Below are 54,534 nucleotides of genomic sequence, written 5' to 3' on the forward strand. Positions count from 1 at the left end.
GGCTTGGGCTAGAGGGGTTTGGGCCTTGTGGAGGCTAGAAGCGGTGTGCTTTGGTGGGGCGCCGTGCGCGTTTGCAGGGCAGATAAAAGGTTGCCTGTGCCGGCCCTTTCGCGGGTGAACCCGCTCCCACAGGTACTGCGCATGGCTTGAAATCAATGCGGTCGAGGTGGGAGCGGGTTTACCCGCGAAAGGGCCGGCACAGGCAACAACGCTACATCGGCAACAACCGATCCTGTATCACCTCTTTCATCACCAGGGTCGAACTCAACCGCTTCACATTGGGAATGCTGGTCAGCTGCTCGTCATACAGCTTCTGGAACGCCGGCAAATCCTTGGCCACCACATGCAGCAGGTAATCCGGGTCGCCAAACAGCCGCTGCGCCTCGACGATCTGCGGGATTTCGGCCAGCGCCGCTTCAAAGTCCGCTACCGGCTGGCGAGTGACTTCGCGCAGGGTCACGAACACCAGCGCGGCAAAGTTCAACCCCAGAGCGCTCGGCGCCAAGCGGGCGTGATAACCAAGAATTGCCCCTGATTCCTCCAGCGCCTTCAAGCGCCGATGGCAGGGCGACAGGCTGAGCCCCACACGGTCTGCCAACTCGGTCACCGATAGCCGACCGTCTTTTTGCAGTTCGGCAAGGATTTTTCGATCAGTCCTGTCCATCGAGAAGGATCTTCCAGTAATTGAGGGGTGTTGGGAAATATACGAAAGAAAATCCCTCGACGGAATCCGTAATCTTTCGTCATCCCAAAGCAGTGGAAAAAGGAAGATTCAAGTGGCTCTCAGTGTTCTGACGGCGTTCTGGGCCGTGTCGATGCTGTTCGTGATTACCCCGGGCGCGGACTGGGCCTACGCCATTTCGGCCGGCATGCGCGGGCGCTGGGTAATGCCCGCGGTTGCGGGGATGTTGTCGGGGCATTTCCTTGCGACCCTGGTGGTGGCGGCCGGGGTCGGCAGCCTGCTGGCCGGGCACCCGCTGGCGCTGACCTTGCTGACCCTGGCGGGGTGCAGCTACCTGCTGTGGCTGGGTGGCAATCTGCTGCTGAGCCCGGCATTGCCGGCGGCCGGGCAGGATGGTGCGGGGGAGTCGGGGTCCCGCTGGGCATTGAAAGGGTTTTGCGTCAGTGGCCTGAACCCGAAAGTGTTCCTGCTGTTCCTGGCGCTGTTGCCGCAGTTCACCGACCCGCAGTCGAGCTGGCCGGTGCCGTTGCAGATCTTGCTGCTGGGCCTGGTGCACCTGTGCAGCTCGCTGGTGATCTACTCGCTGGTCGGTTATGGCGCCAAAGCCGTGCTGAGCACCCGGCCGGGGGCGGCGAAGCTGGTCGGCCGGGTGTCGGGGGTGGCGATGATCACGGTGGCCCTGGGCTTGATAGCCGGCCAGATCAGCTGACTCACTGGCCTGCGCTGGCCCTTGTAGGAGCGGCCTTGTGTCGCGATAGGGCTGCAAAGCAGCCCCGACGATTTGTGCACCTGCGCTGAAATCCTGGGGCTGCTTTGCAGCCCTATCGCGACACAAGGCCGCTCCTACAGGTTGCCGCGTTAACCTGGCAGGCGAGTGCCAAGGGTAAAGACGACATGCATGGCCTCGGATAAACTCGCAGCACTTCAACGCACAACCAGGATGTGCCCCATGCCCGAAACCACGCAACTGCTCACCTTCGCCCTGATCTGCCTCGGCATGGTCCTGACCCCAGGGCCGAACATGATCTACCTGATCTCCCGCTCGATCTGCCAGGGCCGCAAGGCCGGGCTGATTTCGTTGGGTGGTGTGGCCCTGGGCTTCGTCATCTACATGTTCTGCGCCGCGCTGGGCATCACCGCCCTGGTGATGGCCGTGCCTTTTGCCTACGACGCGCTGCGCATCGGTGGCGCGCTGTACCTGTTGTACCTGGCCTGGCAGGCGCTGCGCCCTGGTGGCCGTTCGCCGTTCCAGGTTCGCGACCTGCCTGCCGACAGCCCGCGGCGGCTGTTCACCATGGGCTTTGCCACCAGCCTGCTCAACCCCAAGATCGCCGTCATGTACCTGTCGTTGATGCCGCAGTTCATCGAGCCGGGGCATGGCAGCGTGCTGCTGCAGTCGCTGGTGCTGGGGTCGACGCAGATCGCCATCAGCGTTTCGGTCAATGCACTGATCGCGATCATGGCCGGGTCGATCGCTGTATTCCTCGCCGGTCGCCCGCTGTGGCAGCAGGTTCAGCGCTGGCTGATGGGGACGGTGCTGGCGGGCCTGGCCGTGCGCATGCTGGCCGAAGGGCGGCGTTGACCGCTAGGCCTCAGGCGGCGGCTCCTGGGGCAGGTACAAGGTAAAGGTGGTGCCCTGGCCCGGGACACTGTTCACTTGCACATCGCCCCCGGACTGCTTGGCAAAACCGAACACCTGCGACAGCCCGAGCCCGGTGCCTTCACCCGGTGCCTTGGTGGTGAAGAACGGGTCGAAGATGCGCTCCAGCAGTTCGGCGGCAATGCCGACACCGCTGTCGCTCACCGAAATCGCCGCGAACTGGCCCGGCTGTGGCGCCTGGCCGCGCAGGGCGGGCAGGCGCTGGTCGGCCTGCAGGCGCAGCTGCAAGGTGCCTTCGCCGGCCATGGCATCGCGGCCGTTGAGCATCAGGTTGATTACCGCGGTTTCCAGCTGGTTGAGGTCGGCGCGGATATGGCAAGGCGCCTGCGGTAACTGCAGCTCGACCTGGATCCGCGCACCGGTGGCCGTGTCGAGCATGTCGGCCATGGCCTCCAGCCGTGGCCCGGCCTCGAACACTTGCGGGCTCAGGGCCTGGCGGCGGGCGAAGGCCAGCAACTGGCCGGTCAGCCTGGTACCGCGGTCGACGGTGTCGGACATGGTCTTGAGGTAGCGCTCGCGGCGCTGTGCTTCGAGGTTGGGGCGCTGCAGAAAATGCAGTGACGAGCGAATGATGGTCAGCAGGTTGTTGAAGTCATGGGCCACGCCGCCGGTCAGCTGGCCAATGGCTTCGAGCTTCTGGGTCTGGCGCAGCACGGCTTCGGTATGCAGCAGCTGGGTGGTGCGTTCGTCGACGCGCTGTTCGAGGGTGGCATTCAGCGCCTCCAGTGCCGCCATGGCCTCGCGCACTTCGGTGTGGGCCTGCACCCGCTGGACATGCGCCCAGGAGCGCTCGGTGACTTCGCTGATCAGCGCCTGTTCATAGTGGGTCCATTCCCGTGGCGCCTTGTCGTGGATGGCCATCAGCGCGGTCAGCCGGCCGCCTTTGATCAGGGGCATGCAAATGGTCGCGGTAATGCCGATGGCCTGGAAGGTGGCAGCTTCCTCGGGGGACAGCTCGCTCAGGTTGTCCTGGATGACCAACGGCAGGCCACTGCGCAGGCGGCCGAGCGCCAGCTTGCCGAAATCCTGCAAGCGATAGCGGCCCAACAGATGCGGCGAGCCGGGCGCCACGGCGTCACCGCAGATGGTGAAACCGTCTTCGTCGGGCTCCATCACCGCATAGGCGCAACTCGACAGTTGCAGGTGCTCGACCAGCATGCGCGTGGTAGTGGCAAGGATCTGGTCCGGGTCGGTGGCGTCGGCCACGGCACGGCCCAGGTCGTCGAGGAATTTCAGGCGCTGGGTGGCGAGCACGCTGGTGGTGGTTTCGGTGACTGTATCGAGCATGCCCAGCACCTTGCCGTCGTGGTCGCGGATGGGGCTGTAGCAGAAGGTGAAATAGGCCCGTTCGGGGCCGCCGTTGCGGTCGATGACGAGCGGGAAGTCTTCGATGTACACCGCCTCGCCGGCCAGGGCGCGGTTGGCCATGTGGCCGATGTCGGCCCAGGCTTCCTGCCAAACGGCGCGGAAGGGGATGCCCAGGGCCGAGGGCTTTTGCCCGAGAATTTGCGAGAAGGCATCGTTGTGCAGGGTGAGCAGGTCAGGGCCCCAGAGCACGGCTTGCGGGAAGCGCGAGGCCAGGCACAGGGCCAGGCTGGTTTTCAGCGGGTCGGGCCAGTGCTGCAGCGGGCCCAGTGTGGTAGCGGCCCAATCGTGGTTGCGGATGCGCTCGGCCATCAGCCCGCCGCCGTCTAGCCATTTTGCCATGTGCTCTGCCGGTCCTTTTGCATAAGGCCTTAAGGGTGCATCCAGAATAGACGTTTGGCGAGAATTTTTGGTGGCTGTACCGGCCTCTTCGCGGGTAAACCCGCTCCCACAGGGATAGCACATTGCTCAAGGTGTGCACCGTACCTGTGGGAGCGGGTTTACCCGCGAAGAGGCCGGCCCAGGCTAGCGAATGAAGTGCACCTTGCCAGTGTCGTCATTGCCCATGTAGATGCCATAAACCCCGGCCTGCCGCTCGAGGATATAGCGCTCGAGAATCTGCCGGATTGCCGGGTAGTAGATTTCGTCCCACGGGATCTCGTCCGGCTCGAAGAACCTGTACGCCAGCGTTTCCGTCCCGTACTGCCCGGTTTCCTCGGTGGCGATGGCGCGGAAGATGATGTAGACCTCGCTGATCTTCGGGACGCTGAAGATCGAGTACGGCGAGACGATTTCGGCGCGTACGCCGCTTTCTTCCCACACCTCGCGCAGGGCCGCCTGCTCGGTGGTTTCGCCGGCCTCCATGAACCCGGCCGGCAAGGTCCAGGTGCCGGGGCGCGGCGGGATGGCGCGCTGGCACAGCAGGTACTTGCCATCACGCTCGATGATGCAGCCGGCGATGATCTTCGGGTTGATGTAGTGGATGTAGCCGCAGCCGGTGCAGTGCAGGCGTTCGTGGGTGTCGCCTGTGGGAACGCCCCGGGCCAGTTCCGTGGTGCAGTGCGGGCAGTAGCGCGGGGCGTTGGGCATGATCGGTGGCCTGTGGGTGGCTTATATGCGTGGGTCCTTCAAGGCCAGGGGCTCGACCATCTCGCGCACCTTGACGTTGTCATCCTGCTTCTGGCGCAGGTAGTCCAGGGCCACCTTGGCGGCGGCGCGGACGTGGTCGACCGAGGCCTGGTGGGCAACCAGCGGGTCGCCGCTCTTGATCGCCTCGACGATCTTTTCCATTTCGCGGTTGCTGGCGCCGCGGCGGTTCTCCTGCGACACCGAGGTGGCGCGCAGGTAGCTGATGCGCGCCTGCAACTGGCGCAGCTGCTGGGCCGCCACCTGGTTGCCGGAGCCTTCCAGCAGCACATCGTAGAAGCCTTGTACAGAGTCCAGCACCTGTTGCAGTTCGCCTTCCTCGAGGGCTTCGCGGTTGACCTCCAGCGCGCGTTCCAGGGCGCGGATGTCCTTGGCCTTGGCGTTGAGGGTGAACAGCTGCACGATCAGGCCTTCGAGCACGCAGCGCAGCTCGTAGATGTCGCGGGCGTCTTCCAGGGTGATGATGGCCACGCGCGGGCCCTTGGCGTCGGCGAATTCCACCAGGCCTTCGGACTCCAGGTGGCGCAGGGCTTCACGCACCGAGGTGCGGCTGACGCCGAGGCGGTCGCAGAGGTCGCGCTCGACCAGGCGGTCGCCTGGCAGCAGGTGGAAGTTCATGATCGCGGCGCGCAGCTTGTCGAGCACGATTTCGCGCAGGGTAACGGGGTTGCGGTTGACCTTGAAGCTGTCGTCGAGTGGCTGGCGTTTCATCAAGTGCGCTCTTAAAGAGGCTGCCCGGCCGCAACCGCAACAGCACCACGAACCTTGGGTGCTCCTTGCGTGGGTTCGAACAGCCCGGTGTTAACGGGTTGACTCCGCATCGGCTTCAGCGAACGCTTCGCGGGCCAGGCGGAAACTGTCCACCGCCGCGGGCACGCCGCAATAAATGCCGACCTGGAGCAGGATCTCGCGAATCTGTTCACGGCTCAGGCCATTACGCAAGGCGCCGCGAATGTGCAGCTTGAGCTCGTGGGGCCGGTTGAGCGCGGAAATCATGGCCAAGTTTATCATGCTGCGCTCTTTGAGCGACAAGCCTTCGCGGCCCCAGACGTGGCCCCAGCAGTATTCGGTGACCAGCTCCTGCAACGGCTTGGTGAAGTCGTCGGCGTTCTGGATAGAGCGGTTGACGTAGTCCTCGCCCAGCACCTGGGTGCGGATCTGCAGGCCTTTTTCGTACTTTTCATTGCTCATGTGCAGTACTCCGGATCAAAACAGGGTCATCGGTGTTGGCTTCTTCGCGGGCTTGCCCGCTCCCACAGGGATTGCACAGGTGCTGAAACCTGCGCAGTACCTGTGGGAGCGGGCAAGCCCGCGAAGAAGCCAATGCGGTCTATCAACCCAAGGGCGGCAGGGCGCCCAGCTTGCCCTTGTGGTAGACCATCGGGGTCACCGGCTCGGCCGGCAGCACCAGGTTCTTCACCGCGCCGACGATGATCGCGTGGTCACCGCCGTCGTACTCGCGCCACAGTTCGCACTCGATGATCGCCGTGGCCTTGGCCAGCAGCGGGTTGCCCAGCTCGCTCAGGTGCCAGTCGATGCCTTTGGCCTTGTCCTTGCCCTTGCCGGCGAAGGCATAGGCCTCGGCGGTCTGGTCGGCGGACAGCAGGTGAATCGCGAACTGCTTGCTGTCACGCAGGATGGGGTAGGTGTCGGAGGCGTAGTTGGGGCAGAACAGCACCAGCGCCGGGTCGATCGACAGCGCGCTGAACGCGCTGGCGGTTATGCCGACGATGCCACCGTCGGCGTCGAGGGTGGTGACCACCGTGACGCCGGACGGGAAGGAGCCCATCACGTCTTTGTAGATGCCTGGTTCGATCATCTTGTGCTACCTCTTAGCGCATCACAAACGGGTCGGGCATCGGCGCGGTGGACAGGTTGATCCACACGGTCTTCAGCTCGGTATAGGCCAGCACCGAATCGATGCCGCTCTCACGGCCGTAGCCGCTGTTCTTGAACCCGCCGATCGGCGCCATGGCCGACACGGCACGGTAGGTGTTGACCCAGATGATCCCCGAACGCACGTCGCGGGCCAGGCGGTGGGCACGGCCCAGGTCGCGGGTCCAGATGCCGGCGGCCAGGCCGAACTGCGAGTCGTTGGCGATGGCCAGGGCCTCTTCCTCGGTCTGGAAGCGGATTACCGCGGCAACCGGGCCGAACACCTCTTCCTGCATGATGGTCATCGAGTTGCTGTCGCACTCGAACAGGGTCGGCTCGTAGAACCAGCCGTCACCCTCGACTTCGGCACGCTTGCCGCCCATGTGCAGCTTGGCGCCTTCGGCCTTGGCCGCGGCCACCAGGCCTTCGACCACGGCCAGCTGTTGCGCGGTGGCCATGGGGCCCATTTCGCTGGCATCGTCCTGCGGGTTGCCGATGCGGATGCGCTTGGCGCGAGCGATCAGGCGTTCGACGAACTCGTCGAAGATCTCGTCCTGCACCAGCAGGCGCGAGCCGGCCACGCAGCTTTGCCCGGAGGCGGCATAGATGCCCGCCACGGCGCCGTTGATGGCGCTGTCCAGGTCGGCGTCGGCGAAGATGATGTTCGGCGACTTGCCGCCCAGCTCCAGCGACAGCTTGGCGAAGTTCTCGGCGCTGCTGCGCACCACGTGGCGGGCGGTGGCGGCGCCGCCGGTGAAGGCGATCTTGCGCACCAGCGGGTGGCGGGTCAGCGCCGCGCCGGTGCTGGGGCCGTAGCCGGTGACCACGTTGACCACACCGGCCGGGAAGCCGGCCTCGAGGGCCAGGCGGGCCAGCTCGAGGATGGTCGCCGAGGCGTGCTCGGACGGCTTGAGCACGATGGTGTTGCCGGCGGCCAGGGCCGGGGCCAGCTTGATGGCGGTGAGGTACAGCGGGCTGTTCCACGGGATGATCCCGGCGACCACGCCGATCGGCTCGTGCACGGTGTAGGCGAACAGGTCGGGCTTGTCCAGCGGCAGGGTGCCGCCTTCAAGTTTGTCGGCAAGGCCTGCGGTGTAGTGGAAGAACTCTGGCAGGTAGCCGACCTGGCCGCGGGTTTCGCGGATCAGCTTGCCGTTGTCACGGCTTTCCAGCTGGGCCAGGTGTTCCTTGTTTTCGGCAATCAGGTCACCCAGGCGACGCAGCAGCTTGCCGCGCGCGGTGGCGGTGATGCTGCGCCACTCCTTGCTGTCGAAGGCACGCTGGGCGGCCTGCACGGCCAGCTCGACATCGGCCTCGTCGGCGTCGGGCAGTTGCGCCCAGGCCTGGGCGGTGGCCGGGTTGAGGCTGTCGAAGGTCTTGCCGCTCTGGGCATCGCGCCATTGGCCGTCGATGCACATCTGGAAACGAACGAGGGTCATGCAACAATCCCCTTGGCGGATTCGGTGAGGGTGCGGGCTTGCGCGAGGAAGTCCAGCAGCATCTTGTTGACTTCACGCGGTGCTTCCACCGGCATCATATGCCGTTGCTCGGCGAGGACCACGCTGTGCGCGCCAGGAATGCTGGCGGCAAGCTGGCGGGTCATGGCCGGGGTGGAGCCCGAGTCGAGTTCGCCGGTGGCGATCAGCGTCGGCACCTGGATACTGGCCAGGTCGGCGGCGCGGTACATGTCCTGGGTGGCGAACAGCGAATAAGTGGTGTGGTAGCCCTGCGGGTCGTTGCTCGCCAGCACCTGGCGAATGGCGGCGACCTGCGCCGGGTTGGCAGCCTTGTATTCACGGCTGAACCAGCGGTCGAGCGCGGCGTCGACGTTGGCGTCGGGGCCCAGCTGCGCAGCCTGGGCGGCGCGGGCGATAACGCCGGCACTCTGCTCGGGGGTGCGGTTGAACACGCTGTTGAGCACTACCAGTGCGGCCAGGCGCTGCGGGTAGCCGAGGGCGAACGCCCGGGCGACCAGGCCGCCCATGGAGAAGCCGATCACGGTGGCTTGCGCGATCTGCAGGTGGTCGAGCAGTTCGGCGAGCTGGGCGGCATAGCCTTCCAGGCCGATGTCCGCGGCCGGCAGTGCGCTCTGGCCGTGGCCGAGCATGTCGTAGGCGATGACGCGGTAGTCGTTGGCCAGGCCAACGAACTGACCGCCCCACATTTCCTTGTTCAGGCCCACGCCGTGGATCAGTACCACGGGTTGGCCCTGGCCGACGGACAGGTAGCTGGTGCCGGCGGGTGTGCGTTCAGCGACAGGCTGAATCATGGAGGGCGCTCCTTGAAGGTCGGGCGCGGCGGGTAAGCACGCCACGCCCCGGCCCGTCTTGGTTGTTGTTATTGAGCGTTGGCTTTTTCGGCAGCCAGTTCTTCCAGGTCGATGTAGCGGTTGCCGATGCGCGGGTGCAGGCGGCCGCCGTCGGAGGCGCCCAGGACCACGACGATTTCATCGGCGCGCGGGGCATCTTCGATCTGCATTTCCAGGGTGATGTAGTGCGAGCGCAGGCCTTCGTCGTCCTTCTGCATCATCGGGATCTGGATCGAGGTGCCCGGGCCGCCGCGCTTGTTGGTGAAGCTCAGGTAGCTCTTGGCCTGTACCGCTTCGCGGTAGTGGTTGCCGAAGCGCAGGGTGTGGATCACCGCCGAGGCGTGTTCGATTTCGCCGTCGGCGCCGACGACTGCGGCCTTGCCGTAGGCTTCGATCTTGTCGGCGCCGCCGATGGCTGCAGTCAGGCGCTCGACCATCAGGGCACCCAGGTCCGAGCAGTTGGCACGGATTTCCGGCTTCAGATCTTCAACGAAACCGCGACCGGCCCATGGGTTCTTGATCACGACGGCCAGGCCGACCATGGTCACCGGCTTGTCGGTGGCCTTGCCGCCTTCGATGCGGGTCTCTTCGGAGTAGGTGACGATCTTGCGGATTTCGAAACTCATGGGTGGCTCCTGGTGAGGGTTATCAGCTCTTGTTGTCTGATGGTATACCATAATATTTGTTGTGCAAGAGGTGGCTGGAAATTTCTCTTGCGAGGGGACGAAAGGTGGCCTGATGCCTTGATTCCTGTGGTTTCTGTGCTGGCCTTTTCGCGGGCTCGCCCGCTCCCACAGGGATCGCACGGCATTCATGGCCTGTGCTGTCCCTGTGGGAGCGGGCAAGCCCGCGAAGAGGCCGGTGCAGGCTTCAAAAAAAAGCCCGCTCACGCGGGCCACAGGGCCCACGGGAGCGGGCGCGTCCCGCAATGTTTCAGGTAATGGGAAATCAGGCGAACGCCGGCACCACTTCCTTGATGAACAGCTCCAGCGATTTCTTCTTCTCGGCGTGGGGCAGGCTGTTGTCGCACCAGAAGCTGAACTCGTCGACGCCAAGTTCCTGGTAGTACTTGATACGCGCGATGATCTCTTCCGGCGTGCCGATCATGGTGTTCTTGCGGATGTTCTCCAGCTCGAACGCCGGCACTTCGGCAAACTTCGACTCCGGGCTCGGCTCAAGGAAACCGTTGACCGGGGTGGTCTTGTTGCCGAACCAGGCATCGAAGGTGCGGTAGAAGCGCGAGATGGCCTGGGCGCCGACTTTCCAGCCTTCCGGCTCGGCCGGGCTGTGCACGTGGGTGTGGCGCAGCACCATCAGTTGCGGGCGCGGCACGCCCGGGTTGTTGTCCAGGGCAGCCTGGAACTTGTTCTTCAGGTCCAGCACTTCCTCGTCACCCTTCATCAGCGGGGTGACCATGACGTTGCAGCCATTGGCCACGGCGAAGTTGTGCGAGTCCGGGTCGCGGGCGGCGATCCACATCGGTGGGGTGGCGTTGAACGGCTTCGGCACGCTGGTGGATGTGGGGAATTTGTAGACTTCGCCGTCATGGGCGTAGTCGCCTTCCCACAGCTTGCGCACCACCGGCACCATTTCGCGCAGGGCCTTGCCGCCGTCGGTGGCCGGCATACCGCCTGCCATGCGGTCGAATTCGAACTGGTAGGCGCCACGCGCCAGGCCCACTTCCATGCGGCCATTGCTGATCACGTCGAGCAGGGCGCATTCGCCCGCCACGCGGATCGGGTTCCAGAACGGCGCGATGATGGTGCCGGCGCCCAGGCGGATCTTGTCGGTGCGCGCAGCCAGGTAGGCCAGCAGCGGCATCGGGCTTGGCGAAATGGTGTATTCCATGGCGTGGTGTTCGCCGATCCACACGGTGCTGAAACCGCCGTTCTCGGCCATCAGGGTCAGTTCGGTCAGGTCTTCGAACAGCTGGCGGTGGCTGACCTGTTCATCCCAACGTTCCATGTGCACGAACAACGAAAATTTCATGGGGCTTTCCTCAACGCTTGAAAGGGGCTGGCGCCAGGCAGGGTTGGCACCAGCGGTCTCGATTCAGAATAGGCTTCAGGCAAAGGCCGGCAGGCTGGCCATCTTGCCGCGGCAGTACACCATCGGCCGTGGCGCCTCTTCAGGGACGATCAGGTTGTGCACCTTGCCGACCATGATGGCGTGGTCGCCACCTTCGTATTCGCGCCACAGTTCGCATTCGATGACCGCGGTGGCACCGGCCAGGATCGGGTTGCCCAGTTCGCTCAGGGACCACTCGATGCCGCTGGCCTTGTCCTTGCCCTTCTTGGCGAACGCATAGGCCTCGGCCTGCTGTTCACCGGACAACAGATGAATGGCGAAGCGCTTCTGCCGGATCAGCACGGGGTAGGAGTCGGAGGTGTAGTTGGGGCAGAACAGCACCAGCGGCGGGTCCATCGACAGGGAGGAGAAGGCGCTGGCGGTCAGGCCGACGACCGAGCCATCGTCGTCCAGGGTGGTGATGACGGTAACGCCGGACGGGAAGGAGCCCAGGACATGCTTGTAGACGGTTGCGTCGATCATCTGGTGTACCTCTATAGGGCTGCGGTGGTCCGCGGTTTTTATCGTTGATGTGTCTGATGGTATACCGTAATACCTATTTTGCAAGCGGAATTTTCAAGCGAGGGTATTGCGCGATGAACGGCTCAAGCCCGCGTATACCGTGGGTTCGAGCGGTGAGGCGGTTTGCCGCAGGGGTTGCGCGAGCGGATCAGTGGGCGTTTTTTCCTACGGATCAGTGTTGTCAAAAGTTTGGAATACCATAATATGGTCCGCAGCTGAGAGGCCGCCTAGATGCGGTTTCCTTACAAAGATAAAAACGACCTTTCGAGCTGAATCCTATGTCCCAACCGTCGTCGCAACACCAGTTTGTCGAGAATCACACGGTCGATTACGTTCCACCTGCCGAGCGCCACGGGAAGGCGCGCGACCTGTTCACCCTCTGGTTCAGTACCAACATCGCGCCACTGCCCATCGTCACCGGCGCCATGGTGGTCCAGGTGTTCCACCTGAACCTGTTATGGGGCCTGGTCGCCATCGTGCTGGGCCATCTGGTCGGGGGCGTGGTCATTGCCCTTGCTTCTGCGCAGGGACCGCAGCTGGGCATTCCGCAAATGGTGCAGAGCCGTGGCCAGTTCGGCCGCTACGGCGCCTTGCTGATCGTGTTCTTCACCGCGCTGATCTATGTCGGTTTCTTCATTTCCAACATCGTCCTGGCGGGCAAGACCATCCACGGCATCACCCCGAGCGTGCCGATGCCGGGCGCGATCGTGATCGGTGCGCTGAGTGCCACCGCCATTGGCGTGATCGGCTACCGCTTCATCCATATCCTCAACCGCATCGGTACCTGGGTGATGGGTTCGGCGTTGCTGGCCGGTTTCATCATGATGTTCGCCCAGGAACTGCCGGCCGACTTCTTCAGCCGTGGTGCGTTCAACCTGTCGGGCTTCATCGCCACCGTGTCGCTGGGCACCATCTGGCAGATCAGCTTCTCGCCGTATACCTCCGACTACTCGCGCTACCTGCCGCGTGAAGTGGGCATTGCCAAGCCGTTCTGGGCCACCTACTTCGGCGCTACCCTGGGCACCATCCTGTGCTTCAGCTTTGGTGCGGTGGCGGTGCTGTGCGTGCCGGAAGGCACCGATGCGATGGACGCGGTCAAGCAGGCCACCGGCTGGCTGGGCCCGATCCTGATGGTGCTGTTCCTGCTCAACATCATCAGCCACAACGCCCTCAACCTGTATGGCGCGGTGCTGTCGATCGTGACCGCGATCCAGACCTTCATCGCCGAGTGGACGCCGAGCATCAAGGTGCGGGTGGTGCTGGCTGCGGTGATTCTGGTGGGCTGCGGCATGGTCGCGCTGAATGCCTCGGCGGACTTCATCGGCCAGTTCATCGGCCTGATCCTGGCATTGCTGCTGGTACTGGTGCCGTGGGCGTCGATCAACCTGATCGACTTCTACCTGATCAAGAAGGGCCAGTACGACATCGCCTCGATCTTCAGTGCCGACGGCGGCATCTATGGCCGCTTCAACCACCACGCGATCATTGCCTATGCCTGCGGCATCCTGGTGCAGCTGCCGTTTGCCAATACGTCGCTGTATGTGGGGCCGTATTCCAATATCGTCGAAGGGGCTGACCTGTCGTGGCTGTTCGGCCTGCTGGTGACGGTGCCGCTGTATTACTGCCTGGCGACCCGGGGCAAGGCTGCCGAGAAGGCGGGGCGGGTTGTGAGTGTCAATGACTGACAGATTGGCGTTGCTGTAACAGGGGCTGCTTTGCAGCCCATCGCCGGCAAGCCAGCTCCCACAGGTTTCATGTTGCCCTTGCAGGCTGCACTATCCCTGTGGGAGCTGGCTTGCCGGCGATGGGCCGCAACGCGGCCCCGGCTATTTCAGCTCAAACCTTGAACTGCGCCACCAGGCCATTCAGGTCCACCGCCAACCGCGACAGATCCTGCGCCGCCGCACTGGTCTGGTTGGCCCCCGCCGATGTCTGCATGGCCAAGTCGCGAATGTTCACCAGGTTGCGGTCCACCTCCCGCGCCACCTGCGCCTGTTCCTCCGAAGCGCTGGCAATGACCAGGTTGCGCTGGTTGATCGAGGCAATCGCCTCGGCAATCACCTCCAGCGCCTGACCGGCGCCTTGCGCCACCTCCAGCGTGCCGCTGGCGCGGCCCTGGCTGCTGTGCATCGCCGTCACAGCCCGCTCGGTACCATTCTGGATCCCGGCAATCATCTGCTCGATCTCGGCGGTCGACTGCTGGGTACGGTGGGCGAGGGCGCGTACCTCATCGGCCACCACGGCAAAGCCACGGCCCGCCTCGCCGGCGCGGGCCGCTTCGATGGCGGCATTCAGCGCCAGCAGGTTGGTCTGCCCGGCAATCGCGCCAATCACGTCCAGCACGCGGCTGATCTCGTTGGCATTGTTGGCCAGCTGTTCGATCTCGGTCGAGGTGCCGGTCACATCAGCCACCAGATGCTGGATGGAAGCCAGCGCCTGGTTGACCCGGTCGCGGCCATCACGGGTGGTCTGGTCGGCACCCTTCGAGGCGTCGGCGGTGCTGACGGCATTGTTCGCCACTTCCTCGACCGCCGCAGTCATCTGGTTGACGGCGGTGGCCGCCTGGTCGATCTCCGCGCTTTGCTGGTGCAGGCCGCGGCTGGTGTCTTCGGTGACGGTGTGCAGTTCCTCCGAAGCCGAGGCCAACTGGTCGGACGAAGCGGCGATCTTGCGGATGGTGTCGCGCAGGCTGCCCTGCATGCGGCCCAGGGCGCGCAGCAGCAAGGCTGGCTCGTCGCGGCCGATTACACGGATGTCCTGGGTCAGGTCGCCGGTCGCCACGCGCTCGGCCACGCTCACCGCATCGGCCAGCGGCACGACGATACTGCGAGTGAGCACGGTGGCAATGGCGACCAGGGCCAGCATGATCACCAGCAGCGAGACAATGATCGCGGTGAACGCTTCGTCAGCCACGTCGCTGCTGCGCTGCGAGGCCTGTTCGGCACCTTTGCCGTTGTAGGCGATCAGCGCCGCCATGGCCTGCATCATGCTGTCGGCGCGCTGGGTCAGGGGGCCGTTGATCTGCTGCCTGGCGTCTTCCATGCGGCCAGCAACAATGTCCTGCAGTACGCGTGCTTGCAGCTCCAGGTATTGCTGGTGCGCGCTATTGAAGGTGTCGAACAGGGCGCGGTCATCGGCGGCGGTGATGGTACCTTCGTATGCCTTCAGGCCATCCTTCATCTTGGCATTGGTGTCGTCGAGCAACTGCAGGTTGCGGCTGCGTTCGCTGGGGTTGTCGTCCAGTGCGGTACGCAGGGTGAGGGCGCGGGCGCGGCCAAGGTTGCTGCTGATTTCGCTCAGGGCCACCACGGCGGGCATCCAGTTGACCCGGATTTCGTCCGTGGCCTTGTCCATCTGCCGGGTTTCATAAAGTGCGGTAAGGCCCATGAACAGGACCAGGATACCCAACAGGGCGAACACGCAGGCAGCGCGAATGCCGATCTTCAAATTCCTTAATTGCATGACATGCTCCTTGACGGTGGCGTGCAGGCCCTCAGGAGCTTGGGCGGATGGCCGGGTCACCGGGTGTGGCGCCAGGCTCTGGAAGCGCTGCGGATTCAGTTGTGTGCCTCACCCTCTTGAATTCTTTTTGATTTGAATGATGCCATATGGCCATCATTTTCGAACAGTCATTTCATGTCATGACATCAAAAGACAAAACCGCCATCAGGTGGCGGTTTTATCAGATTGCTGCGGTCAGACGATCGCGATGAGCGGGTCAGCAGCGGCCAGTGCCAGGGCGCGATCAGCCGCTGGCGGGTAGATCCATACCGAGTTGATCTGGCGCTTGAGGTCTTTGCCTTCCTGGCCGTGCAGCTTCAGTTCGCGCTCCCAACCCTCGCTGAACGTCGCGCCCCATTCGCCCAGGTCCAGGCAGGTGACGTACTTGGGCTGGCGGTACACCACCGGCTGCAGGCCGAGCAGGTCGGCCGCGGCGTTGTTGCCGGAGTGGCGGCCCATGGGGATGGCGTGCTGGCAGGTCATCAGGGCGTGGTTGCCCAGCTCGTCCACAGCGGCCCAGGCGGTGTCGCCCGTGGCGTACACATGGTCCTGGCCCAGCACCTTCAGGTGGCCGTCCACTTTCAGCCGGCCGAAGTTGTCGCGCTCGCCGGCAACCTGTGCGGTCAACGGGCTGGCCTTCACGCCAACGGTCCAGATCACAGTGTTGCTGGCGATATGCTCGCCATTGTCCAGGGTAACGCCACCGGCATCGACAGCCACCACCGAAGCCCCGGCCTTCCACTCGACCCCGGCCTGTTCGCAGGCGGCGATGATCGACGGCGTGATACCGGCGCCCAGCGCCGCACCAACTTGCGCACCGCGGTCGACCACCACCACCCGCACCGCTGCACTGGCACCGAGGATGGCACGCAGGCGGGCAGGCATTTCCGTGGCGGTTTCAATACCTGTGAAGCCACCGCCACAGACCACCACGGTGTTGCGTGCAGGCGAAGCGGGCTGGGCGGCCAGGCCGACCAGGTGCTGTTCCAGGCGCATGGCCGATTCCATCTGGTCGACATCGAATGCATGTTCGGCCAGGCCAGGCACTGCCGGGCGTGCGACCTGGCTGCCGGCGGCGAGGATCAGGCGGTCGTAGGCGATCTGTTGCCGGTGCCCCTGGGCGTCGGTGTAGCTGACGCTGCGCTCTTCGGTATCGATGCTGTCGGCGTTGCCCGGAATGAAGTGAATGCCCACGGCTTCGAACAGCTCGCCCAGCGGGGCCTTCATGCCGTGCACGTCGGCCTCGTAGAAGCGCGGGCGGATGCGCAGTTCAGGCTGCGGAGCGAGGACGCTGATGTTGATGTCGGCACGCTGGGCCTGATCGAGCAGGCGCGCAGCGCTCAGGGCGCTCCATACACCGGCAAAGCCGGCACCGATGATGAGGATGTTCGATTTCATGAAGGTGCTCCGCAAGGTTCGAAAGGGACTTCGAGGGCGGGCTGTGTGCCTCTCGAATAACTACGACTGTATTGATCGTAGTTTGTTGGTGCAAGTCTTTTTTTCCGCATGCCGACACTCCGCCTAACCATTTCACGGCTCGAATAGCTGTATTTACTGGGCTTAAGGGATAAACAAGGCCGACCGACGGCGGCTTTGCGCTTTGCGGCGCGGATGCTATAGGCGTATTATTTGCGACAAGATTGGTCGGAGATTGATATGTCGCTCTACAGTGCTGGCGTCGAATACGGTATCCATTGCCTGCTGTTCCTGGTGGACGAGCGGGGCGACTCGCGCGAGTCCAGCGTGCGCGACCTGGCGGAGTTGCAGGGTGTACCCCAGGAGTACCTGGCCAAGGTCTTTACCAAGCTGGCCCGTGCCGGGCTGGTGGCCGCCACCGAGGGCGTGCGTGGCGGCTTCCGGCTGGCGCGGCCGTCGGATGAAATCACCGTGCTGGATATCGTCAATGCCATCGACGGGCCAAAGAAGATCTTCGACTGCCGCGAAGTTCGCGAGCGTTGCAGCCTGTTCGAGGGTTCGCCGCCGGGTTGGGCGACCGAGGGCACCTGCGCGATCCATGCGGTGATGCTGGGGGCGCAGAAGCGCATGGAAGAGGCCCTGGCGCAGCAGACCATCCTTGATCTGGCGCGGCGGTTCGGGCGCAAGGCGCCGGCCGAGTTCGGGCAGAAGGTCAATGCCTGGATGGGTGAGCGGCGGGAGGGCAAAGGGGCAGGGGATATTCCGGTCAGTCAGGTCTGAATCTGCTGCCAGTGCCGGCCTCTTCGCGGGCTTGCCCGCTCCTACAGCAATCGCACAATTGCTGAAATCTGTGGGGTACCTGTGGGAGCGGGCGAGCCCGCGAAGAAGCCGGCACAGAAATAACCCGCTCAGCGCCCCTCATGCTGCCGCCGATACGCCCCCGGCTGCACCCCCACCGCCTTGGCAAACGCCCGGGTAAACGCCGCCACCGACTGATATCCCACCTGTGCCCCTACCTGCTCCACGGTATGCCCCGCCCGCAGCAACTGGCTGGCATGGCGCATGCGCAACGCCAGCAGTACTTGCCCCGGCGACTGTCCCGCCAGTTCATTGAAACGCTTGAAAAACGCCGACCGCGACAACCCGGTGCAGGTGGCCATGCTTTCCAGCGTCCACGCTTGCCCCGGTTGCTCGATCAGCTGCTCCAGCAACCCGGCAAACGCCGGTTGCCGGGCGAGGGCGACCAGCCCGCCCAGCGATTGCCCGGCATGCACCTGCTGGCGCAGCACATACAGAAACAACAAGTGCGTCAGCCGCTCCAGCAACGCCTGTGACGGCCCGGCGGCGCGCCGGCATTCCTCCAGGATCAGCTCGAACAACGCCCGCGCCGCGTGCCCGGCCGGTTCATCGGCGCGCAGCAATATCCAGTCGGCCAGGCCGTCGACGATCAGCGCCGACAAGCCCGGCCTGAAGTGGAAGAAACCACATACCAGCCCCACGCCATCGACCGCATCGGCGTCCATGGCCTGCATGTGCTGGCGTGGCTGGGCGCAGGCACTGGCCGGGTCCTGGTCGCTGGCCAGGCGATAGCCGAGGTCGCGCAGCAGGAACACCGCATCGCCGGCCTCCAGGCGCAGTGCCTCGGGCTGGCCGTCGATGTGCAGCCAGCAATGCCCTTGCACCACCAGGTGGAAGCTGGCCCGGCCCATGCCTTCGGTGCTGGCGTGCCAGCCGCCGCAGTAGCGGCCCACATGGAACAGGCTGGCATCGAGCTCCAGGCCTTCTAATAACCAATCGACAAGGTGGCTGGATGAAATCATCTAATGCAAAGACTCAAGAGCAAGGAAAGGCGACTGATGAATATGGAGGGTAGTTCTTATAACCAACAGACTGTAGTGACACCCATCAAAGGAGACCACTCCATGTCCTCGCGCATTACTTTACACACGCTGCAGAGCGCCCCGGAAGCGGCCCGTCCGTTCCTCGAGAACGCCCAGAAGAATTCCGGCTTCATCCCCAACCTGCTGGGCGTGCTGGCCAATGCCCCGGCGGCGCTGGAAACCTACGTGACCGTTTCGGCACTCAACGGCAAAGCCGAACTGAGCCTGGCCGAGCGTGAAGTGGTGCAGCTGATTGCCGCCACCCAGCATGGCTGTGACTTCTGCGTGGCCGGCCACACGGCCGTGGCCCTGAACAAGGCCAAGCTGCCGCAGGAGGTGGTCGATGCCCTGCGTGCCCGTGGCGAGCTGCCCGATGCCCGTTATGAAACCCTGGCCGCGTTCGCCCGCGAAGTCATCGCCACCCGTGGCAATGTCAGCGAGGCCACTTACCAGGCCTTCCGCGCAGCCGGTTTCAGCGAAGGCAACGCCCTGGAGGTGATTCTGGGCGTGAGCCTCGCAACCCTGTGCAACTTTGCTAATGTGTTCGCCCAGACGCCGCTCAATGACGAGCTCGGCAAGTACCGCTGGCAACCTTCTGCATGATCCGCGCGTGACACCGGTCGTACCGCGATCGTTGCAGGAGCGGCCTTGTGCCGCGAATGGGCCGCCAAGCGGCCCCGGCGTTTTCAAAGGAGCAAGACCATGCAAGATTGTGCATTTCGACACTGGCTGGATGCCAATGCCGAGGCCATTGACCGCGGCCAGTGCGAGCCGCAGCTGGTGCTGGCGCAAATCGCCGAATCGCAGCTGCTGCGGGTCGGTGTCGACCCGGCCCTGGGCGGCACGGGCGGGCAGGTGACCGACGCGGTCGAGGCCATCGCCGCAATCGCCAGCCGCTCGCTGGCAGCGGCGTTCGTCTGCTGGGGCCAGCGCGCCTTCATCGAATACCTGTTGCACAGCCCCAACCAGCCCCTTCGCGAGCACCTGTTGCCGCGCCTGCTGACTGGCGAACTGGCCGGCGCCACCGGGCTGTCCAATGCCATGAAGTTCCTGTCCGGCATCGAAGCGCTGCAGGTGCGCGGGCGCCCGCAAGCCGATGGCTGGCAGTTAGAAGGGCGCCTGCACTGGGTGACCAACCTGCGCAAAAGCGGCTTCGTGGTGGCTGCGGCTATCGAAGACGAAGCCGGTGGTGCACCGTTCGTGCTGGCCATTCCGTCCGACGCGCAGGGCCTGGAGCGCTCCGACGACCTGCAACTGATGGGCCTGCAATCGAGCAACACCGCGGCACTGGCCTTCCACCAGGTGCAATTGCAGCGTGGCTGGTTGCTGCACGAAAATGCCCGTGAGTTCCTACCCCGGGTACGCCCGGCGTTCCTGGCGCTGCAGTGCGGCATGGCCATTGGCCTGGCGCGGCGGGCGCTGGCGGAAGTGCAGGCACACCTGCATGGCCGTGCCTCGTTCCTCGACGAAGCACGCCAGGTGCTCGGCGAGCGCCTGGAAAACACCGTGAGCGAGCTCAAGCAAGGCCTGCTCGATGGCCGCTTCCAGCAGCAGCCGGCAGCCTTGTTCAAGCTGCGCATCACCCTGGCCGAAAGCGCTGCCGACGCCGTGCAACTGGAGTTGCAGGCCAGTGGTGGCAAGGCCTACCTCAGCGAGTATGGCGAAGGCTTTGCCCGCCGCTGGCGCGAGTCGGCCTTCGTGCCGATCGTCACGCCCAGCCTGGTGCAACTGCGCGCCGAACTGCAACGCCAGGCGGGCGCGGCATGAGCCAAGTGTTGCTCGAAGCCCGCGACATCAGTCTGGGCTACCCGCGCGAGGGTGGCTGGCAGGCGGTGCTGGCGCAGTTCGACCTGCAGCTGGCACCCGGCGAAGTGGTGACCATCCTCGGCCCCAGCGGGGTCGGCAAGTCCAGCCTGCTGCGGGTACTGGCCGGCCTGCAGCAGCCCCGCGGTGGCAGCGTGACCCTGCACGGCCAGCCGCTGCAGGGCCCGCACCCACGCCTGGCGGTGGCCTTCCAGGACCCGAGCCTGTTGCCCTGGCTGAGCCTGGAGAAGAACGTCGCCTTCGGCCTGGACTTCGCCCGCCAACCAAAACTTGCCGCCGCCGAACGGCGCGCACGCATCGACCATGCGATTGCCGCCGTGGGCCTGGCCCATGCTCGCGGCCAGTACCCGGCGCAGTTGTCCGGCGGCATGGCCCAGCGCACCGCGCTGGCCCGCTGCCTGGCCCGCCAGCCCGAAGTGCTGTTGCTCGACGAGCCTTTCGGCGCGTTGGATGAAGTGACCCGGGCCGACATGCAGCAACTGCTGCTGCAACTGATCGCCACCCACAACACGGCGGCGGTGCTGATCACCCACGATATCGACGAAGCCCTGCTGCTGTCCGACCGGGTCCTGCTACTGGGCAACCACCCAGCGCATACCCTCGGCCAGTGGCGCATCGACCTGCCGCAACCACGGACGCAGCGGGTCGAGGAACTGGGTGCCTTGCGCATCGAAATTCTCAAAACCCTTCGGCGGGCAAGCCGCACAGTCGAACCTACCCCAACCCCGTTGCCCTCGGAGGCTGTCCATGTGCATGGATGACTGCTGTTCCTCTTCTTCGCGTCGCGATTTCCTCAAGCTCGGCGCCATGCTCACGGCCGCCGGTGCACTGCCGTTGCTGTCGAGCCTGCAGGCCCGCGCCGCCGCCGAACCGGACGCGCCAGTGCGTATCGGCTACCTGCCGATCACTGACGCCACGCCGCTGCTGGTGGCGCACAACAACGGCCTGTTCGAGGCCGAAGGCATCAAGGCCGAGCGCCCGGTGCTGCTGCGCAGCTGGGCGCAGGTGATCGAGGCGTTCATCTCCGGCCAGGTCAACGTCATCCACCTGCTGTCGCCGATGACCGTATGGGCCCGTTACGGCAGCAAGGTGCCGGCCAAGGTGGTGGCCTGGAACCACGTGGGCGGTTCAGGCCTGACCGTGGCCCCGGACATCAGCGACATGAAACAGCTGGGCGGCAAGACCGTGGCCATCCCGTTCTGGTACTCGATCCACAACGTGGTGCTGCAACAGATGCTCAACGACAACGGTCTGACCCCGGTGTCGAAGCCGGCCAATGCGCCGCTGGCCGGCAACGAAGTCAACCTGCTGGTATTGCCGCCGTCCGACATGCCGCCGGCGCTGGCCAGCAAACGCATCGCTGGCTATATCGTCGCCGAGCCATTCAACGCCCTGGCCGAGAACCTCAAGGTTGGCCGCGTGCAGCGCTTTACCGGCGATGTGTGGCGCAACCACGCCTGCTGCGTGGTGTTCATGCACGAGCACGACCTGAACAACCGCCCGGAGTGGTCGCAGAAGGTGGTCAACGCCATCGTCAAGGCCCAGCACTGGACCCGTGACCACCGCGCCGAGGCCGCCGCATTGTTGTCCAAGGCCGGCCCCAACAAGTACACCCCGCATGAACCAGCGGTGCTCGGCAAAGTGCTGGCCCCGGCCACCGAGGACCGTGCCGGTTACATTGCCAGTGGCGCCATTCGCCACCAGCAGTGGGACGAAAAGCGCATCGATTTCCAGCCTTACCCGTTCCCCAGCTACACCGAAGAGCTGGTCAAGCGCCTGAAAACCACCCTGATCGAGGGCGACAGCGCGTTCCTGGCCGGCCTGGACCCGGCACAGACCGCCCGCGACCTGGTCGACGACCGCTTCGTGCGCAACGCCATCGCCAGCGTTGGCGGGCCGTCGGTGTTCGGCATCGCCGATAACTTCGAGCGTAGCGAGGAGTTTGCGGTCTGATGCGCACGCATGTCGTTCATGCCGGCCTGGGGCTGGCCGGGTTGCTGGGTTTGTTGCTGTTGTGGTGGGCCGGTGTCGCGCTGTTCGGCCAGGCCGATGGCCTGTCGGCGCGCTTTTCGCCGGCAGCGACCCTGGCCAGCCTGGTCGAGTTGCTGGGGCAGGGCGAGGTGTACGGGCATATCTGGGTCAGCCTCAAGCGTATCCTGGTCGGGCTGCTGCTGGCGCTGCTGATCGGCGTGCCGCTGGGCTTGCTGGTGGGCAGCTACCGGCACCTGGAGGCCGCAACCACGCCGGCGTTCCAGTTCCTGCGCATGATCTCACCGCTGTCGTGGATGCCGGTGGTGGTGATGCTGATGGGCGTGGGTGACCAGCCTATCTACTTCCTGCTGGCGTTTGCCGCGTTGTGGCCGATCTTGCTGAACACGGCGGCCGGGGTAAGGCAGCTGGACCCGCGCTGGTTGCAGTTGAGCCGCAGTTTGAGTGCCACGCGCCGGGAGACCTTGTGCAAGGTGATCGTGCCCGGGGTGATCGGCCATGTGCTGACCGGCGTGCGCCTGGCCATCGGCATCCTGTGGATCGTGCTGGTGCCGTGCGAAATGCTCGGGGTGAGTGCGGGGCTGGGGTACTTCATTCTCGATACCCGCGACCGGCTGGCGTATTCCGAGCTGATGGCGATGGTGCTGCTGATCGGGGTGCTGGGGTTTGTGCTGGATGCCCTGGCGCGTGGGCTGCATCGGCGTTGGGTGCATGGCTGAGGGGCCAGTGTGGCTTCTTCGCGGGCTTGCCCGCTCCCACAATCCCACCGCCCTTTGGCCTTGTGAAATCCCTGTGGGAGCGGGCGAGCCCGCGAACAGGCCGTTGGATCAATGCACGGTCTTGCGCTGCCGTACACACTCCCGGGCCTGAGCGGTCAGTTCGTCCAGCCGCTCGTCCCGCATCTGTTCCGCTTCGATCATCGCATCCTCACCCTGCTGGTTGAGCAGGTAGGTATGGATCTGCATCACTTCCGCCGTCTGGTAGATCGGCGCAATATCCAGCCGCCCGATCAGCGCGCCGCTAGCCCGCCCGGTACTGCTCATCAGTACCTGCGGCCCGTTGGCGGCCACCACCTGCATGCCCATCGCCTCGAACCACGGTACCTGGCTGGCAAAGGCATTCAGCTCGACGCAGGCATGGCGTGCCTGCAGGTCGCCCAGCAGGGCGCGGGCGATGCCCTGGCGACGATGGCTGGCGCGCACGGCCAGGAATGCCAGGGCGCACGCCTGTTCATCGTCCTCGGCCGGCAGCGACAGGGCAAACCCCAGCAATTGGTCCGGTGCCTCGGCATCCAGCGCCAGGGTCAGCGTCACGGCCAGGCCGCGGGTGCCGTCCAGTGCTTGCAGGTACTGGTGCACCTCCATGCCGACGCCGTACTGGTACAGCGGGTACAGCGGGTTGTCGGCGCTGATGGCGACACTGCTCAGTTCGCCGACGTGGTGAATCACCAGTTCGCGGATCTGGTTCTGGAAAGATTCAGGCGGCACGCTGTCGAGGCGGCTCAGGATGAACATCGGGGGGCGGGCTCCGGCGGGTAGATGGACGGCCCGCGCCATGCGGGCGCGGGCTGTACAGTCTAACCGGTTTTGCCGATCAGCCTTGTACCTGCAATGCACCGAGCATCAGGTCGAGGTTTTGCACCGCCGCACCGGAGGCACCTTTGCCGAGGTTGTCGAACACTGCGGTCAGCAGCACCTGGCCATGCTCAGGGTTGGCGTAAAGCGCCAGGCGCAGGTCGTTGCTGTCGTTCAACGCCTCGGGGTCTAGGTTCGGCGCTGCGCCGTGCTGGTGCAGGGGCATCAGCTGGATGTGGCGGGCACCCTGGTAGTGCTGCTGCAGGCAGGCCTGCAGCTGTTCGGCACTGACCTGGCCGGGCAGCAGGCGCAACTGCAGCGGGATGCTCAGCACGATGCCTTGGCGGTAGGCAGCGTAGCCGGGCATGAACATCGGCCGCGCCGACAGCCCGGCGTGCTGCTGGATTTCCGGCACGTGCTTGTGCGCCAGTTCCAGGCCGTACAGTTGCAGGGCCGGGGTTTTGCCGGCGGCGGGCTGTTCATGCCGTTCGACTGCGGCGCGACCACCACCGGAATAGCCGGAGATGGCGTGGATGTTCAGCGGGTAATCCGCTGGCAGCAGGCCGGCCTTGACCAGTGGGCGCAACAGGGCGATGGCGCCGGTGGGGTAGCAGCCGGGGTTGCTGACGCGCTTGCTGTGCGCGATGCGCTCGGCTTGCTGCTCGTCGAGCTCCGGCAGGCCATAGACCCAGCCTGGGCTGGTGCGGTGCGCGGAGCTTGCGTCGATCACCCGCACCTGCGGGTTGTGGATCGCCGCCACGGCCTCGCGGGCGGCATCGTCGGGCAGGCACAGCAGGGCGATGTCGGCGCTGTTGATTGCCTCGCGGCGGCGTTGCGGGTCTTTGCGCTCGGCTTCGGGCAGGGTCAGCAGGCGCAGATCGCTGCGGCCTTGCAGGCGGGCATGGATCTGCAGGCCGGTGGTGCCTTGGTCACCGTCGATGAAGACAACAGGGGTGTGCATGGTCAAAGTCCGGTCGGGGAGGGATGGCCTATGCTCGCTTGTGGCTATGGTAAAGAAAATTTGAATATGATGATCGATATGTTCATCTTTTCTGAATGAGTTTGGCCCATGCGCGAAATCAGCCTCGATCGCCTCCGCACCTTGGTGGTCATCTCCGACCTGGGCTCCTTTGCCGAAGCCGCCCGCCAGCTCAACCTGGCACCGCCCACCATCAGCCTGCACGTGGCCGAGCTGGAGGCGCGCATCGGCGCCCCGTTGCTTACCCGCACCCGCGGCCAGGTGCGGCCCACGGTCATCGGCGAAACCCTGCTGGCCCGTGCCCGTCGCCTGCTGGCCGACGCCGACCTGGCGCTGGATGAAGTGCGCCGACAGGTCGAGGGCCTGACCGGCCGGGTGCGCCTGGGCGCTTCCACCGGTGCCATCGCCCACCTGCTGCCGCAGGCGCTGGAGCACTTGCGTACGGTGCACCCGGGGATCGATGTGCAGGTACAGGTGCTGACCTCCCAGGCCTCGTTGGCGCGCTTGCGCGAGGGCACGCTGGATATCGGCCTGGTGGCCTTGCCACAGGTGGCCGGCAAAGGGCTTGCGGTTACGCCCTGGCGGCGCGACCCGATCCTGGCCTACGTGCCGGCCGACTGGCAGCCACCGGCCAAGGTCACACCGGCCTGGCTGGCGCAGCGGGCGTTGATCCTCAACGACAGCAGCACCCAGCTTTCGCGGGTGACCGGCGAGTGGTTCGCGGCAGCGGGGTTGTACCCCGAGCCGCGAATCGAGCTGAACTACAACGATGCGATCAAGAGCCTGGTCGGGGCCGGGTATGGGGCGACATTGCTGCCGCAGGAGGGGGAGTCGGCCGAGCTGGACCGGCGCATTGCCCGCCGGCCGCTGCGGCCGGGGTTGTGGCGGCAACTGGGCATTGCCTGCCGGGAAGGGCAGGTGGAGCGGGCCACGGGGTATGTGTTGCAGGCGTTGGAGCGGTTGCGCCAGTAGGGGCTCCTGTGCAGCCCAATCGCCGGCAAGCCAGCTCCCACAGGTACAGCGATAGCCTGAAGGCAGCGCCGTACCTGTGGGAGCTGGCTTGCCGGCGATTGGGCCGCAAGGCGGCCCCTGGGGTCACCCTCGCTCTCGGGCCCGCACCGCGGTCACTGTCTCTCCGCCAACCCCCCAGTTATCGGTCGGCACCTCCTCGATCACCACAAAGGTACTGGCCGGCGGCTTGCCCAGCACCTGCTGCAGCATGCGGGTCGTCTGTTCGATCAGCTGGCGCTTGTGCTCAGCGCTCACGCCTTCATCGGTTACGCGAATATGGACATAGGGCATGGTTCTCGCTCCTCTGTCAGTGCCAGGTGCCAGCGGTGCTACCGCCATCCACCGGCAGGATCACGCCGCTGACGAAGCGTGAGTCGGCCAGGTACAACACTGCATCCACGACATCCTGTGGCAAGCCGGTGCGGCCACTGGGTGACAGCGCGCCCATGCCTTGTGTGTTGCCGCCATGCAGCGGTGTTTCGATGATCCCCGGCGCCACCGCATTCACCTGTACGCCGCTGGCTGCCAGTTCCAGCGCCAGGCCTTTCACCGCCTGGTTCAGGCCACCCTTGACCAGTACCGGCAGCAGGGCCGGCACGCGGGTGTCCGGTTGCAAGGCGATGGAGGCGGTGATGGCGATGATCTGCCCATGCCCTTGCCTGGTCATGATCCGCGCCGCTTCCTGGGCCGGGTAGAAGAACCCCTTGAGGTTGGTACCGACCAAGGCGTCGACATCCGCTTCGCTGTACTCGGCAAATGGCTTGGCAATGAAGATGCCGGCGTTGTTGATCAGCAGGTCGACCCCGCCAAAGGCTTGCTCGGCGCTGGCGAACAGGCGCTGCGCCGTGCCCGGTTCGGCGATGTCGCCAGCCACGCCGATGAAGCGCGATGGGTTGCCGAGGCGGGCGGCGGCTTGCTCAAGGCGGGCCTGGCTACGGGCGTTGCCGACCACGTTGTCGCCGCGTTCGAGGAAGGCCTCGGCCAGGGCGAAACCCAGGCCGCTCGAGGCCCCGGTAATGATGACGGTGCGTGGCGTGTTCATGTGCATGATCTCCAGTGAAGTGAGCCATGGGCTCGGTGTGAAGCCACTGTAGGTTGCAATCAGCACTTGAAAAATGAGGCGCGGGGCATTTCAATCGATACATCATGTAATCAATCGAGCCGTCATGACCCGCCATTTCGACGATCTGCAACTGGGCAGCCTGGAGCTGTTCTGCCTGGCCGCCGACAGCGGCAGCTTCACTGCCGCGGCCACGGAGGCCGGCGTTACGCCGGCGGCGGTCAGCCGCAGCGTGGCGCGCCTGGAAGAGCGCCTGGGTGTGCGCCTGTTCGTCCGCACCACCCGGCAGATGCGCCTGTCCGCAGCCGGCCAGGCCTATTACCAGCAATGTCGGCAGGCACTGGGGCAGCTGGTCGAGGCCGAGCGCCAGGTCACGGGCGGGCAGGTCGAGCCGAGCGGCCGCCTGCGTATCAGTGCACCCACGCCCTATGCTCATCACCGGCTATTGCCGCTGCTGCCGCGGTTTCGCCAGCGTTACCCAAAGGTGCAGGTGGATGTGCATGTCAGCAACCGCAACGTCGACTTTGCCGAGGAACCGTTCGACCTGGCCATTCGTGGTCGCGAGCCGGCCGATTCGCGGCTGGTGGCGCGTCGCCTGGAAGATGCCGAACTGGTGGTGGTGGCCACGCCGGGCTACCTGGCCCGTGCCGGCACGCCACGAACACCGCACGACTTGCTGCAACATGAGTGCATCCAGTTCGAACTGCCCAGCAGTGGCCGCCGCCCGCCGTGGAGCTTCCTTCAGGATGGCCAGCAGGTGGAGATCGAAACCCAGGGTGGGTTCACCTGCCTGGGCGACTTCCTCGCCACCGCCACGCTGGTGCGCCACGGCGGCGGGCTGATGCAGGCTTATCGCTTTACCGTGCAGGACGCACTGGCCAGTGGCGAACTGGTGGAAGTGCTCGCCGAGTTTGGCGGCACTTCGCGGCCGTTCATGCTGATCTACCCCCAGGCCCGGCACATGCCGCTGCGGGTGCGGGTGTTCATCGATTTCCTGTTTGCCGAGGGGGCATAGCCCCTGGGCTGAAGCGAGGCGCCGGGGCGTATGGCCGACTATGCTGTTTGCTGCGTCGAGCCAATGTCATCTCGACGACCCTTCAGGTTTTCCAGGAGAACGCTCCATGAAATCCACGAAATGCATACCTTTGCTGGTGATTGCCTCGGTCCTCAGTTTTGCCGCACACGCAGACCCGGCGAGCAACTGTGCGGCCAAGATCAAGGAGCTTGAAGACATTCAGAAGACTGATGGCCAGGCGCTGCACGGTGGCATGGCGCATGACTACCACGAGCTGTTGAAGCAGGCCAAGGAAGGGCAGGCTGCGGGTGACATGATCAAGTGCCAGGCCTCCGCCGACCGGGCCAAGACCATCTACAACAAGGCGCGCGGGAAGTAGCTGCAGTCCTGCACTGGCCTCTTCGCGGGCTCGCCCGCTCCCACAGGTACTGCACAGGCCTTGAGCCTGTTGGAAATCCTGTGGGAGCGGGCAAGCCCGCGAAGAGGCCAGTGCAGGAAAGCCCAGTCAGAACCAGCGATCATTCTTCCTGCGCCCACGGGTCAGCGCTGGCAGGATCAGCCCCGCCAGCAAGCCCGCGCCGGCAATGCTGCCGCCATACACCATGTAGCGCATCATCACCTGCTTGTTCTCGTCCCCCAGGCGGGCCTGGGTATCGCGCAGCTGCGACTGGCTCTGGTCGAGCTGTTCATTCAGCGCCTTGTTGCGCGCCTCCAGTTCGTCGATCAGCTTCTTGCGTGAATCCAGGGTTTCCTGCATGCCCTGCACGCGGCTCTTCCAGCTGTCGTCGATGTTCTTCAACTGCCCGGTCAGGTCCGCGACCTGGGCATCGAGCTGCGGCAGGCGCTCGCTCTGGCCTGGCACCGACTGCAGGTCGTTGCTGAGAATCCACACCACATCGCCGTTCTGCCCGCGCACCTGGCTGTAGTTGCCCTGGCTGCCGATCAGGGTCAGCTTCTGCCCGGACTTGAGTGTACCGACAATGCGGTGGCCATCGGTGGGGCCGCTGCGCACGTAGGTGCTCAGGCTGTCGCTGACCCAGCGTGCGTCGCTGGCAGGCTCTTCGGCGTGCACCGGTGCGGCAAGGGCCACCAGGGTGGCGATCAGGCCGCCGCGCAGGGCAGTGAGGGCGGAAGCAGTTGGGCGGGAATCGGGCATGTTGGGTCTTCGCTGAAACAGGACAAAAGTAGGCCCGGTGACTGGGCCGATGAACCGGTCGGTGAGTTGACCGTCAGCCAAAGACCGTTTTTTTGTAGGCGGGTTCACTACCTGACGTCGGAAATGTCTGCAGGATGTTGCAGGACCCGGCTTGGCTTTGCTGCATTGCCAATGAGGAAAATGTCGTGGAGTACCCCTTGTCGATCCTGTGAATTCACCCTGCTTGCCGGGGCTAGACTCTGGAGTTCACATTCATTCATGGAGCAAGACCATGACTGCCAGGAACACCATCTGCCTCTGGTACGACAATGATGCCGAGGAGGCAGCCAACTTCTATGCCAGCGTCTTCCCCGACAGCAAGGTAATCGCGCTGCACAAGGCGCCGAGTGATTACCCGTCGGGCAAGGAGGGCGACGTGATCACGGTCGAATTCACCGTCATGGGCATTCCCTGCGTGGGGCTCAATGGAGGCAAGGCCTTCACGCACTGCGAGGCTTTTTCATTTCAGGTCAGCACCGAGGACCAGGCCGAGACCGACCGCTTGTGGGATGCCATTGTCAACAATGGCGGCCAGGCCAGCGTCTGCGGCTGGTGCAAGGACAAATGGGGGATTTCGTGGCAGATCACCCCGCGCATCCTCATCGAAGCCATCGGGCACCCCGATCGGGCGGCGGCCAAGCGGGCGTTCGAGGCCATGATGCAGATGGGCAAGATCGATGTGGCCAGGATAGAGGCGGCGTTGAAGGGCTGATTACGGCAGTGAAGGCATCTTGATCGGGGGCTGATCGGGGTGGGCGTGCTTGACCATGAGTTTTTGTAATCAATAAGCCCTAGAAAATGTCGATGTATCGGCTCGCAGCCCCGCCCTAGACTCGGGTAGCAATTGGGGGCTCCGCTGCTCATTCAAAGGGACTGATCGAATGAGCAGGCGTATCAACGCACGATGAAGCGTACGCCAACCCCGATGCATCGCTGTTTTCCAGACAACAAGAACCAGGAAATCCGCACGCCATGATGACATCGCCGTTCTCGATCCCCGCCAATGCCCGCCGTATCGACCCGTCGCGCCAGCGCGCCGCTGCGCTCAAGGCCGACGGTTCGGTCGACGACAACGACCGCACCGAAATCGGCCCTACGCCGCTGGCCTTTGCCGAGTGGGCTGCCCTCGGCCTGCAGGCGCCGCACCTGCCAACCATGCGCGAGTACCGCCTGCAGCGTATCCGCGAGCAGCTGGTGGCCCGCGACCTCGGTGGCATCCTGCTGTTCGACCCACTGAACATCCGCTATGCCACCGACACCACCAACATGCAGCTGTGGACCACCCACAATCCCGCGCGAGCCTGTTTCGTCGCCGCCAGCGGCCATGTGGTGCTGTGGGACTTCCATGGCTGCGATCACCTGTCTGCGCATTTGCCGCTGGTAAGCGAACTGCGCAGTGGCGCTTCGTTCTTCTATTTCGAAACCGGTGACCGCACCGAGGAACATGCCCGGCGCTTCTGCGCCCAGGTCGACGAACTGCTGCGCACCCATGCCGGCAACAACCGCCGCCTGGCCGTGGACCGCATCGAAGTCGCCGGCCTGCGCGCCCTCGATGCGCTCGGCGTGCAGGTGCACAATGGCCAGGAAGTGACCGAATTCGCCCGGCTGATCAAAGGCCCCGACGAAATCCTCGCCATGCGCTGCGCCGTGGCTTCCTGCGAAGCCTCGGTGGCCGAAATGCGCCAGGCCATGCGTGCCGGGGCCACCGAGAACGATGTGTGGGCGGCGCTGCACAGCGGCAATATCCGCCGCGGCGGCGAATGGATCGAAACCCGCATCCTCAGCTCTGGCCCGCGTACCAACCCCTGGTTCCAGGAGTCCGGCCCGCGGGTGCTCGGTGACGGTGACCTGTTGTCGTTCGACACCGACCTGATTGGTGTATATGGCTTCTGCGTGGACATGTCGCGCAGCTGGATCTGCGGTGGCCTTGAGCCCACGGCAGAGCAGAAGCGCCTGTATCGCATTGCCCATGAACACATCCACGTCAACGCCGAAATGGTCAAGCCTGGCGTGCGCTTCACCGAACTCACCCGCAACGGCCACCGCTTGCCCGAGAGCTGCCGCGCGCAGCGTTACGGCGTGATGTTCCATGGGGTGGGGCTATGCGATGAGTACCCGAGCATTCGTTACCCGGAAGACCTCGAGTCCTATGGCTACGAAGGCGAACTGCAGCCGGGCATGGCCTTGTGCGTGGAGGCTTATGTGGGCGAAGTGGGCGGGCGTGACGGGATCAAGCTGGAGAACCAGTTGCTGGTGACCGAGGACGGGTATGAGCTGTTGACCCATTACCCGTTCGAGGAAAGCTTCCTGCGCGATTGATTGGGCACCTGAAACCTGCGCCGTACCCGTGTAGGAGCGGCTTTAGCCGCGAACACCGGCAAAGCCGGTGCCATCCACCGCGCCGCCTGCTTCGCGGGTAAACCCGCTCCCACAAGGTACGGCGCAGGCTCCGGCTCACGCGGTCCCTGTGGGAGCGGGCTTGCCCGATCAGTTGCCGGTCACTTCGGCCTCTGCCGACGCCGGCTTGGCCGAAGTCTTCTTCTCCTGCACCACGATGTAGAACTCTTCGCCATGCTTCACCGCGCCATACAGCACGGCCTTTTCGATCAGTTCGTTGCCGCGCAGGTGGCGCAGCATCATCGGGTCCTTGCGCAGGTCGCGGTACAGCGCCAGGCACAGCAGCACCATCACCACCACGAACGGCAGGGCCACGACGATGGTCAGGTTCTGCAGGCCGGTCAGCGCCTCGCCGGGGTCGCGCGGGTCACCGATTGCCAGCATGATCGCCGCAACAGTACCGGTCAGCGCACCCCAGAAGATCACCGTACGTCGCGATGGCGTGGTGGTGCCGTGTTCCGACAGCGTGCCCATCACCAGCGAGGCCGCATCGGCACCGGAGACGAAGAAGATACCCACCAGAACCATCACCAGCACCGATGTCGCCGAGGCCAGCGGGTAGCTGTCCAGCAACTGGTACAGCGCGTGGTTGCTGTTGACCGCACCATTGGCCAGCTGGAAGGCGCCCTCGCGCAGGGCGTCGATACTCGCGCCGCCAAAGATGGTGAACCACACCAGGCTGACCAGGCTCGGTACCAGCAGCACCCCGGTAACGAACTGGCGGATGGTGCGGCCGCGGCTGATGCGGGCGATGAACATGCCCACGAACGGCGTCCAGGAAATCCACCAGGCCCAGTAGAACACGGTCCAGCCGGCCAGCCAGCTGTTCATCTGCTCACCGCCGCTGGCGTTGGTGCGGGCCATCATTTCCGGCAGCATCTTGACGTAGATGCCGATCGAGGTTGGCAGCAGGTTGAGCATCAGCAGGGTCGGGCCGACCATGAACACGAACAGCGCCAGCACCAGCGCCAGCACCATGTTGGTGTTGGACAGCCACTGGATGCCCTTGCCGATGCCCGACACCGCCGAGGTGACGAAGGCGATGGTCAGCAGGGTGATGATCGAGATGTAGAACAGCTTGCCGGGGCTTTCGATCCAGCCGTTGTACTCCAGGCCGCCGGCGATCTGCAGCGCGCCCAGGCCCAGCGAGGCCGCCGAGCCGAACAGCGTGGCGAAGATCGCCATCATGTCGATCAGGCGGCCGAGCGGGCCGTTGGCATGCTTGCCGATCAACGGCCGGAAGGCGGCGGAAATCAGCTGCGAGCGGCCGCGACGGAAGGTGCCATAGGCAATCACCAGGCCGACGATGGCATACATGGCCCAGGGGTGCAGGGTCCAGTGGAACAGCGTGGTGGCCATGGCCACCTGCATCGCTTCGCTGGATTGCCCGGCGGCCGTCCCAGGCGGTGGCGACACATAGTGCGACAGCGGTTCGGCAACGCCGAAGAACATCAGGCCGATGCCCATGCCGGCGCTGAACATCATCGCCACCCACGACACCGTACGGAATTCTGGCTGTTCGCCATCACGGCCCAGCGGGACCCGGCCGTAACGGCTGGCCGCCAGCCACAGCACGAACACCACGAACAGCGTGGAGGTGAGCACGAAGAACCAGCCGAAGTTGAGAATGACCCAGGATTGCGCGCTGGAGGCGCTGCTGGCGAGGCTGGCCTGGTTGAGGAAGCCCCAGAGGACGAAAGCGATTGCCAGGAGGCTGGTGAAACCAAAGACGATCCAGTCGAGCTTGCCCTCGAAACGCCGGTCCTGGCGCGCTTCCGCGGTTTTCGAGGGGTCCGTCACGCCAAGGTCGAGCGTTTCGGTGATGTGTTCCTTTGCCATGAATGATGAGGCCCCTTTCTGGCTTACCTGCAGGTGCAGGCTTGTTGTTGTGTGGGCTACCGAGTTCGATGACTGCCTCGGCCGGGAGATTGCTGGCGGGATTATCCTGTGCACGAAACGGCGGCTCCTGTCCCGATAACGCCCCGGGGCGTCCATTACGCGACCTGCCAAATACTTTTAGTTCTGGGGGCGATGGCCCTTTCTGCTTCGCGTTCTGGTACCCTGATGGGCATTCCCCGGGCCTGCACATCCGAGCACCGTAGAAGCGCTGCTGCTTGTGGGCCTGGCCGTACCAGGAAACGGAGATTCGTCCAAATGGCCACTGACCGTGTGAGCCTGATTCATTTCGATAAATTGAGCATGAGCCCTGCCGCTGCCGATCGGTTCCAGAAAGCCCTCGACGCGCTGGAAGCGCTCAAGCTGCAGGACCGTTACGTGTATCTCATCGCTCCTTATCTGGGTGATATCGCTGACGCCTCCGACCCCGAGCAACTGGCCACCGCCCTGGAACAGGGCTTGCGCGTGGTCGACGAGCTGCTGGCCGCCAGGTCGGTCAGCAAGGTCAAGGCCGAGGAAGTGCGCCAGGTGTTCCACGGCGCCGCCGAGCGTGCGCGGGCAGAAATGCCCGGCTGAGTGGCGGCATGGCCAAAGACATCGACAACCCTTGCGTCTCGCTGTGCCAGCTCAATAGCGAGCTGTGCGTGAGCTGCGGCCGCACCCGTGACGAAATCCGCAAATGGCGGGGCATGAAACGCCCCGAGAAGATGGCCACCGTGCAGCGGGCGGCAACGCGGATGAAGGCTATCGCCAAGAAGGCGGCCAAGCGGCAGAATGCCGACTGAACCTGCGCACCCTGTGCGCGGCCTTTCCTGATTGTCTGACGAGCCTGAAAATGGATTCTCACTCGCTGTTTGCCTTTACCCTGGTCGCTGCCATCGCGATCGCCAGCCCCGGCCCTGCCACCCTGATGGCCATCAACAACAGCCTGGCCCATGGCCAGCGCAGCGCGATCTGGTCGTCGCTGGGCAATGGTTCGGGCCTGTTCTGCCTTTCTGCTGCGGCCATGCTGGGCTTGGGCGCGCTGCTGGCCAGTTCCGAAATGCTGTTCAACGCCGTGAAGATCCTGGGGGCGGGCTACCTGTTCTACCTGGGGGCGCGGCAATTGCTGAAAAAGAGCCCGATGCTGGCGCAGGGCGCCGCAGAGGGTGTGGCCAAGGTCCGGCCCACGCCGCTGAAGCTCTACAAGTCGGCCTTCCTCACGGCAGTGACCAACCCCAAGGCGACCATGTTCTTCACCGCACTGTTCCCGCAGTTCATCGACCAGGGGGCGGCGCTGCTGCCGCAGTTCCTGATCCTGACCGGGATATTCGTGGCGTTGTCGCTGGTTTCGCTGAGCCTGTATGCCGCGCTGGCGGCGCGGGCCAAGGGCGTGCTGACCCGGCCGTTGCTGTCGCGCTGGGTCAGCCGGGTGGTGGGCACCACCTTCATCGGTTTTGGCGCGGCGATCCTGGCGATGCGCCGGCAGGGGGCCTGAAGTACGAGGGCCGCTCCTTCTGGCCGATAAAAGGCCAACCTGATGGCCATACATGGTCCAGACTGTCTACAGCACGCACAGATGGGTGCTGCAGTCGACCACAGGATGTGGCAGCCTTTGGCCACCGCTCCGGGTCTGCGGATGTCACATGTGCCGAGGGTTGTCGATGATCGAGCGCTGCTTTCGCCACGCCTTGTTGCTGTTGCCGTGCCTGCTGCTGCCGCTGGCGGCGGTAGCGCATGAGGAATGCCGGCGGCTGACTGCCACCGGCAACCCGGAATACCCCCCCTACCTGTGGCGCGACCCGCAGAACCCCGAGCAACTGATCGGTGCCAATGCCGACCTGCTCAAGTACCTGGGCAAGCAGTTGGGGCTGGAAATCGAGGTGGTCTACGGCGGGCCGTGGTCGCGCGCCCAGGAAGAAGTGCGCACGGGCCGGATCGACCTGATGGCTGGGTATTTCCTGACCGAGGCCCGCCGGCAACAGATGGACTTCATTGCCCCGGCATTCCTGCATACCCCCAGCGTTGTCTGGGTGCGCCAGGACAATACCTTTGCGTACAAGCAATGGGCCGACCTGAAGGGGCGCAAAGGCGGCACGCTGGTCAACAACAGCCACGGCCAGCAGTTCGACGACTACGCCAGGACCAACCTCACCCTCGAAGCGGTACCCGGTGCCAGGCAGGCATTCGAGAAGTTGATGCACAAGCGCAGCGATTATGTGGTGTACGAGCAGTATCCCGGCTTGGCGCTGGCGCGCACATTGGGGATTGCCGACACTTTGCAGGTGCTGGAGCCACCGATATCCAGCGAAGGGCTGTACCTGGCGCTGTCGCATGACTCGCCCTGCAACCAGCCGCAGCTGCGTGAGGCGCTGGCGAGGGAGATGGAAAAGATCGTTGCCGGGGCGTTGCCGGAGCAACTGCTGCAGCAAAACCTGGAGCGTTGGCAATAAATAGCAGCCTGGTATGCGGTCCTACAAGGACCGGGCCAGTTGCTCGGCTTCCTTGGCCCGGGTCACGTTGACTGCGCCGGGCAGGGTGACATCGTTCTTCGCCGCTAGGATCTCGGCCATGACGCTGACGGCAATCTCGGCTGGGGTCTTGCTACCGATATAAATGCCGATAGGGCCGTGCAGGCGCTGCAACGACGCTTCGCTTTCGCCAAAGTGTTCGATCAGCCGCTCGCGGCGCAGCTGGCTGTTGCGCCGTGAGCCGATGGCACCGATATAGAACGCCGGGCTGTGCAGGGCTTCGAGCAGGGCCAGGTCGTCCAGCTTGGGGTCGTGGCTGACGGCGACGATGGCGCTGCGCAGGTCTGGGGCGAAGGCGCGGACCACATCGTCCGGCATGCCGGCCAGGTGGTTGACGCCGGCAACGTTCCAGCCGGCCGTGTACTCGGGGCGCGGGTCGCACAGTGAAACGCTGAAGCCATTGAACAGGGCCATGGTCGCCAGGTATTCGGCCAGCGCGCCGGCACCGATCAGCAGCAGGCGGTAGCCGGGGCCGAGGGTGCTGAGCATGTGCTGGCCATCGAAGCTGAACAGTTCGGGCGTGGTGGTGGCGGTGAGGCTGGCTTCACCGCTGCGCAGGTCGAGCCCACGACGTACCAGGCTGCCGCCGTCGAGGCCGGCGAGCAGTTGTTCGAGGTGTTGCAACGAAGGGGCGAATTCCAGCACCAGTTCGAGGGTGCCGCCACAGGGCAGGCCGAAGCGGTGGGCCTCGTCGGCGCTGACGCCATAGCGCACCACCTGGGGAAGGCCGCCGGGCATGCCGGGGCCGCCGTAGGCACTGGTGTAGCGGTGAATGAGGTCGTCCTCGATGCAGCCGCCAGAGACACTGCCAACCACACGGCCGTCGCTGCGCAGGGCCATCATCGAGCCCACCGGGCGGGGGGAGGAGCCCCAGGTGCGGGCGACCGTGGCGAGCAGGGTGCGGTGGCCGGCGGCGAGCCAGTCTCGGGTGGTGCGCAGGACCAGCAGGTCGATGCTTTCCATGGGTACTCCATTGAACCTGATGTTGGCTGTGCCGGCCTCTTCGCGGGCTTGCCCGCTCCCACAGGGACCCCACAGTCCTGAAGGGCGGCGCCAAACCTGTGGGAGCGGGCATGCCCGCGAAGAGGCCGGTACAGGCATTACCCACTTCAGCGCATGTGCAAAATGATCGGGCTACTGCTGGCCGGGTCGGTATGCCCACGCAACTTGCCCACCGCCTGCGCATTCACCGCGCCACCATTGTTCCCCCAGGCACTGCGCACGAAACCCAGCACATCAGCAATTTCCTGGTCACTCAACTGCTCACGGAAGGCCGGCATGCGATAGGCATCGGGCAACCCGGCCGTCACCACCCGCTGCGAACCATTGAGGGTGATATTGATCGCCGAGGCGTCTTCCTTGGCCAGTGCCGAAGTAGCGCCGGCCAAAGGTGGCATCCACTCGGCCTGGCCCTTGCCGTCCAGGCCATGGCACGACGCACAGCGGGTTACATAGGTATGCGCCCCAGGGCTGTCGAGCCGCGCCGCCGTCGTTTCGGCCTCGTACTGCCACGGCGCACCGTCGCGTTGCGGGTCGCCGGGCAGCGACTTCAGGTAGCGGGCGATGGCGGCCAGGTCGTCGTCACTCATGAACTGCGTGGAGTTGTTGAATGCCTCGGTCATCGAACCGAATACCACCGCATGCCGGTTGCGCCCGGTCTTGAGGAACTGCGCGATCTCGGCCTCGCTCCAGCGCCCCAGCCCGGTGTTGGGGTCGGTACGCAGGCTCGGTGCATACCAGCCATCGAGCAGGGCACCAGCGAGGAACGGCTTGCCGCTGTCATCCAGGGCCTTTTCGTTGAAGGCCAGGCCGCGCGGCGTATGGCAGCTGCCACAGTGGCCAGGGCCCTGGACGATGTAGGCGCCACGGTTCCACTGGGCATCCTGCCCGGCCTGGTCGGCGTATGGCGCGGTGGCGGCGAACAGGCCGTTCCACATGGCAATGGGCCAGCGCCAGTTCAGCGGCCAGGGAATGTCGCTGGCAAGGTTCGCTTGCTGCACGGGTTGCACGCCGTGCATGAAGAAGGCGTACAGCGCCTTTACATCGTCATCGCTGAGCTTGGCGTAGGACGGGTAGGGCATGGCCGGGTACAGCCGCCGGCCACCGGGTGCGACGCCCTGGCGCACGGCACGGTCGAAGTCGGCCAGGCTGTAGTGGCCGATGCCGGTGTCGCGGTCGGGGGTGATGTTGGTGGCGTGGATCGCCCCCAGCGGGGTGGCCATTTCCAGCCCGCCGGCGAACGGTTTGCCGTCCGGCAGGCTGTGGCAGGCCACGCAGTCGCTGAGGCGGGCCACGTACTCGCCACGGCTGACCAGCGCTGGGTCGGCAGTGGTGGCCTGCGCATCGGCGAATGGCGAGGCGGGCTCGCGGGTGACGTACCAGGCCAGCAGGCCTGCCGCGACCAGGCACGGCAGCGCCAGCCAGCCAGCGGTTCTTGCGAAACGGTGGGTCATGGGGCGTCCTTGTGTGCTCAGCTGAAGGTATGGCGGCTCAATGGCAGGCTGCGCACGCGCTGGCCGGTCAGCTGCGCGACTGCGTTGGCCACCGCCGGTGCCACCGCGGGCAACGGTGGCTCGCCGATGCCGCCCATCTTCGCCCCGCTTTCGACAATGCGCACATGCACCCTGGCCATGCGCGACGGCGGCAGGATCGGGTACAGGTCGTAGTTGCGCGCGCGCGGCTTGCCATCCACGTACACCGCTTCTTCCAGCAGTGTCTGCGACAGGCCCAGGGCGACGGCGCCGTTGACCTGGTGCTCGATGATCGCCGGGTTGACGATGCTGCCCGGGTCGATGGCCTGCCAGATGTCGTGCACCTTGACCTGGCCATTCTCGATCGACACCTCGGCAATGACCGCTGCCTCCGAGCCGAACGGCGAGGCCATGGCCACGCCACGCGCTCGTTTGCTGCCATCCTCGGCGGTGAACGGCCCACGTTTCCAGCCGCCGGACAGTTCGGCGACGGCCTGCAACAGGTTGGTCAGGCGCTGGTTGTCGCGCAGCAGGTGCAGGCGTAGTTCGAACGGGTCCTTGCCGCCTTTGTCGGCCAACTCGTCGAGGAACGACTCATAGAAGAAGTCGTTCAGCGAGTTGCCCACCGAGCGCCAGTAGCCGAGCATGGCCGGGCCTTGCACGTAGATCTGCGCGATGCGCTTGTTGGCGATGGCGTAGGACTTGCCCGACAACCCTTCGAGCGCGGTCGGGTCGAGCTTTTCGCCTTGCTTGCCAGCGATGGCTTCGGTCGGGCCTTCGGTGGCGCTCACGGCTTCGAGGGCCACCGGCAGGCCGTCGGCATCCAGCCCGGCGCGGAACTTCACCACGGCGACCGGGCGCAGCACATCGCGGAGGAATTCCTCTTCGCGGCTCCAGATGAGTTTCACCGGCCGGCCGACCGCCTTGGCCAGGGCAATGGCCTGTGGGTAGGGGTTGGCCGAGTCGTACAGGAAGTGGCGGCCAAAGAAACCGCCCAGCAACGGCGAATGCAGGGTGATCTGCGCCGGGGCCAGGCCGGTGCGCTTGGCAATGTCGTCACGGAACATGTCCGGTGCCTGGTTGGGCAGCCACACCTCCAGGGTGCCGTCCGGGTTGAAGCGCGCCAGTGCCGACGGCGGTTCCAGCTGGGCGTGGTTGAGGTACTGGTTGTGGTAGGTTGCTTCGACCCGGGTCTTGGCACTGGCCAGCATGCCGGCCACATCGCCCTGGTTTTCGTCGTCGCGCGCCGGGCCCGTGACCGTGGCCAGGTGCTCGCGCCAGCCATCGCTGGAGAAGTCGGCCGGCATTGGCCGTACCGGGCTGTCGGCCGCGGGCTCCTTCCAGTCCACCTGGATGGCTTCGACCGCGCGCTTGGCGTGCCACCAGCGTTCGGCAACCACGGCCACGGCACCCGGCAGCTGATGCACCGAATGCACGCCCTTCATGGCCTTGACCTGGTCTTCGTTGCGCAGGCTGCCGACGGTCATGCCCAGGCGTGGCGCGTGCTGCACGGCAGCGTGGAGCATGCCGTCGACCTTGATATCGATGCTGTACACAGCCTTGCCGGTGGACTTGTCGTAGGCATCCAGGCGACGTACCGGCTTGCCGATCCAGCGAAACTGGCTGGGGTCGCGCAGCTTGACGCTGGCCGGGTCCGGCACCGGCAGGTCCATGGCCCGCCCGGCCAGCTCACCGTAGGGGATGGAGCGGCCAGTCGTGGTATGTACCACGTTACCCGGCGTGGTGGAGAGTTCTTCGACCGGCACGCCCAGCTGCTCGGCGCCCGCCTGCAGCAGCATGGCCCGGGCGAGGGCGCCCAGGCGGCGCATGGTCGGGTAGCTCATGCGCACCGACATGCTGCCGCCAGTGATACGCATGCCATTTTCCATCACTACATAGGCTTCGCCGGGCGGCGCGCTGTCGACAACGAAATTGGCCGGGTCGACGTCCAGCTCTTCACCAACGATCTGCGCCATGGCGGTGAAGGGGCCTTGGCCACCTTCCATGAACGGGCTGAGCAGGCGTACTTTGCCGTCCGGGCGGATCTCCAGAAACGCCGGCACCTGGGTACCGCGCTCCGGGGTTGCTGCGGCGGCTGCCTGTACGCGGGCCGACCCCATGGGCAGGCCGAAGCCCAGCACCAGGGCACCGACAGCCGTGCCGGCAAGAAAGCGCCGACGCGACAGGTTGACCGTTTCGCCCAGTTGCAGCTTGAGCAGTTCGGCGGGGGTATCGACTGGTGTGTTCATCAGGCCTTCTCCCCTTGGGCCAGCTCATGCACGGCGGCATGGATGGCGTTGTAGGTGCCGCAGCGGCACAGGTTGACCATGGCTGCCTCGATCTGCGCGTCACTGGGCTTGGGCGTGTGCTTGAGCAGCGCCGTGGCCGCCATTACCTGGCCGGACTGGCAGTAGCCGCACTGGGCCACCTGGTGCTCGACCCAGGCCGCGACCACCCGTTTGCCGACGGCATCGGCCTCGATCGCCTCGATGGTGGTCACCTCGCGCCCGAGCACGCCGGCCACCGGGGTGACGCAGGCCCGCACCACGTTGCCGTCCACCAGCACCGAACAGGCGCCGCACTGGGCCAGGCCGCAGCCATACTTGGTGCCGGTCAGCCCCAGGTCATCGCGGATCACCCACAGCAGGGGCGTGTCGGCGTCTGCCTCGACCTGGTAGGTCTTCTGGTTGATGCGTAGTTCCATGGTTCACCTGCCCGTCAACGGTTGCTGTCGCTTGGTTTCTTCTGATCGGGGAATACGGTGCTCCCCAGTGCAGAAACGCTAGCACAGCGGGGTGACCGCTGGTCTGCTGGCGGGGGCAGGTTCAGAGGATCAGGCAAGCAATTCGGTGAAATGCGCAAGTCTGTGTCGGCCCTATCGCCGGCAAGCCGGCTCCCACCTCGCCCGTATCGACCGCAAGTCATGTGCAGTTCCTGTGGGAGCTGGCTTGCCGGCGATAGGGCCGGTACAGGCAAACAGGACTTCCGGCAGAAAAACCCGGATAATGCCGGCCAATTTCGTTTTGCACGCTTAAATCACGGTAATCCCGCATGGAAATCAAGGTCAATTTTCTCGACAATCTCCGTCTCGAAGCCAAGTTCGACGACTTCACGGTGATCGCCGACCAACCGATCCGCTACAAGGGTGATGGCTCGGCCCCGGGGCCGTTCGACTATTTCCTGGCGTCTTCGGCCTTGTGCGCGGCTTACTTCGTCAAGCTGTACTGCCAGACCCGCGACATCCCTACCGAAAACATTCGCCTGTCGCAGAACAACATCGTCGACCCGGAAAACCGCTACAACCAGGTCTTCAAGATCCAGGTCGAGCTGCCCGAGGACATTTCCGAGAAGGACCGCCAGGGCATCCTGCGCTCCATCGACCGCTGCACCGTGAAGAAGGTGGTGCAGACCGGCCCCGAGTTCGTGATCGAAGTGGTCGACAACCTTGATGCCGATGCCCAGGGCCTGCTGATGCCGGTGGCGGACACCAGCACCTACATCCCCGGCAAGGACCTGCCGCTGGAGCAGACCATCGCCAACATGTCGGGCATCCTCGCCGGGCTGGGGATGAAGATCGAGATCGCCTCGTGGCGCAACATCGTGCCCAACGTGTGGTCGCTGCATGTGCGCGACGCCCAGTCGCCGATGTGCTTCACCAACGGCAAGGGCGCGACCAAGGAGGCCGCGCTGGCCTCGGCGCTGGGCGAGTTCATCGAGCGGCTGAACTGCAACTTCTTCTATAACGACCAGTTCTGGGGCGAGGACCTGGCCAACGCGTCGTTCGTGCACTACCCGAACGAGCAGTGGTTCAAACCCGGCCCGCGCGATGCGCTGCCGGCCGAGATCCTCGATGAGCACTGCCTGGCAATCTACAACCCGGACGGCGAGCTGCGTGGCTCGCACCTGTACGACACCAACTCTGGCAACACCGCGCGCGGAATCTGCTCGTTGCCGTTCGTGCGCCAGTCCGACCAGCAGGTGGTGTACTTCCCGTCCAACCTGATCGAGAACCTGTTCCTCAGCAACGGCATGAGCGCCGGCAACACCCTGGCCGAGGCTCAGGTGCAGTGCCTGTCGGAAATCTTCGAGCGTGCCGTGAAGCGCGAAATCCTCGAAGGCGAGCTGTGCCTGCCGGATGTGCCGCAGGAGGTGCTGGCCAAGTACCCGGCCATCGTCGCCGGCATCCAGGGCCTGGAAGAGCAGGGCTTCCCGGTGCTGGTCAAGGATGCGTCGCTGGGTGGCGAGTTCCCGGTGATGTGCGTGACCTTGATGAACCCGCGCACCGGCGGCGTGTTCGCTTCGTTCGGCGCCCACCCAAGCCTGGAAGTGGCGCTGGAGCGCAGCCTCACCGAACTGCTGCAGGGCCGCAGCTTCGAAGGCTTGAACGACCTGCCGCAACCGACCTTCGAAAGCCACGCGCTGACCGAGCCGAACAACTTCGTCGAGCACTTCATCGACTCCAGTGGCGTGGTGTCGTGGCGCTTCTTCAGTGCCAAGGCCGACTTCGAGTTCGTCGAGTGGGACTTCTCCGGCCACGGCGAGGATTCCAACGTGCAGGAAGCCGCGACCCTGTTCGGCATCCTCGAGGACCTGGGCAAGGAAGTGTACATGGCGGTGTACGACAACCTTGGCGCCACCGCCTGCCGCATCCTGGTGCCGGGTTACTCGGAGATCTACCCGGTCGAGGACCTGATCTGGGACAACACCAACCGCGCCCTGTCGTTCCGCGCCGACATCCTCAACCTGCACAGCCTGGACAACCGTTCCCTCAAGCTGCTGCTCAAGCGCCTGGACAACTGCGATGTGGATGACTACACCACCATCACCACGCTGATCGGCGTGGAGTTCGACGAGAACACGGTGTGGGGCCAGCTGACCATTCTCGAGTTGAAGCTGCTGATCTGCCTGGCGGTACAGCGCTTCGAGGACGCCAAGGAACTGGTCGAAGCGTTCCTGCAGTTCAACGACAACACCGTCGAGCGCGGCCTGTTCTACCAGGCGCTGAACGTGGTGCTGGAGGTGCAGCTGGATGACGAACTGGAAATGGACGACTACGAAGCCAACTTCCGCCGCATGTTCGGTAACCCGCGCATGGACGCGGTGCTGGGTTCGGTGGACGGCAGCGTGCGCTTCCATGGCCTGACCCCGACCAGCATGAAGCTCGAAGGCCTCGATCGCCACCTGCGCCTTATCGAAAGCTACAAGAAGCTGCACGCGGCCCGGGCCAAGTTCGCCTGATAGCCGCAGTGCTCCAATTCTGGCCTCATCGCCGGCAAGCCAGCTCCCACAGGTACAGCACATGACTTGAGGTCGATGCTGTCGAGGTGGGAGCAACTGTCTTGTGTTGTTCATCAGGGCCTTATCGCCGGCAAGCCAGGCTCCTACAGGTACTGCGGATGGTTTGAGGTGAATGCGGTCGAGGTGGGAGCTGGCTTGCCGGCGATTGGGCCGGTAGCCTTCATATAGCGCTTTGTTCTTGCCACTATCCCCAATCTGTCTTGCCGCTTTGCCTGCCAGGCGCGTAGCGTTTTGCTCCCATCCCCTCGATCCGTGGCGCGTTGACCGCCAGAAGGACCTCGGCCGCGCACAACAAGAAGGCGCAGACCATGAGCACCCCTTTGGATACCAATGCCCTCAAAGCCCGCCAGCAAGCCGCGTGGGCCAGTGGCGACTACGCGGTAATCGGCACCACCCTGCAACTGGTTGGCGAGCGCCTGGCCGAAGCCTGTGACCTGCGCTGGGACGAGCAGGTGCTGGATGTCGCCGCCGGCAACGGTAATGCCACCTTGGCTGCTGCCCGGCGCGGCTGCCGTGTCACCTCCACCGACTATGTGCCCGAGCTGCTCAAGCGCGGTGAAGAACGTGCGCGGGCCGAGCACCTCAATGTGGTGTTCCAGACCGCCGATGCCGAAGCGCTGCCATTTGGCGATGGAACATTCGATGCGGTGCTGTCCACCTTCGGCGTGATGTTCGCGCCCGACCAGGCCCAGGCCGCGCGTGAACTGGGCCGGGTGTGCCGACCCGGTGGCCGGATCGGCCTGGCCAACTGGACCCCGCAAGGGTTCGTCGGGCAGATGTTCAAGACCCTCGGGCGGCATGTACCGCCACCAGCCGGGGCTCTGCCGCCTTCACGCTGGGGTGATGAAGAACAGTTGCGCGTGATGTTCGAGGGGGCGCTGGGCGAATTGAAGGTCAGCCGCCAGCACTTCAATTTCCGCTATCGCTCGGCGGCGCATTTCATCGAGGTGTTCCGCACCTGGTATGGGCCGGTGCACAAAGCGTTTGCCTCGCTGGAGCCGGAAGCGGCCGGGGCGCTGGAGCGGGATCTGACCCAGTTGCTGAATGAAAGCAATGTGGGCGGCACGTCGTCGTTGGTGGTGCCGAGTGAGTACCTTGAAGTGGTGATCATTAGAGGTTGAGCCCACGGGCCAAGCGCTCAGTTCTTGCACTTGGCCATCACCACCTGGCAAGTCTTCGGTGTGCCCCCTGACCGGCTTGCATAACGCACGCAGTTGTTCAGCGATTTCTGCCGGGCAATGCTCAGCGTATTGCCCCACGCGAGGCCGCCTTCGCCGGTGGTGGGCACGGCTTTGGCGAAGCAGTTGGAGCCCGTTGCGGGTGTCGCGTACCTGGCCTTGCTGGCTTTGCTGGAGCAGCCGGCGGTGAGTGCCAGGCTGAAGGCGAGCAGGGTGGTCAGCGCCCAGGACATGTAGGGGCGAATCGGTTTACTGCTCATATGCTCTCCTTACTGAGGGGCAGGACTTTGCAAACGTAAGCGAGGTGCTGCCCCTGTGGAGCGGGCTAACCCTAATGCCGGTCAGTTAAGCAAATTGGGGCCGCTTTGCGGCCCTTCGCGGCGGTTCGGCGTCCCGACTTGCCCGCTCCCACAGGAACTGCGCATTTTCTGAGCCTTGCACCAATCCTGTGGGAGCGGGCAAGTCGGGACGCCGAACCGCCGCGAAGGGCTGCAAAGCAGCCCCAATCAAGCCGGCAAACCTTAACTGACCGGAATGAGGGTAAACCCGCGAACACTGGCAAAGCCGGTGCCATACACTGCGCAGGATATTGCATTCAAGCGAAGCGGTGAACGCTTGCGTTGCACCAGATGCAGCGCAAGGCCTTGCTCCATGGCAAGGCCTTGCGCCTGGGGCAACGATCAGAAGCGGTAGTTGAAGCTGGCTTCCAGCGTACGCGGTGCACCCGGGGTGATCAGGTCCACCGAACCGTGCGCGGAGGCATAGTAGTCGCGGTCGAACACGTTCTTCAGGCGCAGTGCGGCGTCCCACTGCGGCACGCTGTACAGCAGCGCGGCGTCGAAGGTGGTGTAGCCCGGCATCACCACCACGTTGTCGAGTGCGGTGTAGCGCTCGTCGACGTAGTTGGCGCCGGCGGCCACGCGCCATTCCGGGGTCAGGGTGCGCACCAGCCAGACGTTGGCGCTGTTACGCGGTGTCAGGGTAGGGGTCTGGCCTTCGTTGGCAACGCCGTTGGTCTTGCTGTTGGACTTGGTGATCTCGGCATCCAGGTAGGCGTAGCCGGCGTAGATCTGCCACTTGTCCGTGAGTTGCCCACTGACGGTGGCCTCGAAGCCGTCGGTACGCTGCTCGCCGGCCAGCACGGTCAGGTTGGGGTTGGCCGGGTCGGCGGTCTTCATGTTGGTGCGCTCGAGGCGGAATACCGCTGCGGTCAGCGACAGGCGGCTGTCGAGCAGGTCCCACTTGGCGCCGATTTCGTAGTTGGTGGTTTCTTCCGGCTCCAGGTGCTGGTTGGTCGGGCTGACCGCGAACACTTCGCCCGAAGGCTGGTAGCTGCGGCTGACCGACACATAGTAGGACTGGATGTTATCCGGCTGGTAGACCAGGCCGGCACGTGGGCTCCAGGTCTTGTCGGTACGGTCGAGGTCTACGTTCTGCGCGCGGTCGTCGTCGTACTCCTGGCCAAAGATGTCATAACGCACGCCGACCAGGGCCTTCCAGTGCTCGTTCAACTCGATCATGTCCTGCACATACAGGCCGGTGGTCTGCTGGAAGTTGGTGCCCTTGGACGACAGGTTGGCGGCGTGCTCCGGCACCGGCACCAGGGCGTCGCGATACACCGGCACCTGGGCCACGTTGTTCTGGCTCAGCACCCGCTGGTGCTTGTCCTGGAAGCCCACCTCCACGCCATACAGCAGGTTGTGCTGCATGCCGGCAAGCTGCGCCTGCTGCTTGAGTTCGGTCTGGTTGAACATGCCGTACTCGTCGCGGGCGACGTTGCCACGGTTGAGCTTCACCAGCAGTTCGCCGTCAGGCGCGGTGACGAAGCGCGTCGGGCTGCTGTCGGCCAAGGTGTTGTTGCGGTCCAGGTCGTAGCGGTAGTACCGGCTGGTGTTGGTCAGGGTGAAGTCGTCGTTGATGCGGTAGTCCAGGCTGGCAGTCAGCGAGAACACCTCGCTGCGGGCGTAGTCCTGGTCGGCATCGCCGGAGCCGAAGCGCTTGTCGCGGTCCACATCTACCGGGCGGTTGCCCAGCGCCGGGATGCCGAAGTCGATCAGGCGCTTGTCGTACAGGTAGGTGGCGCCCAGGTTCAGTTCCAGGTCGTCGGAGAGGCGGAAGTAGGCCGACGGCGCGATGGCCTTGCGGTCGATGTAGCCATCGTCGCGGAAGGTGTCGCTGTCTTCGAAGGCGCCGGTCACGCGGTAGGCCTGGTTGCTTTGCGGGTCGGCCCAGCCGGTGTCGAACTGGGTGCGGCGCTTGCCTTCGCTGTCGAAGCTCATGCCGACTTCGCGCTTGGGCGTGAAGCTCGGCTTCTTGCTGATGCTGTTGATCAGGCCGCCCGAAGAGCCACGGCCATACAGCACGGCGGCAGGGCCCTTGATCACCTCGACCCGCTCGATGTTGGACAGGTCGCGGAAGTACAGGGCGTCGTCGCGCACGCCGTCGATGTACATGTCGCCAATGGCGCTGAAGCCGCGAATGGTCACCTGGTCACGCTGGCCGTCGCCGTTGGACAGGCCGACGCCGGGCACGTTCTTCAGCACGTCTTCCATGGACTGCGCACCCTGGTCCTTGATCACGCTTTCGGGCACGACGTTGACGGTTTGCGGGATGTCGCGCAGCGGGGCGTCGATCTTCATGGCGCTGCGGCTTTCGCTGGCCTTGTAGCTTTGCTGCTCGTAGGCGCTGGTGACGGCAGTGGCGGGCAAGGCGAGGGAACCCTGCGATTCAGATTGGACAGCCGCGTGAACAGCAGGCACAACCAGCAGGCCCAGCATGGAAATGGATGCTGGTGCAACAGACTTTTTTGCCATTACAGGTGACTCTTTGTTGTATTTGAAGGTCACGAATAGTAATGATTTGTAAATGTAAAGCAAGTGTAAAGAGTTCGCATTTGCTGTTGCAAGGGTGCTCGTGGCAAAAAAACGACAAAACACGTCGCAAGGGGGAGGGCCGGCAATGTGCCAGGCAAGGGCTATGCTTGTTGGCGCGTGAACATTTCACGCCCCATTCGGTCTTGATCACATGGAAGCAGGCCTATGAATCCAATTCGCTCTCTCGCTCGTGCTGTTGCCCTTGCCACCCTGGCGTCCGCCGCCAGCTTCACGGTGCAGGCTGCCGGTATTCCCATTGGTAGCGAGGCGCTGGAAAGCCATGTCACCACGCAGGTCACGGCCATCGACCTGGCCAGCCGCCAGGTCACGGTGAAAGGCCCTGACGCCAAGAAGGATGTGACCTTCCAGCTCACGGAAAAGGCCAAGGCGCTGCCCAACCTCAAGGTGGGTGACCAGGTCGACATTTACGTGACCCGAGCGGTGGCCTATGTGCTGAATCCCGAGGTGGGCGGTGCACCGAAGGCGACTGAGGAGTCCGGTACCATTCGCGCCACGGCAGACAACCCCAACCCGGGCGGCGAGGCGTTCCGCCAGGTCAAGGTGACCTCGCAGATCAAGAAGATCGACCTCGAGACGCATGAGGTGAGCCTGTTGCCGCCGGAGGGCAAGCTGCAGGTGGTCAAGGTCGAGAACCCTGACCTGCAGGCACGCATGAAGAACCTCAAGGTCGGCCAGACGGTCGACGCGATCTACACCGAAGTGCTGCGCGTCGAAACCTCGCGCTGACCCTTCATTGGGGCAGGCTACGGGTTGCCCGCGCATGGATCCGCCGTGATGCCTTGCATGACGGCGGATGTCGTTCGAACAGCTGCATCACCCAATCGGGCCGAGTCTTGCTGGCATCGTTGAGCCAATTGGCAACCGAGTCCTGGGCATACTTGTCTGCTTCGGCCAGGCGCGGCGCCAACAGTGGCTCGGCCACTTCGGGCGCTTGCTTGAGTGCGGCGATGTGCTCGCACCAGACGCCACGTGGGCGCAGCACCTCGATACAGAAGCGTCGTACCAGTGGGTTGCTGTCGCCGGCATGTCGGGCAAGCAGGGCCAGGGCATCATCCAGCGCTTGAGCCAGGCGCGGGCGCAGGGCTATCCAGGCCCATTCGCGCACACCAAAATGTTCATCGCGAGCAAAACGCAGCTGGGCCAGCAATGCGGCTTCGAGATCGAGCGTGCGTGACAGGTGCGCCTGGGCGAAGGCCGCCCAGCTGCGCACCGTATCGGAGCTGTGTGCGCTGCATTGCTCCAACACCTGCTGGCGCTGGGGCGCAGGTGCGGGTTCCAGCCACTGCCCAAGGGCAAGGCCGATCCCCGTGATTTTTTTTGACAGGCCCTGCGAGCATGTTTCTTCGGCGCAGGTAGCCAGTTGTTCGATCAGCGTGTCGGGCAACTGGCCTGCCAGTGCACTGACCAAGGTCCTTTGATCCACTGCCAGGCACTCGGCCAGGTTGCGGGTGGGCAACTGCCCATGGTCGATCAGGGTTGTACGTTCATCTCTCATCGAATGTGCTCCATCACATACGGTTTGGTCTGCCCTCAGCCGTGAACCCGCCGGCTCAGGCCGCGGGCGCCGAGGCTGGGCAGCATCCTAGCCCAATTGGCTGGTATCCATGTGGCGAATAGCATGCGTGCACACTTTCGATTTCCATGGATAAAGGGAATTTTCCGATCATCGCCTGAACATCTGTCACGAATGAGGACTGCCATGTTCAGCAAGACCTTGTGCCTTCTGGTGCTTCCCTTTGCCCTGGCGTTGCTTGCCGGTGCCGTGCTGCCGTTCCAGGCTGCGGGTAATGCCGCCGTCGGCCGGGCGCTGGGGCACTGGTTGTGGGGTGCGTTCACGTCATTGACGGTAAGTTCGCTGGTAGTGATCGCCGCGTTGCTGATCCTCAGGGTGCCGGCGCCGGACATGGGCAAGGCCTTGCAGGGGCCCTGGTGGCTGTGGGTTGGCGGTGTGCTCGGGGCGTTGTACGTGGCCGGTGCCGCGGCGCTCACCCCCAGGCTGGGCGCCGCGGGTTTCCTGGTGCTGGTGGTGGCGGGGCAGATCATCACGGCGGTGGTCGCAGACCACTTCGGGGTGATGGGGTTGGGGGGCAAGCCGCTCAACCTGGCCAGGTTGGCGGGTGTGGTGCTGATCCTCTGCGGCGTGCTGCTGGTGCAGGGCACCTGGGCAGCAGGCACGCCGGCCAGTGCCACTGCTGTGGTGAAACAGCCGGAAGGCTGATCAGCGCCCCGGCTGGCTGCACGCCCACACGGTTTCCCGCAGCCAGCGATGCCCGGGGTCGTCGTCCTTGCGGCTGTGCCAGGCTTGCTGGTAATCGAACGAAGGAATCGCCAGTGGCGGCTCGAACTGGCGCAATGTCCTGTGCTGGTGCAGCGAGCCCACCGCGCGGCTGGCCACGGTCAGGATCAGGTCGGTGCCGGCCAGCACTTCGACTGCCGCACTCCAGTGCGGCAAGGCCAGGGCAATCCGCCGACGCAGGCCTTGCGCGGCCAGGGCGCGTTCGATTTCATCGAAGGCATCCGGGTGCATGGCCATCAGCACATGCGGGCGGGCCAGCCAGTCGGCCAGGGGCAGGCCGCCGCTGGCCGGCAGCACCTGGCGGTCGGCAACGCTGATGAAGCTGTCGGTGAACAGCGGCTGCGCCGTGATGGCCTGGGGCAGGTCCGGGAAGATGCCCAGGGCCAGGTCCAGTTCACCATCGAGCAACTGGGCCAGCATGGTTTCGCGGCTGGCCTGGCTGATGGCCAGGTCCACCCCGGGCGCGACCTGGCGCAGGTGGCGCAGCAGGGGTGGCAGGATGATCCGCGAGGAATAGTCGGACAGCGAGAGCCTGAAGCGACGCTGGGCCTTGGCCGGTTCGAACTGTGGGGCGGCCAGCAGGCCGTTGAGGTTGCCCAGGGCGTCGTGCAGCGGTTTGGCCAGCGATTGGGCGCGGGCGGTCAAGGCCATGCGGCCGTTCTGGCGCACCAGCAAGGGGTCGTCGAAGTGCTTGCGCAACTGCGCCAGGGCGTGGCTTACCGCCGGTTGGCTGCGGTGCAGGCGCAGGGCGGCGCGGGTCACGTGCTTTTCGCTCAGCAGGGCGTGCAGGGCGAGCAGCAGGTTGAGGTCGATCTTGCGTAGTTCATCCATGGTGCGAATGGTCTTGGTTGTGTCTGGCAGTTTTCATCAGCTTAACAAATGCCCAAGGCTGTCGAGGCCCCAGGATTTCGGCATCATGGCTGACGTTGTCGGGGCCGCGTTGCGGCCCATCGCGACACAAGGCCGCTCCTACAAGGACCGTGTCAGTCGTTGGGGTTATACTCCCCACCCGTTTCACTGTTATCCGAGTATTCCTATGGGTCTTTCCGCAACCGCAACACCCGAGCCGCGTAGCCTGGGCGCCCCTATGCCGGCAACCTGATCGGCGTGCGCCTGCGTCCGCTGTTCTTTGCCGGCGAGCGTCGGCCTGTAGCGCTGACCGGGTGCTGAGGCACTGAGCGAATTGCTGCAAGGGGTGCAGAAATCATCTGCATCCCGCCTGATTGTTCAACTTTCCCCGCCTGATTAGCCTGACTCGAACACCCATCCAACAGGATTCGATCATGGCTACCCGCATCGTTCTCAACAGCACCGGCACCGCCGATGTCATGCAGCTTGAACACTTGCAAGCACAAGCCCCAGGGCCCGGCCAGGTCTGGCTGGAACAGACGGCCATGGGTGTCAACCCGCTCGACCTGTTGCAGCGCAAGGGCGGTGCCCCACTGGACTTGCCTTCCGGGCTGGGGCTGGAAGGGGCTGGGCGGGTCGCCGCCGTCGGCGAAGGGGTACATGACGTGCAGGTGGGCGACCGGGTCGCCTATGCCATGGGCCCGGTTGGCGGTTACGCCAGCGGCCGCCTGTACCCGGCCGAGCGCCTGATCAAGCTGCCGCCGCAGCTGGATGACCAGGCCGCTGCCGCCGTGCTGTTCAAGGGCATCACGGCGCAGTACCTGCTGAAGACCACCTATGCCGTGGGCCCCGGTAGCCAAGTGTTGCTGTACGGTGCCGCCGGTGCCTTGGGCCAGCTGATGGCGCCTTGGGCGCGGCACCTTGGGGCGACGGTGATCGGCGTGGTATCACGCCCGCAGAGTGTGGCAAGGGCGCAGGCAGCGGGTTGCCACCATGTGCTGGTGTTCGACGCGGCAACCTTGGCCGGCCAGGTCCGCGAGCTGACCCACGGCCAGGGCGTGGACGTGGCCTATGACTGTGTCGGCAAGGTGTCGCTGCAAGCCTCGCTGGACAGCCTGCGGGTGCGTGGCTTGCTGGTGTCGTTCGGCGGCACCTCCGGCGCGCCGGCGGCCATCGAGGTTGCCACGCTCAACGCCAAGGGCTCGCTGTACCTGACCCGGCCCTCGCTGGCAGCACACACCCGCACGGTCGATGAGTACCAGCAGCGCGCCGCCGATGTGCTGGCGGCGGTCGCCGAGGGTATCATCCAGCCTCGGGTCTGGCGTGCCTACCCGCTGGCCGACGCGGCCAGGGCCCACCGGGACCTGGAGCAAGGGCAGTCGGAGGGCGCGCTGGTCCTTACTGCCTGATACCTGATTTCCACCCCTACTGCCTTGTGCCGAGCCTTGCCATGGATGCCTTCGACAGCCGCCGCGCCGATGAACTTGCCACCTTGCTGGCGCTGCACGAGCAGGGCTCGTTTGCCGCTGCCGGGCGGCAGCTGGGGCGCCATCCCACGGTGCTGTCGAAGCGCCTGAGTGCACTGGAGGTGCGCCTGGGCATTCGCCTGGTTGAGCGCAGCACGCGGCAACTGCGCTTTACCGATGAAGGCGAGCGGCTGGTGGCCAAGGTGCGCGAGGCCAACCGGCTGATCGCCGAGGCCGAACAGGAAGCGGCCGAGGGGGCGGCGACGGTACGTGGGCGCCTGCGCCTGGCATTGCCGGCAGCCATGGGCCGGCGCTGGTTGAGCGGGATGCTGGCCGATTTCGTGCTGGCCTACCCGCAGGTGATGGTGGAGGCCGAGTATGCCGATCGTTTCGTCGACCTGATCGGTGAGGGTTTCGACGCTGCCATCCGCATTGGCGAGCTGGCTGACAACCGCCTGGTGGCCAGGAAGCTGTGCGATCACCTGCGCATCCTGTGTGCGTCGCCCGAGTACCTGGCCCGGCATGGCGCACCTGGGCAACCGGAGGATCTTGCTGGGCACAATTGCTTGGGTTTCAGTGGCTTGCGAAGCTTTCCTGAATGGCGACTGATGAGTGGTGGGCAGCAGGTGAGTGTCAAGGTTGCCGGCAGCCTGCGCAGCAATGACAACGAAGCCCTGCTGGAGGCGGCGCGGCGTGGCGTTGGCATCCTGGCGGGAGGGGACTGGCTGATGGGCGAGGACCTCGCCGCCGGGCGCTTGGTGCGGGTGCTGCCGCAATGGCAGCTGGATGTGGCGGCAGGCATTTACCTGGTACGGCCGACCGCGCGCCTCAACACTGCCGCCCTGGTGGCTTTCAAGGCGTGGCTGGAAGCACGCTTCGAGGCCGGCGCACCATGGCGGCTATAGAATTGCACATAACTAATTGAATTAGCAGGGACCCTGTGGGAGCGGCTTTAGCCGCGAACACCGGCGTAGCCGGTGCCATGCACCGCGTTGGCTTCTTCGCGGCTAAAGCCGCACACACATCGACCGCATCGCTTTCAAGCCATGTGCAGTACCTGTGGGAGCTGGCTTGCCGGCGATGAGGCCAGTACAGGCAGCATCAGCCGGGCGGTTGTTACAAGTCGAGCACCAAGCGGGCAGTACGAGCATGCGAGACGCACAGCATAATGCTCCCACAGGGTACGCGGGCCGCTTGCGAATCCAGTTCTCTACGCGAAAAGGGCTGGGCAATCGTTATCGCCTTGCTACAGCATGCTGCACGCACTGCTCGTAATAGGTCTGCTTGATCGCTGCAGGCTTGAGCCGCGAGCGGCTGTTGTAGGTTTGTTCGGTAATGCCGAAGGCGGTCATGCGCATCCACGGTTTGGGGAATTTGCGCGCCTGCAGCTTCTTGCGCGTGGCATACAGGGTTACCCCGGAAAGCTTGGCCTGCTGCGCCTCGGCGGCTATCTGCGCGCCCCAGCCGCAAGTGTGGCGATCGTTCTGGCTCAGCGCCCGTGCCTGGGCGCCGAAAGCGAGCGTGGCCAGCAGGCAGCCGGCCATCGTTGCTAGAAGTACTCGCATGTTGCTGTCCTAAGCATCTGAAGGAAAACGAAGTTTGCCTTCACAAGCTGCTACCGGGGGCCAGCAAATTGCCGTCAGGTTGTTGCCATCCGCAACGGGCTGGCGCGGGAGGGGCGTAGGCTGGTCCAGGCCAGGCTGGCGACCCAGATTACTGATACGCCGTAGTTCAGTCGCTGGTACAGGCCGAACCACTGGCCGCTTTGCGCTGCCTTGCCCATGAGCGCGACGGTCACGATCGCCAATACCACGCAGGCCAGGGAAAACAGCCCCAGTGCCCTGGAGCCGGCAATGCGATTGCCCAACCAGGCCCACAGCGCGCTAGCAAGGGTCAGCGAAAGGAACATCAGCAAGCCGGACAGGTTGTGTAGCTGCTGCGAACGGGAAGGCTGCGCCGGAACGCAACCTTGGTCGCAGGGAAACCACCCGGTACCCAGGCTGCCCACGCCATGCAACAGCACCAGCGCCGCACTCAGCAATGCCAGCTTCGAGCCACGCCAGCGCCGCGCCAGGCCCCAGGCAAACAGGGTGAACAGGATGGCAAGGGGGAAGTTGTTGACCAGCGGCGACCAGTTCTGGGTCGGCGAACCGACCGCGCCGAGCTGGCTCATGGCCTGTTGCAGGTGGTCGTAGCCGGGGTAGGCCAGG

The 54,534-nt window shown here is 64.7% G+C and carries 54 protein-coding genes (1 of these 54 only partly in view); 24 read left to right on the plus strand and 30 right to left on the minus strand.

Going from position 1 to position 54,534, the window contains the following annotated elements; all coding sequences use genetic code 11:
- Positions 1 to 211: 211 nt before the first annotated feature.
- The gene (locus CAG22_RS08055; RefSeq protein WP_015270735.1) at positions 212 to 664 is read right to left on the minus strand and encodes an Lrp/AsnC family transcriptional regulator; all 453 of its coding nucleotides are present in this window, start codon (positions 662 to 664) and stop codon (positions 212 to 214) included.
- 112 nt (positions 665 to 776) lie between these two features.
- Here CAG22_RS08055 and CAG22_RS08060 point away from each other — a divergent pair, with 112 nt between their 5' ends.
- Positions 777 to 1,391 carry a LysE family translocator gene (locus CAG22_RS08060; RefSeq protein ID WP_015270734.1) on the plus strand — a complete coding sequence of 205 codons (615 nt, stop codon included), beginning with the start codon at positions 777 to 779 and terminating at the stop codon, positions 1,389 to 1,391.
- A gap of 240 nt (positions 1,392 to 1,631) precedes the next feature.
- A complete protein-coding gene (locus CAG22_RS08065; protein ID WP_023660833.1) occupies positions 1,632 to 2,264 on the plus strand; it encodes a LysE family translocator in 633 nt (210 codons plus the stop codon).
- A gap of 3 nt (positions 2,265 to 2,267) precedes the next feature.
- Here the strand turns inward: CAG22_RS08065 and CAG22_RS08070 are convergent, their stop codons facing one another.
- From CAG22_RS08070 to CAG22_RS08120, 10 genes are all read right to left on the minus strand, one after another.
- A complete protein-coding gene (locus CAG22_RS08070; protein WP_085705178.1) occupies positions 2,268 to 4,049 on the minus strand; it encodes an ATP-binding protein in 1,782 nt (593 codons plus the stop codon).
- A gap of 183 nt (positions 4,050 to 4,232) precedes the next feature.
- Positions 4,233 to 4,796: an NUDIX hydrolase gene (locus tag CAG22_RS08075; protein ID WP_024087306.1), complete on the minus strand. Its 564-nt coding sequence runs from the start codon at positions 4,794 to 4,796 to the stop codon at positions 4,233 to 4,235.
- A 21-nt stretch (positions 4,797 to 4,817) separates the two neighbouring features.
- Positions 4,818 to 5,564 carry a GntR family transcriptional regulator gene (locus CAG22_RS08080; protein WP_013973031.1) on the minus strand — a complete coding sequence of 249 codons (747 nt, stop codon included), beginning with the start codon at positions 5,562 to 5,564 and terminating at the stop codon, positions 4,818 to 4,820.
- Positions 5,565 to 5,654: 90 nt separating this feature from the next.
- Positions 5,655 to 6,044: a carboxymuconolactone decarboxylase family protein gene (locus CAG22_RS08085; protein ID WP_008100863.1), complete on the minus strand. Its 390-nt coding sequence runs from the start codon at positions 6,042 to 6,044 to the stop codon at positions 5,655 to 5,657.
- Positions 6,045 to 6,186: 142 nt separating this feature from the next.
- Entirely contained in the window at positions 6,187 to 6,672 is a 486-nt protein-coding gene (locus tag CAG22_RS08090) for a flavin reductase family protein (protein ID WP_003258675.1), read from the minus strand.
- A 13-nt stretch (positions 6,673 to 6,685) separates the two neighbouring features.
- Entirely contained in the window at positions 6,686 to 8,167 is a 1,482-nt protein-coding gene (locus CAG22_RS08095; RefSeq protein WP_085705180.1) for an aldehyde dehydrogenase, read from the minus strand.
- On the minus strand, positions 8,164 to 8,997 hold the full coding sequence (locus CAG22_RS08100) for an alpha/beta fold hydrolase (protein WP_025338790.1): 834 nt from the start codon (positions 8,995 to 8,997) through the stop codon (positions 8,164 to 8,166). The genes CAG22_RS08095 and CAG22_RS08100 overlap by 4 nt, the downstream gene beginning before the upstream one ends.
- 68 nt (positions 8,998 to 9,065) lie before the next feature.
- Positions 9,066 to 9,662, minus strand: a complete 597-nt coding sequence (locus tag CAG22_RS08105) for an amino acid synthesis family protein (RefSeq protein WP_003258678.1) — start codon at positions 9,660 to 9,662, stop codon at positions 9,066 to 9,068.
- Between the two features lie 322 nt (positions 9,663 to 9,984).
- Positions 9,985 to 11,025: an LLM class flavin-dependent oxidoreductase gene (locus tag CAG22_RS08115; protein ID WP_025338791.1), complete on the minus strand. Its 1,041-nt coding sequence runs from the start codon at positions 11,023 to 11,025 to the stop codon at positions 9,985 to 9,987.
- A 75-nt stretch (positions 11,026 to 11,100) separates the two neighbouring features.
- On the minus strand, positions 11,101 to 11,586 hold the full coding sequence (locus CAG22_RS08120; protein ID WP_003259250.1) for a flavin reductase family protein: 486 nt from the start codon (positions 11,584 to 11,586) through the stop codon (positions 11,101 to 11,103).
- A gap of 317 nt (positions 11,587 to 11,903) precedes the next feature.
- Here CAG22_RS08120 and CAG22_RS08125 point away from each other — a divergent pair, with 317 nt between their 5' ends.
- Positions 11,904 to 13,310, plus strand: coding sequence for a cytosine permease (locus CAG22_RS08125; RefSeq protein WP_025338792.1), 1,407 nt, complete (start codon positions 11,904 to 11,906; stop codon positions 13,308 to 13,310).
- A 151-nt stretch (positions 13,311 to 13,461) separates the two neighbouring features.
- Here CAG22_RS08125 and CAG22_RS08130 read toward each other — a convergent pair whose 3' ends face one another.
- Positions 13,462 to 15,087, minus strand: coding sequence for a methyl-accepting chemotaxis protein (locus CAG22_RS08130; protein WP_085705182.1), 1,626 nt, complete (start codon positions 15,085 to 15,087; stop codon positions 13,462 to 13,464).
- 234 nt (positions 15,088 to 15,321) lie between these two features.
- Positions 15,322 to 16,524, minus strand: a complete 1,203-nt coding sequence (locus CAG22_RS08135) for an NAD(P)/FAD-dependent oxidoreductase (RefSeq protein ID WP_085705184.1) — start codon at positions 16,522 to 16,524, stop codon at positions 15,322 to 15,324.
- A 258-nt stretch (positions 16,525 to 16,782) separates the two neighbouring features.
- On the opposite strand from CAG22_RS08135, the gene CAG22_RS08140 reads away from it, so the two are divergent.
- Positions 16,783 to 17,322: an Rrf2 family transcriptional regulator gene (locus CAG22_RS08140; protein ID WP_003259245.1), complete on the plus strand. Its 540-nt coding sequence runs from the start codon at positions 16,783 to 16,785 to the stop codon at positions 17,320 to 17,322.
- 128 nt (positions 17,323 to 17,450) lie between these two features.
- Here CAG22_RS08140 and CAG22_RS08145 read toward each other — a convergent pair whose 3' ends face one another.
- Positions 17,451 to 18,362: an AraC family transcriptional regulator gene (locus tag CAG22_RS08145; RefSeq protein WP_085705186.1), complete on the minus strand. Its 912-nt coding sequence runs from the start codon at positions 18,360 to 18,362 to the stop codon at positions 17,451 to 17,453.
- Positions 18,363 to 18,464: 102 nt separating this feature from the next.
- Here CAG22_RS08145 and CAG22_RS08150 point away from each other — a divergent pair, with 102 nt between their 5' ends.
- The 5 genes from CAG22_RS08150 to CAG22_RS08170 all read left to right on the plus strand — a co-directional run bounded on the left by CAG22_RS08150 (position 18,465) and on the right by CAG22_RS08170 (position 22,954).
- Positions 18,465 to 19,025 carry a carboxymuconolactone decarboxylase family protein gene (locus tag CAG22_RS08150; protein WP_003259243.1) on the plus strand — a complete coding sequence of 187 codons (561 nt, stop codon included), beginning with the start codon at positions 18,465 to 18,467 and terminating at the stop codon, positions 19,023 to 19,025.
- A gap of 99 nt (positions 19,026 to 19,124) precedes the next feature.
- Positions 19,125 to 20,189 carry an acyl-CoA dehydrogenase family protein gene (locus CAG22_RS08155; RefSeq protein ID WP_085692789.1) on the plus strand — a complete coding sequence of 355 codons (1,065 nt, stop codon included), beginning with the start codon at positions 19,125 to 19,127 and terminating at the stop codon, positions 20,187 to 20,189.
- Complete coding sequence (locus CAG22_RS08160; RefSeq protein ID WP_025338798.1) at positions 20,186 to 21,007, plus strand: ABC transporter ATP-binding protein; 822 nt, start codon at positions 20,186 to 20,188, stop codon at positions 21,005 to 21,007. The genes CAG22_RS08155 and CAG22_RS08160 overlap by 4 nt, the downstream gene beginning before the upstream one ends.
- Positions 20,994 to 22,199: an ABC transporter substrate-binding protein gene (locus CAG22_RS08165; protein ID WP_085705188.1), complete on the plus strand. Its 1,206-nt coding sequence runs from the start codon at positions 20,994 to 20,996 to the stop codon at positions 22,197 to 22,199. Before CAG22_RS08160 ends, CAG22_RS08165 begins: the two co-directional genes overlap by 14 nt.
- On the plus strand, positions 22,199 to 22,954 hold the full coding sequence (locus CAG22_RS08170; protein ID WP_015270722.1) for an ABC transporter permease: 756 nt from the start codon (positions 22,199 to 22,201) through the stop codon (positions 22,952 to 22,954). Before CAG22_RS08165 ends, CAG22_RS08170 begins: the two co-directional genes overlap by 1 nt.
- Positions 22,955 to 23,062: 108 nt before the next feature.
- Here CAG22_RS08170 and CAG22_RS08175 read toward each other — a convergent pair whose 3' ends face one another.
- On the minus strand, positions 23,063 to 23,749 hold the full coding sequence (locus tag CAG22_RS08175; protein ID WP_085705190.1) for a GNAT family N-acetyltransferase: 687 nt from the start codon (positions 23,747 to 23,749) through the stop codon (positions 23,063 to 23,065).
- Positions 23,750 to 23,828: 79 nt separating this feature from the next.
- A complete protein-coding gene (argC, locus tag CAG22_RS08180) occupies positions 23,829 to 24,770 on the minus strand; it encodes an N-acetyl-gamma-glutamyl-phosphate reductase (protein WP_085705192.1) in 942 nt (313 codons plus the stop codon).
- A 108-nt stretch (positions 24,771 to 24,878) separates the two neighbouring features.
- Here argC and CAG22_RS08185 point away from each other — a divergent pair, with 108 nt between their 5' ends.
- Positions 24,879 to 25,760: a LysR family transcriptional regulator gene (locus CAG22_RS08185; RefSeq protein ID WP_025338802.1), complete on the plus strand. Its 882-nt coding sequence runs from the start codon at positions 24,879 to 24,881 to the stop codon at positions 25,758 to 25,760.
- A 123-nt stretch (positions 25,761 to 25,883) separates the two neighbouring features.
- Here the strand turns inward: CAG22_RS08185 and CAG22_RS08190 are convergent, their stop codons facing one another.
- Entirely contained in the window at positions 25,884 to 26,090 is a 207-nt protein-coding gene (locus CAG22_RS08190) for a 4-oxalocrotonate tautomerase family protein (RefSeq protein WP_061551649.1), read from the minus strand.
- A 16-nt stretch (positions 26,091 to 26,106) separates the two neighbouring features.
- Positions 26,107 to 26,841: an SDR family NAD(P)-dependent oxidoreductase gene (locus CAG22_RS08195; RefSeq protein ID WP_025338804.1), complete on the minus strand. Its 735-nt coding sequence runs from the start codon at positions 26,839 to 26,841 to the stop codon at positions 26,107 to 26,109.
- Positions 26,842 to 26,965: 124 nt separating this feature from the next.
- Here CAG22_RS08195 and CAG22_RS08200 point away from each other — a divergent pair, with 124 nt between their 5' ends.
- Together CAG22_RS08200 and CAG22_RS08205 are read left to right on the plus strand one after the other, a co-directional pair.
- Positions 26,966 to 27,874, plus strand: coding sequence for a LysR family transcriptional regulator (locus tag CAG22_RS08200; RefSeq protein ID WP_003259239.1), 909 nt, complete (start codon positions 26,966 to 26,968; stop codon positions 27,872 to 27,874).
- A 106-nt stretch (positions 27,875 to 27,980) separates the two neighbouring features.
- Complete coding sequence (locus CAG22_RS08205) at positions 27,981 to 28,253, plus strand: hypothetical protein (RefSeq protein WP_085617081.1); 273 nt, start codon at positions 27,981 to 27,983, stop codon at positions 28,251 to 28,253.
- Between the two features lie 126 nt (positions 28,254 to 28,379).
- Here CAG22_RS08205 and CAG22_RS08210 read toward each other — a convergent pair whose 3' ends face one another.
- On the minus strand, positions 28,380 to 29,030 hold the full coding sequence (locus tag CAG22_RS08210) for a TIGR04211 family SH3 domain-containing protein (protein WP_085692793.1): 651 nt from the start codon (positions 29,028 to 29,030) through the stop codon (positions 28,380 to 28,382).
- Between the two features lie 271 nt (positions 29,031 to 29,301).
- Here CAG22_RS08210 and CAG22_RS08215 point away from each other — a divergent pair, with 271 nt between their 5' ends.
- Together CAG22_RS08215 and dddP are read left to right on the plus strand one after the other, a co-directional pair.
- A complete protein-coding gene (locus CAG22_RS08215; RefSeq protein WP_085617079.1) occupies positions 29,302 to 29,781 on the plus strand; it encodes a VOC family protein in 480 nt (159 codons plus the stop codon).
- A gap of 260 nt (positions 29,782 to 30,041) precedes the next feature.
- The gene (dddP, locus tag CAG22_RS08220; protein WP_085591578.1) at positions 30,042 to 31,388 is read left to right on the plus strand and encodes a dimethylsulfonioproprionate lyase DddP; all 1,347 of its coding nucleotides are present in this window, start codon (positions 30,042 to 30,044) and stop codon (positions 31,386 to 31,388) included.
- A gap of 168 nt (positions 31,389 to 31,556) precedes the next feature.
- Here the strand turns inward: dddP and CAG22_RS08230 are convergent, their stop codons facing one another.
- Positions 31,557 to 33,305, minus strand: coding sequence for a BCCT family transporter (locus tag CAG22_RS08230; RefSeq protein WP_075044977.1), 1,749 nt, complete (start codon positions 33,303 to 33,305; stop codon positions 31,557 to 31,559).
- Positions 33,306 to 33,620: 315 nt separating this feature from the next.
- On the opposite strand from CAG22_RS08230, the gene CAG22_RS08235 reads away from it, so the two are divergent.
- From CAG22_RS08235 to CAG22_RS08250, 4 genes are all read left to right on the plus strand, one after another.
- Positions 33,621 to 33,938, plus strand: coding sequence for a hypothetical protein (locus CAG22_RS08235; RefSeq protein ID WP_025338810.1), 318 nt, complete (start codon positions 33,621 to 33,623; stop codon positions 33,936 to 33,938).
- A gap of 8 nt (positions 33,939 to 33,946) precedes the next feature.
- Complete coding sequence (locus CAG22_RS08240) at positions 33,947 to 34,147, plus strand: DUF1289 domain-containing protein (RefSeq protein ID WP_012271937.1); 201 nt, start codon at positions 33,947 to 33,949, stop codon at positions 34,145 to 34,147.
- A gap of 50 nt (positions 34,148 to 34,197) precedes the next feature.
- Positions 34,198 to 34,839, plus strand: coding sequence for a LysE family translocator (locus CAG22_RS08245; protein ID WP_085591575.1), 642 nt, complete (start codon positions 34,198 to 34,200; stop codon positions 34,837 to 34,839).
- Between the two features lie 166 nt (positions 34,840 to 35,005).
- Positions 35,006 to 35,794, plus strand: coding sequence for an ABC transporter substrate-binding protein (locus CAG22_RS08250; protein WP_085591573.1), 789 nt, complete (start codon positions 35,006 to 35,008; stop codon positions 35,792 to 35,794).
- A 21-nt stretch (positions 35,795 to 35,815) separates the two neighbouring features.
- On the opposite strand, the gene CAG22_RS08255 is transcribed toward CAG22_RS08250, so the two are convergent.
- From CAG22_RS08255 to CAG22_RS08275, 4 genes are all read right to left on the minus strand, one after another.
- Positions 35,816 to 36,835 (minus strand): XdhC family protein, encoded by a 1,020-nt coding sequence (locus CAG22_RS08255; RefSeq protein ID WP_085705194.1) that lies wholly within the window; start codon positions 36,833 to 36,835, stop codon positions 35,816 to 35,818.
- Positions 36,836 to 36,981: 146 nt separating this feature from the next.
- Positions 36,982 to 38,325 (minus strand): cytochrome c, encoded by a 1,344-nt coding sequence (locus CAG22_RS08265; protein WP_085705196.1) that lies wholly within the window; start codon positions 38,323 to 38,325, stop codon positions 36,982 to 36,984.
- A 17-nt stretch (positions 38,326 to 38,342) separates the two neighbouring features.
- Positions 38,343 to 40,592, minus strand: a complete 2,250-nt coding sequence (locus tag CAG22_RS08270; RefSeq protein WP_085705198.1) for a molybdopterin cofactor-binding domain-containing protein — start codon at positions 40,590 to 40,592, stop codon at positions 38,343 to 38,345.
- Complete coding sequence (locus tag CAG22_RS08275; protein WP_085705200.1) at positions 40,592 to 41,047, minus strand: (2Fe-2S)-binding protein; 456 nt, start codon at positions 41,045 to 41,047, stop codon at positions 40,592 to 40,594. Before CAG22_RS08275 ends, CAG22_RS08270 begins: the two co-directional genes overlap by 1 nt.
- Before the next feature lie 347 nt (positions 41,048 to 41,394).
- Here CAG22_RS08275 and CAG22_RS08280 point away from each other — a divergent pair, with 347 nt between their 5' ends.
- Complete coding sequence (locus tag CAG22_RS08280) at positions 41,395 to 43,581, plus strand: OsmC domain/YcaO domain-containing protein (protein WP_085591565.1); 2,187 nt, start codon at positions 41,395 to 41,397, stop codon at positions 43,579 to 43,581.
- Between the two features lie 368 nt (positions 43,582 to 43,949).
- A complete protein-coding gene (locus CAG22_RS08285; RefSeq protein ID WP_085705202.1) occupies positions 43,950 to 44,762 on the plus strand; it encodes a class I SAM-dependent methyltransferase in 813 nt (270 codons plus the stop codon).
- Between the two features lie 17 nt (positions 44,763 to 44,779).
- On the opposite strand, the gene CAG22_RS08290 is transcribed toward CAG22_RS08285, so the two are convergent.
- Together CAG22_RS08290 and CAG22_RS08295 are read right to left on the minus strand one after the other, a co-directional pair.
- Positions 44,780 to 45,079, minus strand: a complete 300-nt coding sequence (locus CAG22_RS08290; protein ID WP_085591561.1) for a hypothetical protein — start codon at positions 45,077 to 45,079, stop codon at positions 44,780 to 44,782.
- A gap of 420 nt (positions 45,080 to 45,499) precedes the next feature.
- Complete coding sequence (locus CAG22_RS08295; RefSeq protein ID WP_025338819.1) at positions 45,500 to 47,632, minus strand: TonB-dependent siderophore receptor; 2,133 nt, start codon at positions 47,630 to 47,632, stop codon at positions 45,500 to 45,502.
- A gap of 225 nt (positions 47,633 to 47,857) precedes the next feature.
- On the opposite strand from CAG22_RS08295, the gene CAG22_RS08300 reads away from it, so the two are divergent.
- On the plus strand, positions 47,858 to 48,439 hold the full coding sequence (locus CAG22_RS08300) for a hypothetical protein (RefSeq protein WP_025338820.1): 582 nt from the start codon (positions 47,858 to 47,860) through the stop codon (positions 48,437 to 48,439).
- Positions 48,440 to 48,443: 4 nt separating this feature from the next.
- Here the strand turns inward: CAG22_RS08300 and CAG22_RS08305 are convergent, their stop codons facing one another.
- Positions 48,444 to 49,208, minus strand: coding sequence for a hypothetical protein (locus tag CAG22_RS08305; RefSeq protein ID WP_085705204.1), 765 nt, complete (start codon positions 49,206 to 49,208; stop codon positions 48,444 to 48,446).
- 204 nt (positions 49,209 to 49,412) lie between these two features.
- Between CAG22_RS08305 and CAG22_RS08310 the strand changes: the two genes are divergently transcribed.
- Positions 49,413 to 49,931 (plus strand): DMT family transporter, encoded by a 519-nt coding sequence (locus CAG22_RS08310; protein ID WP_025338822.1) that lies wholly within the window; start codon positions 49,413 to 49,415, stop codon positions 49,929 to 49,931.
- Here CAG22_RS08310 and CAG22_RS08315 read toward each other — a convergent pair whose 3' ends face one another.
- Positions 49,932 to 50,840, minus strand: coding sequence for a LysR family transcriptional regulator (locus CAG22_RS08315; protein ID WP_085591552.1), 909 nt, complete (start codon positions 50,838 to 50,840; stop codon positions 49,932 to 49,934). It abuts the gene before it with no gap.
- Between the two features lie 452 nt (positions 50,841 to 51,292).
- Between CAG22_RS08315 and CAG22_RS08320 the strand changes: the two genes are divergently transcribed.
- Together CAG22_RS08320 and CAG22_RS08325 are read left to right on the plus strand one after the other, a co-directional pair.
- A complete protein-coding gene (locus tag CAG22_RS08320) occupies positions 51,293 to 52,267 on the plus strand; it encodes a quinone oxidoreductase (protein ID WP_085705206.1) in 975 nt (324 codons plus the stop codon).
- Positions 52,268 to 52,308: 41 nt separating this feature from the next.
- Positions 52,309 to 53,229: a LysR family transcriptional regulator gene (locus CAG22_RS08325; RefSeq protein WP_085705208.1), complete on the plus strand. Its 921-nt coding sequence runs from the start codon at positions 52,309 to 52,311 to the stop codon at positions 53,227 to 53,229.
- Positions 53,230 to 53,559: 330 nt separating this feature from the next.
- Here CAG22_RS08325 and CAG22_RS08330 read toward each other — a convergent pair whose 3' ends face one another.
- Both CAG22_RS08330 and CAG22_RS08335 read right to left on the minus strand, forming a co-directional pair.
- On the minus strand, positions 53,560 to 53,889 hold the full coding sequence (locus CAG22_RS08330) for a hypothetical protein (protein ID WP_023660807.1): 330 nt from the start codon (positions 53,887 to 53,889) through the stop codon (positions 53,560 to 53,562).
- Between the two features lie 74 nt (positions 53,890 to 53,963).
- Positions 53,964 to 54,534, minus strand: the 3' portion of a protein-coding gene (locus CAG22_RS08335) for a DUF998 domain-containing protein (RefSeq protein ID WP_085705210.1). 80 nt of this gene lie beyond the right edge of the window; only the last 571 of its 651 coding nucleotides appear in the window; the start codon falls outside the window, past its right edge — the gene reads right to left on this strand; the stop codon is at positions 53,964 to 53,966.

Origin of the sequence: Pseudomonas sp. B8(2017) (genome assembly GCF_002113575.1) — a bacterium.
In the GTDB taxonomy this organism is placed as follows: domain Bacteria; phylum Pseudomonadota; class Gammaproteobacteria; order Pseudomonadales; family Pseudomonadaceae; genus Aquipseudomonas; species Aquipseudomonas putida_Z.

Coding starts and splice junctions, on each gene's coding strand:
- CAG22_RS08055 (WP_015270735.1), bottom strand. CDS start 664: ATGGACAGGACTGATCGAAAAATCCTTGCCGAACTGCAAAAAGACGGT.
- CAG22_RS08065 (WP_023660833.1), top strand. CDS start 1,632: ATGCCCGAAACCACGCAACTGCTCACCTTCGCCCTGATCTGCCTCGGC.
- CAG22_RS08070 (WP_085705178.1), bottom strand. CDS start 4,049: ATGGCAAAATGGCTAGACGGCGGCGGGCTGATGGCCGAGCGCATCCGC.
- CAG22_RS08075 (WP_024087306.1), bottom strand. CDS start 4,796: ATGCCCAACGCCCCGCGCTACTGCCCGCACTGCACCACGGAACTGGCC.
- CAG22_RS08080 (WP_013973031.1), bottom strand. CDS start 5,564: ATGAAACGCCAGCCACTCGACGACAGCTTCAAGGTCAACCGCAACCCC.
- CAG22_RS08085 (WP_008100863.1), bottom strand. CDS start 6,044: ATGAGCAATGAAAAGTACGAAAAAGGCCTGCAGATCCGCACCCAGGTG.
- CAG22_RS08090 (WP_003258675.1), bottom strand. CDS start 6,672: ATGATCGAACCAGGCATCTACAAAGACGTGATGGGCTCCTTCCCGTCC.
- CAG22_RS08095 (WP_085705180.1), bottom strand. CDS start 8,167: ATGACCCTCGTTCGTTTCCAGATGTGCATCGACGGCCAATGGCGCGAT.
- CAG22_RS08100 (WP_025338790.1), bottom strand. CDS start 8,997: ATGATTCAGCCTGTCGCTGAACGCACACCCGCCGGCACCAGCTACCTG.
- CAG22_RS08105 (WP_003258678.1), bottom strand. CDS start 9,662: ATGAGTTTCGAAATCCGCAAGATCGTCACCTACTCCGAAGAGACCCGC.
- CAG22_RS08115 (WP_025338791.1), bottom strand. CDS start 11,025: ATGAAATTTTCGTTGTTCGTGCACATGGAACGTTGGGATGAACAGGTC.
- CAG22_RS08120 (WP_003259250.1), bottom strand. CDS start 11,586: ATGATCGACGCAACCGTCTACAAGCATGTCCTGGGCTCCTTCCCGTCC.
- CAG22_RS08125 (WP_025338792.1), top strand. CDS start 11,904: ATGTCCCAACCGTCGTCGCAACACCAGTTTGTCGAGAATCACACGGTC.
- CAG22_RS08130 (WP_085705182.1), bottom strand. CDS start 15,087: ATGCAATTAAGGAATTTGAAGATCGGCATTCGCGCTGCCTGCGTGTTC.
- CAG22_RS08135 (WP_085705184.1), bottom strand. CDS start 16,524: ATGAAATCGAACATCCTCATCATCGGTGCCGGCTTTGCCGGTGTATGG.
- CAG22_RS08140 (WP_003259245.1), top strand. CDS start 16,783: ATGTCGCTCTACAGTGCTGGCGTCGAATACGGTATCCATTGCCTGCTG.
- CAG22_RS08145 (WP_085705186.1), bottom strand. CDS start 18,362: ATGATTTCATCCAGCCACCTTGTCGATTGGTTATTAGAAGGCCTGGAG.
- CAG22_RS08150 (WP_003259243.1), top strand. CDS start 18,465: ATGTCCTCGCGCATTACTTTACACACGCTGCAGAGCGCCCCGGAAGCG.
- CAG22_RS08155 (WP_085692789.1), top strand. CDS start 19,125: ATGCAAGATTGTGCATTTCGACACTGGCTGGATGCCAATGCCGAGGCC.
- CAG22_RS08160 (WP_025338798.1), top strand. CDS start 20,186: ATGAGCCAAGTGTTGCTCGAAGCCCGCGACATCAGTCTGGGCTACCCG.
- CAG22_RS08165 (WP_085705188.1), top strand. CDS start 20,994: ATGTGCATGGATGACTGCTGTTCCTCTTCTTCGCGTCGCGATTTCCTC.
- CAG22_RS08170 (WP_015270722.1), top strand. CDS start 22,199: ATGCGCACGCATGTCGTTCATGCCGGCCTGGGGCTGGCCGGGTTGCTG.
- CAG22_RS08175 (WP_085705190.1), bottom strand. CDS start 23,749: ATGTTCATCCTGAGCCGCCTCGACAGCGTGCCGCCTGAATCTTTCCAG.
- argC (WP_085705192.1), bottom strand. CDS start 24,770: ATGCACACCCCTGTTGTCTTCATCGACGGTGACCAAGGCACCACCGGC.
- CAG22_RS08185 (WP_025338802.1), top strand. CDS start 24,879: ATGCGCGAAATCAGCCTCGATCGCCTCCGCACCTTGGTGGTCATCTCC.
- CAG22_RS08190 (WP_061551649.1), bottom strand. CDS start 26,090: ATGCCCTATGTCCATATTCGCGTAACCGATGAAGGCGTGAGCGCTGAG.
- CAG22_RS08195 (WP_025338804.1), bottom strand. CDS start 26,841: ATGAACACGCCACGCACCGTCATCATTACCGGGGCCTCGAGCGGCCTG.
- CAG22_RS08200 (WP_003259239.1), top strand. CDS start 26,966: ATGACCCGCCATTTCGACGATCTGCAACTGGGCAGCCTGGAGCTGTTC.
- CAG22_RS08205 (WP_085617081.1), top strand. CDS start 27,981: ATGAAATCCACGAAATGCATACCTTTGCTGGTGATTGCCTCGGTCCTC.
- CAG22_RS08210 (WP_085692793.1), bottom strand. CDS start 29,030: ATGCCCGATTCCCGCCCAACTGCTTCCGCCCTCACTGCCCTGCGCGGC.
- CAG22_RS08215 (WP_085617079.1), top strand. CDS start 29,302: ATGACTGCCAGGAACACCATCTGCCTCTGGTACGACAATGATGCCGAG.
- dddP (WP_085591578.1), top strand. CDS start 30,042: ATGATGACATCGCCGTTCTCGATCCCCGCCAATGCCCGCCGTATCGAC.
- CAG22_RS08230 (WP_075044977.1), bottom strand. CDS start 33,305: ATGGCAAAGGAACACATCACCGAAACGCTCGACCTTGGCGTGACGGAC.
- CAG22_RS08235 (WP_025338810.1), top strand. CDS start 33,621: ATGGCCACTGACCGTGTGAGCCTGATTCATTTCGATAAATTGAGCATG.
- CAG22_RS08240 (WP_012271937.1), top strand. CDS start 33,947: ATGGCCAAAGACATCGACAACCCTTGCGTCTCGCTGTGCCAGCTCAAT.
- CAG22_RS08245 (WP_085591575.1), top strand. CDS start 34,198: ATGGATTCTCACTCGCTGTTTGCCTTTACCCTGGTCGCTGCCATCGCG.
- CAG22_RS08250 (WP_085591573.1), top strand. CDS start 35,006: ATGATCGAGCGCTGCTTTCGCCACGCCTTGTTGCTGTTGCCGTGCCTG.
- CAG22_RS08255 (WP_085705194.1), bottom strand. CDS start 36,835: ATGGAAAGCATCGACCTGCTGGTCCTGCGCACCACCCGAGACTGGCTC.
- CAG22_RS08265 (WP_085705196.1), bottom strand. CDS start 38,325: ATGACCCACCGTTTCGCAAGAACCGCTGGCTGGCTGGCGCTGCCGTGC.
- CAG22_RS08270 (WP_085705198.1), bottom strand. CDS start 40,592: ATGAACACACCAGTCGATACCCCCGCCGAACTGCTCAAGCTGCAACTG.
- CAG22_RS08275 (WP_085705200.1), bottom strand. CDS start 41,047: ATGGAACTACGCATCAACCAGAAGACCTACCAGGTCGAGGCAGACGCC.
- CAG22_RS08280 (WP_085591565.1), top strand. CDS start 41,395: ATGGAAATCAAGGTCAATTTTCTCGACAATCTCCGTCTCGAAGCCAAG.
- CAG22_RS08285 (WP_085705202.1), top strand. CDS start 43,950: ATGAGCACCCCTTTGGATACCAATGCCCTCAAAGCCCGCCAGCAAGCC.
- CAG22_RS08290 (WP_085591561.1), bottom strand. CDS start 45,079: ATGAGCAGTAAACCGATTCGCCCCTACATGTCCTGGGCGCTGACCACC.
- CAG22_RS08295 (WP_025338819.1), bottom strand. CDS start 47,632: ATGGCAAAAAAGTCTGTTGCACCAGCATCCATTTCCATGCTGGGCCTG.
- CAG22_RS08300 (WP_025338820.1), top strand. CDS start 47,858: ATGAATCCAATTCGCTCTCTCGCTCGTGCTGTTGCCCTTGCCACCCTG.
- CAG22_RS08305 (WP_085705204.1), bottom strand. CDS start 49,208: ATGAGAGATGAACGTACAACCCTGATCGACCATGGGCAGTTGCCCACC.
- CAG22_RS08310 (WP_025338822.1), top strand. CDS start 49,413: ATGTTCAGCAAGACCTTGTGCCTTCTGGTGCTTCCCTTTGCCCTGGCG.
- CAG22_RS08315 (WP_085591552.1), bottom strand. CDS start 50,840: ATGGATGAACTACGCAAGATCGACCTCAACCTGCTGCTCGCCCTGCAC.
- CAG22_RS08320 (WP_085705206.1), top strand. CDS start 51,293: ATGGCTACCCGCATCGTTCTCAACAGCACCGGCACCGCCGATGTCATG.
- CAG22_RS08325 (WP_085705208.1), top strand. CDS start 52,309: ATGGATGCCTTCGACAGCCGCCGCGCCGATGAACTTGCCACCTTGCTG.
- CAG22_RS08330 (WP_023660807.1), bottom strand. CDS start 53,889: ATGCGAGTACTTCTAGCAACGATGGCCGGCTGCCTGCTGGCCACGCTC.